This is a genomic window from Mesorhizobium sp. WSM2240 (assembly GCF_040438645.1).
Taxonomy (GTDB): Bacteria; Pseudomonadota; Alphaproteobacteria; order Rhizobiales; family Rhizobiaceae; genus Allomesorhizobium.
Genome location: NZ_CP159253.1, coordinates 2441679 through 2493943 on the forward strand (window position 1 = coordinate 2441679; position 52265 = coordinate 2493943).

The 52265-nt window shown below is 62.4% G+C and carries 75 protein-coding genes, 2 tRNA genes and 1 pseudogene (2 of these 78 cut by a window edge); 58 read left to right on the forward strand and 20 right to left on the reverse strand.

What is annotated here, in order from left to right; all coding sequences use genetic code 11:
- The 7 genes from gcl to ABVK50_RS11810 all read left to right on the forward strand — a co-directional run.
- On the forward strand, positions 1-627 hold the 3' portion of the coding sequence (gene gcl / locus ABVK50_RS11780) for a glyoxylate carboligase (RefSeq protein WP_353641389.1). 1155 nt of this gene lie to the left of the window's left edge; 627 of the gene's 1782 nt are visible here — the last part of the coding sequence; its start codon lies beyond the left edge, outside the window; its stop codon occupies positions 625-627.
- A 17-nt stretch (positions 628-644) separates the two neighbouring features.
- Positions 645-1445: a 2-oxo-tetronate isomerase gene (gene otnI / locus ABVK50_RS11785; RefSeq protein ID WP_353641388.1), complete on the forward strand. Its 801-nt coding sequence runs from the start codon at positions 645-647 to the stop codon at positions 1443-1445.
- A gap of 18 nt (positions 1446-1463) precedes the next feature.
- The gene (locus ABVK50_RS11790) at positions 1464-2351 is read left to right on the forward strand and encodes a 2-hydroxy-3-oxopropionate reductase (protein WP_353641387.1); all 888 of its coding nucleotides are present in this window, start codon (positions 1464-1466) and stop codon (positions 2349-2351) included.
- 195 nt (positions 2352-2546) lie between these two features.
- Positions 2547-3425 carry a VOC family protein gene (locus ABVK50_RS11795; RefSeq protein ID WP_353641386.1) on the forward strand — a complete coding sequence of 293 codons (879 nt, stop codon included), beginning with the start codon at positions 2547-2549 and terminating at the stop codon, positions 3423-3425.
- Positions 3422-4255 carry a 3-deoxy-8-phosphooctulonate synthase gene (gene kdsA / locus ABVK50_RS11800; protein ID WP_353641385.1) on the forward strand — a complete coding sequence of 278 codons (834 nt, stop codon included), beginning with the start codon at positions 3422-3424 and terminating at the stop codon, positions 4253-4255. The genes ABVK50_RS11795 and kdsA overlap by 4 nt, the downstream gene beginning before the upstream one ends.
- A gap of 74 nt (positions 4256-4329) precedes the next feature.
- Entirely contained in the window at positions 4330-4695 is a 366-nt protein-coding gene (locus ABVK50_RS11805; RefSeq protein ID WP_353641384.1) for a PRC-barrel domain-containing protein, read from the forward strand.
- Between the two features lie 475 nt (positions 4696-5170).
- Positions 5171-5602, forward strand: coding sequence for a hypothetical protein (locus ABVK50_RS11810; RefSeq protein WP_353641383.1), 432 nt, complete (start codon positions 5171-5173; stop codon positions 5600-5602).
- A gap of 517 nt (positions 5603-6119) precedes the next feature.
- Here the strand turns inward: ABVK50_RS11810 and ABVK50_RS11815 are convergent.
- Together ABVK50_RS11815 and ABVK50_RS11820 are read right to left on the reverse strand one after the other, a co-directional pair.
- Complete coding sequence (locus ABVK50_RS11815; protein ID WP_353645956.1) at positions 6120-6575, reverse strand: DUF1801 domain-containing protein; 456 nt, start codon at positions 6573-6575, stop codon at positions 6120-6122.
- 211 nt (positions 6576-6786) lie between these two features.
- Positions 6787-7330: pseudogene (locus ABVK50_RS11820) on the reverse strand (transposase); the annotation flags it as partial.
- Positions 7331-8095: 765 nt separating this feature from the next.
- On the opposite strand from ABVK50_RS11820, the gene ABVK50_RS11825 reads away from it, so the two are divergent.
- From ABVK50_RS11825 to ABVK50_RS11850, 6 genes are all read left to right on the forward strand, one after another.
- Entirely contained in the window at positions 8096-8290 is a 195-nt protein-coding gene (locus ABVK50_RS11825; protein ID WP_353641382.1) for a hypothetical protein, read from the forward strand.
- Positions 8291-8728: 438 nt separating this feature from the next.
- Positions 8729-10807 (forward strand): DUF5906 domain-containing protein, encoded by a 2079-nt coding sequence (locus ABVK50_RS11830; protein ID WP_353647031.1) that lies wholly within the window; start codon positions 8729-8731, stop codon positions 10805-10807.
- A gap of 381 nt (positions 10808-11188) precedes the next feature.
- A complete protein-coding gene (locus ABVK50_RS11835; RefSeq protein WP_353641380.1) occupies positions 11189-11695 on the forward strand; it encodes a hypothetical protein in 507 nt (168 codons plus the stop codon).
- Positions 11688-13463, forward strand: coding sequence for a phage terminase large subunit family protein (locus ABVK50_RS11840; RefSeq protein ID WP_353641379.1), 1776 nt, complete (start codon positions 11688-11690; stop codon positions 13461-13463). The genes ABVK50_RS11835 and ABVK50_RS11840 overlap by 8 nt, the downstream gene beginning before the upstream one ends.
- A gap of 8 nt (positions 13464-13471) precedes the next feature.
- Entirely contained in the window at positions 13472-14047 is a 576-nt protein-coding gene (locus tag ABVK50_RS11845; RefSeq protein ID WP_353641378.1) for a hypothetical protein, read from the forward strand.
- A gap of 7 nt (positions 14048-14054) precedes the next feature.
- Positions 14055-14819, forward strand: coding sequence for a hypothetical protein (locus ABVK50_RS11850; protein WP_353641377.1), 765 nt, complete (start codon positions 14055-14057; stop codon positions 14817-14819).
- A 16-nt stretch (positions 14820-14835) separates the two neighbouring features.
- Here the strand turns inward: ABVK50_RS11850 and ABVK50_RS11855 are convergent, their stop codons facing one another.
- Positions 14836-15063 (reverse strand): hypothetical protein, encoded by a 228-nt coding sequence (locus ABVK50_RS11855; RefSeq protein WP_353641376.1) that lies wholly within the window; start codon positions 15061-15063, stop codon positions 14836-14838.
- A 205-nt stretch (positions 15064-15268) separates the two neighbouring features.
- Here ABVK50_RS11855 and ABVK50_RS11860 point away from each other — a divergent pair, with 205 nt between their 5' ends.
- From ABVK50_RS11860 to ABVK50_RS11885, 6 genes are all read left to right on the forward strand, one after another.
- Positions 15269-15856, forward strand: a complete 588-nt coding sequence (locus ABVK50_RS11860; RefSeq protein ID WP_353641375.1) for a hypothetical protein — start codon at positions 15269-15271, stop codon at positions 15854-15856.
- 2 nt (positions 15857-15858) lie between these two features.
- Positions 15859-17232 (forward strand): phage portal protein, encoded by a 1374-nt coding sequence (locus ABVK50_RS11865; protein ID WP_353641374.1) that lies wholly within the window; start codon positions 15859-15861, stop codon positions 17230-17232.
- A 173-nt stretch (positions 17233-17405) separates the two neighbouring features.
- The gene (locus ABVK50_RS11870; RefSeq protein ID WP_353641373.1) at positions 17406-19079 is read left to right on the forward strand and encodes a prohead protease/major capsid protein fusion protein; all 1674 of its coding nucleotides are present in this window, start codon (positions 17406-17408) and stop codon (positions 19077-19079) included.
- A 2-nt stretch (positions 19080-19081) separates the two neighbouring features.
- A complete protein-coding gene (locus tag ABVK50_RS11875; RefSeq protein ID WP_353641372.1) occupies positions 19082-19300 on the forward strand; it encodes a hypothetical protein in 219 nt (72 codons plus the stop codon).
- A 3-nt stretch (positions 19301-19303) separates the two neighbouring features.
- Positions 19304-19633 carry a DUF2190 family protein gene (locus tag ABVK50_RS11880; protein ID WP_353641371.1) on the forward strand — a complete coding sequence of 110 codons (330 nt, stop codon included), beginning with the start codon at positions 19304-19306 and terminating at the stop codon, positions 19631-19633.
- A gap of 78 nt (positions 19634-19711) precedes the next feature.
- Complete coding sequence (locus ABVK50_RS11885; protein WP_353641370.1) at positions 19712-19885, forward strand: hypothetical protein; 174 nt, start codon at positions 19712-19714, stop codon at positions 19883-19885.
- On the opposite strand, the gene ABVK50_RS11890 is transcribed toward ABVK50_RS11885, so the two are convergent.
- Together ABVK50_RS11890 and ABVK50_RS11895 are read right to left on the reverse strand one after the other, a co-directional pair.
- A complete protein-coding gene (locus ABVK50_RS11890) occupies positions 19867-21135 on the reverse strand; it encodes a tyrosine-type recombinase/integrase (protein ID WP_353641369.1) in 1269 nt (422 codons plus the stop codon). The two genes, ABVK50_RS11885 and ABVK50_RS11890, sit on opposite strands and share 19 nt — an antisense overlap.
- A 176-nt stretch (positions 21136-21311) precedes the next feature.
- Positions 21312-21386: transfer RNA gene (locus ABVK50_RS11895), tRNA-Asn, on the reverse strand.
- A gap of 178 nt (positions 21387-21564) precedes the next feature.
- On the opposite strand from ABVK50_RS11895, the gene ABVK50_RS11900 reads away from it, so the two are divergent.
- Positions 21565-21840: a PGPGW domain-containing protein gene (locus ABVK50_RS11900; protein ID WP_353645955.1), complete on the forward strand. Its 276-nt coding sequence runs from the start codon at positions 21565-21567 to the stop codon at positions 21838-21840.
- Between the two features lie 125 nt (positions 21841-21965).
- Positions 21966-22039 (forward strand) — tRNA-Cys (locus tag ABVK50_RS11905).
- 32 nt (positions 22040-22071) lie between these two features.
- Here the strand turns inward: ABVK50_RS11905 and ABVK50_RS11910 are convergent.
- The 14 genes from ABVK50_RS11910 to ABVK50_RS11975 all read right to left on the reverse strand — a co-directional run bounded on the left by ABVK50_RS11910 (position 22072) and on the right by ABVK50_RS11975 (position 27669).
- Entirely contained in the window at positions 22072-23274 is a 1203-nt protein-coding gene (locus ABVK50_RS11910; RefSeq protein ID WP_353641368.1) for a tyrosine-type recombinase/integrase, read from the reverse strand.
- On the reverse strand, positions 23271-23522 hold the full coding sequence (locus ABVK50_RS11915) for a hypothetical protein (protein ID WP_353641367.1): 252 nt from the start codon (positions 23520-23522) through the stop codon (positions 23271-23273). Before ABVK50_RS11915 ends, ABVK50_RS11910 begins: the two co-directional genes overlap by 4 nt.
- Entirely contained in the window at positions 23519-23866 is a 348-nt protein-coding gene (locus ABVK50_RS11920; protein ID WP_353641366.1) for a DUF4326 domain-containing protein, read from the reverse strand. The genes ABVK50_RS11915 and ABVK50_RS11920 overlap by 4 nt, the downstream gene beginning before the upstream one ends.
- Entirely contained in the window at positions 23863-24069 is a 207-nt protein-coding gene (locus tag ABVK50_RS11925; RefSeq protein ID WP_353641365.1) for a hypothetical protein, read from the reverse strand. Before ABVK50_RS11925 ends, ABVK50_RS11920 begins: the two co-directional genes overlap by 4 nt.
- The gene (locus ABVK50_RS11930) at positions 24066-24230 is read right to left on the reverse strand and encodes a hypothetical protein (RefSeq protein WP_353641364.1); all 165 of its coding nucleotides are present in this window, start codon (positions 24228-24230) and stop codon (positions 24066-24068) included. Before ABVK50_RS11930 ends, ABVK50_RS11925 begins: the two co-directional genes overlap by 4 nt.
- Positions 24227-24811 carry a hypothetical protein gene (locus tag ABVK50_RS11935; RefSeq protein WP_353641363.1) on the reverse strand — a complete coding sequence of 195 codons (585 nt, stop codon included), beginning with the start codon at positions 24809-24811 and terminating at the stop codon, positions 24227-24229. Before ABVK50_RS11935 ends, ABVK50_RS11930 begins: the two co-directional genes overlap by 4 nt.
- A 96-nt stretch (positions 24812-24907) precedes the next feature.
- Entirely contained in the window at positions 24908-25624 is a 717-nt protein-coding gene (locus ABVK50_RS11940; RefSeq protein WP_353641362.1) for a Lar family restriction alleviation protein, read from the reverse strand.
- Between the two features lies 1 nt (position 25625).
- Positions 25626-25802, reverse strand: a complete 177-nt coding sequence (locus tag ABVK50_RS11945) for a hypothetical protein (protein ID WP_353641361.1) — start codon at positions 25800-25802, stop codon at positions 25626-25628.
- Positions 25799-26149, reverse strand: a complete 351-nt coding sequence (locus tag ABVK50_RS11950) for a DUF4031 domain-containing protein (protein ID WP_353641360.1) — start codon at positions 26147-26149, stop codon at positions 25799-25801. Before ABVK50_RS11950 ends, ABVK50_RS11945 begins: the two co-directional genes overlap by 4 nt.
- Positions 26149-26397 carry a hypothetical protein gene (locus tag ABVK50_RS11955; RefSeq protein WP_353641359.1) on the reverse strand — a complete coding sequence of 83 codons (249 nt, stop codon included), beginning with the start codon at positions 26395-26397 and terminating at the stop codon, positions 26149-26151. Before ABVK50_RS11955 ends, ABVK50_RS11950 begins: the two co-directional genes overlap by 1 nt.
- Positions 26397-26750: a hypothetical protein gene (locus tag ABVK50_RS11960; RefSeq protein ID WP_353641358.1), complete on the reverse strand. Its 354-nt coding sequence runs from the start codon at positions 26748-26750 to the stop codon at positions 26397-26399. The genes ABVK50_RS11955 and ABVK50_RS11960 overlap by 1 nt, the downstream gene beginning before the upstream one ends.
- A 125-nt stretch (positions 26751-26875) precedes the next feature.
- Positions 26876-27109 carry a hypothetical protein gene (locus tag ABVK50_RS11965; protein WP_353641357.1) on the reverse strand — a complete coding sequence of 78 codons (234 nt, stop codon included), beginning with the start codon at positions 27107-27109 and terminating at the stop codon, positions 26876-26878.
- Positions 27106-27246: a hypothetical protein gene (locus ABVK50_RS11970; protein ID WP_353641356.1), complete on the reverse strand. Its 141-nt coding sequence runs from the start codon at positions 27244-27246 to the stop codon at positions 27106-27108. The genes ABVK50_RS11965 and ABVK50_RS11970 overlap by 4 nt, the downstream gene beginning before the upstream one ends.
- Positions 27247-27399: 153 nt before the next feature.
- Complete coding sequence (locus tag ABVK50_RS11975) at positions 27400-27669, reverse strand: Arc family DNA-binding protein (RefSeq protein WP_353641355.1); 270 nt, start codon at positions 27667-27669, stop codon at positions 27400-27402.
- Positions 27670-27837: 168 nt separating this feature from the next.
- Here ABVK50_RS11975 and ABVK50_RS11980 point away from each other — a divergent pair, with 168 nt between their 5' ends.
- Positions 27838-28080: a hypothetical protein gene (locus ABVK50_RS11980; RefSeq protein ID WP_353641354.1), complete on the forward strand. Its 243-nt coding sequence runs from the start codon at positions 27838-27840 to the stop codon at positions 28078-28080.
- Here the strand turns inward: ABVK50_RS11980 and ABVK50_RS11985 are convergent.
- Positions 28073-28435 carry a helix-turn-helix transcriptional regulator gene (locus ABVK50_RS11985; RefSeq protein WP_353641353.1) on the reverse strand — a complete coding sequence of 121 codons (363 nt, stop codon included), beginning with the start codon at positions 28433-28435 and terminating at the stop codon, positions 28073-28075. The genes ABVK50_RS11980 and ABVK50_RS11985 overlap by 8 nt on opposite strands.
- A 36-nt stretch (positions 28436-28471) precedes the next feature.
- Here ABVK50_RS11985 and ABVK50_RS11990 point away from each other — a divergent pair, with 36 nt between their 5' ends.
- From ABVK50_RS11990 to ABVK50_RS12165, 36 genes are all read left to right on the forward strand, one after another.
- Complete coding sequence (locus ABVK50_RS11990; RefSeq protein ID WP_353641352.1) at positions 28472-28705, forward strand: helix-turn-helix transcriptional regulator; 234 nt, start codon at positions 28472-28474, stop codon at positions 28703-28705.
- Between the two features lie 173 nt (positions 28706-28878).
- Entirely contained in the window at positions 28879-29103 is a 225-nt protein-coding gene (locus tag ABVK50_RS11995; protein WP_353641351.1) for a hypothetical protein, read from the forward strand.
- 134 nt (positions 29104-29237) lie between these two features.
- Positions 29238-29738: a hypothetical protein gene (locus ABVK50_RS12000; protein WP_353641350.1), complete on the forward strand. Its 501-nt coding sequence runs from the start codon at positions 29238-29240 to the stop codon at positions 29736-29738.
- Positions 29738-30214 (forward strand): hypothetical protein, encoded by a 477-nt coding sequence (locus tag ABVK50_RS12005; RefSeq protein ID WP_353641349.1) that lies wholly within the window; start codon positions 29738-29740, stop codon positions 30212-30214. The genes ABVK50_RS12000 and ABVK50_RS12005 overlap by 1 nt, the downstream gene beginning before the upstream one ends.
- A 3-nt stretch (positions 30215-30217) precedes the next feature.
- Positions 30218-30607, forward strand: a complete 390-nt coding sequence (locus ABVK50_RS12010) for a hypothetical protein (RefSeq protein WP_353641348.1) — start codon at positions 30218-30220, stop codon at positions 30605-30607.
- The gene (locus ABVK50_RS12015) at positions 30604-30918 is read left to right on the forward strand and encodes a hypothetical protein (RefSeq protein WP_353641347.1); all 315 of its coding nucleotides are present in this window, start codon (positions 30604-30606) and stop codon (positions 30916-30918) included. The genes ABVK50_RS12010 and ABVK50_RS12015 overlap by 4 nt, the downstream gene beginning before the upstream one ends.
- Positions 30918-31148: a hypothetical protein gene (locus ABVK50_RS12020; protein WP_353641346.1), complete on the forward strand. Its 231-nt coding sequence runs from the start codon at positions 30918-30920 to the stop codon at positions 31146-31148. Before ABVK50_RS12015 ends, ABVK50_RS12020 begins: the two co-directional genes overlap by 1 nt.
- Positions 31145-31495, forward strand: coding sequence for a hypothetical protein (locus tag ABVK50_RS12025; protein WP_353641345.1), 351 nt, complete (start codon positions 31145-31147; stop codon positions 31493-31495). Before ABVK50_RS12020 ends, ABVK50_RS12025 begins: the two co-directional genes overlap by 4 nt.
- Positions 31496-31525: 30 nt before the next feature.
- A complete protein-coding gene (locus tag ABVK50_RS12030) occupies positions 31526-32449 on the forward strand; it encodes a DUF2303 family protein (RefSeq protein WP_353641344.1) in 924 nt (307 codons plus the stop codon).
- The gene (locus tag ABVK50_RS12035) at positions 32446-34194 is read left to right on the forward strand and encodes an MT-A70 family methyltransferase (RefSeq protein WP_353641343.1); all 1749 of its coding nucleotides are present in this window, start codon (positions 32446-32448) and stop codon (positions 34192-34194) included. Before ABVK50_RS12030 ends, ABVK50_RS12035 begins: the two co-directional genes overlap by 4 nt.
- Positions 34191-36818, forward strand: a complete 2628-nt coding sequence (locus ABVK50_RS12040) for a DNA methyltransferase (RefSeq protein ID WP_353641342.1) — start codon at positions 34191-34193, stop codon at positions 36816-36818. The genes ABVK50_RS12035 and ABVK50_RS12040 overlap by 4 nt, the downstream gene beginning before the upstream one ends.
- The gene (locus ABVK50_RS12045; protein ID WP_353641341.1) at positions 36815-37261 is read left to right on the forward strand and encodes a hypothetical protein; all 447 of its coding nucleotides are present in this window, start codon (positions 36815-36817) and stop codon (positions 37259-37261) included. The genes ABVK50_RS12040 and ABVK50_RS12045 overlap by 4 nt, the downstream gene beginning before the upstream one ends.
- Positions 37246-37746 (forward strand): hypothetical protein, encoded by a 501-nt coding sequence (locus ABVK50_RS12050; protein WP_353641340.1) that lies wholly within the window; start codon positions 37246-37248, stop codon positions 37744-37746. The genes ABVK50_RS12045 and ABVK50_RS12050 overlap by 16 nt, the downstream gene beginning before the upstream one ends.
- Complete coding sequence (locus ABVK50_RS12055; RefSeq protein WP_353641339.1) at positions 37743-38027, forward strand: hypothetical protein; 285 nt, start codon at positions 37743-37745, stop codon at positions 38025-38027. Before ABVK50_RS12050 ends, ABVK50_RS12055 begins: the two co-directional genes overlap by 4 nt.
- Complete coding sequence (locus tag ABVK50_RS12060; RefSeq protein ID WP_353641338.1) at positions 38024-38557, forward strand: hypothetical protein; 534 nt, start codon at positions 38024-38026, stop codon at positions 38555-38557. The genes ABVK50_RS12055 and ABVK50_RS12060 overlap by 4 nt, the downstream gene beginning before the upstream one ends.
- A 49-nt stretch (positions 38558-38606) precedes the next feature.
- Positions 38607-39197 (forward strand): HNH endonuclease signature motif containing protein, encoded by a 591-nt coding sequence (locus tag ABVK50_RS12065; protein ID WP_353641337.1) that lies wholly within the window; start codon positions 38607-38609, stop codon positions 39195-39197.
- The gene (locus tag ABVK50_RS12070; RefSeq protein WP_353641336.1) at positions 39194-40375 is read left to right on the forward strand and encodes a helix-turn-helix domain-containing protein; all 1182 of its coding nucleotides are present in this window, start codon (positions 39194-39196) and stop codon (positions 40373-40375) included. Before ABVK50_RS12065 ends, ABVK50_RS12070 begins: the two co-directional genes overlap by 4 nt.
- Complete coding sequence (locus tag ABVK50_RS12075) at positions 40344-41027, forward strand: transcription termination/antitermination protein NusG (protein WP_353641335.1); 684 nt, start codon at positions 40344-40346, stop codon at positions 41025-41027. Before ABVK50_RS12070 ends, ABVK50_RS12075 begins: the two co-directional genes overlap by 32 nt.
- Before the next feature lie 395 nt (positions 41028-41422).
- Positions 41423-41716, forward strand: coding sequence for an HNH endonuclease (locus ABVK50_RS12080; RefSeq protein ID WP_353641334.1), 294 nt, complete (start codon positions 41423-41425; stop codon positions 41714-41716).
- Between the two features lie 318 nt (positions 41717-42034).
- A complete protein-coding gene (locus ABVK50_RS12085) occupies positions 42035-42547 on the forward strand; it encodes a hypothetical protein (protein ID WP_353641333.1) in 513 nt (170 codons plus the stop codon).
- A 3-nt stretch (positions 42548-42550) separates the two neighbouring features.
- On the forward strand, positions 42551-44239 hold the full coding sequence (locus ABVK50_RS12090; protein WP_353641332.1) for a terminase TerL endonuclease subunit: 1689 nt from the start codon (positions 42551-42553) through the stop codon (positions 44237-44239).
- A gap of 10 nt (positions 44240-44249) precedes the next feature.
- Positions 44250-45533 (forward strand): phage portal protein, encoded by a 1284-nt coding sequence (locus tag ABVK50_RS12095; RefSeq protein ID WP_353641331.1) that lies wholly within the window; start codon positions 44250-44252, stop codon positions 45531-45533.
- A gap of 72 nt (positions 45534-45605) precedes the next feature.
- Positions 45606-46343, forward strand: coding sequence for a head maturation protease, ClpP-related (locus ABVK50_RS12100; RefSeq protein ID WP_353647032.1), 738 nt, complete (start codon positions 45606-45608; stop codon positions 46341-46343).
- A 115-nt stretch (positions 46344-46458) separates the two neighbouring features.
- The gene (locus ABVK50_RS12105) at positions 46459-47865 is read left to right on the forward strand and encodes a phage major capsid protein (RefSeq protein ID WP_353641329.1); all 1407 of its coding nucleotides are present in this window, start codon (positions 46459-46461) and stop codon (positions 47863-47865) included.
- Positions 47866-47959: 94 nt separating this feature from the next.
- Positions 47960-48349, forward strand: a complete 390-nt coding sequence (locus tag ABVK50_RS12110; protein WP_353641328.1) for a hypothetical protein — start codon at positions 47960-47962, stop codon at positions 48347-48349.
- Positions 48350-48415: 66 nt separating this feature from the next.
- Entirely contained in the window at positions 48416-48586 is a 171-nt protein-coding gene (locus ABVK50_RS12115) for a hypothetical protein (protein ID WP_353641327.1), read from the forward strand.
- A 4-nt stretch (positions 48587-48590) separates the two neighbouring features.
- On the forward strand, positions 48591-49178 hold the full coding sequence (locus tag ABVK50_RS12120) for a head-tail connector protein (protein WP_353641326.1): 588 nt from the start codon (positions 48591-48593) through the stop codon (positions 49176-49178).
- Between the two features lie 22 nt (positions 49179-49200).
- On the forward strand, positions 49201-49611 hold the full coding sequence (locus tag ABVK50_RS12125) for a hypothetical protein (protein WP_353641325.1): 411 nt from the start codon (positions 49201-49203) through the stop codon (positions 49609-49611).
- 7 nt (positions 49612-49618) lie between these two features.
- Entirely contained in the window at positions 49619-49816 is a 198-nt protein-coding gene (locus ABVK50_RS12130) for a hypothetical protein (protein ID WP_353641324.1), read from the forward strand.
- Complete coding sequence (locus ABVK50_RS12135) at positions 49791-50141, forward strand: phage head closure protein (RefSeq protein WP_353641323.1); 351 nt, start codon at positions 49791-49793, stop codon at positions 50139-50141. Before ABVK50_RS12130 ends, ABVK50_RS12135 begins: the two co-directional genes overlap by 26 nt.
- Complete coding sequence (locus tag ABVK50_RS12140) at positions 50138-50599, forward strand: HK97-gp10 family putative phage morphogenesis protein (RefSeq protein ID WP_353641322.1); 462 nt, start codon at positions 50138-50140, stop codon at positions 50597-50599. The genes ABVK50_RS12135 and ABVK50_RS12140 overlap by 4 nt, the downstream gene beginning before the upstream one ends.
- A complete protein-coding gene (locus tag ABVK50_RS12145) occupies positions 50596-50988 on the forward strand; it encodes a DUF3168 domain-containing protein (protein ID WP_353641321.1) in 393 nt (130 codons plus the stop codon). Before ABVK50_RS12140 ends, ABVK50_RS12145 begins: the two co-directional genes overlap by 4 nt.
- Positions 50989-51009: 21 nt before the next feature.
- On the forward strand, positions 51010-51465 hold the full coding sequence (locus ABVK50_RS12150) for a phage tail tube protein (RefSeq protein ID WP_353641320.1): 456 nt from the start codon (positions 51010-51012) through the stop codon (positions 51463-51465).
- Positions 51465-51869 (forward strand): gene transfer agent family protein, encoded by a 405-nt coding sequence (locus tag ABVK50_RS12155; RefSeq protein WP_353641319.1) that lies wholly within the window; start codon positions 51465-51467, stop codon positions 51867-51869. The genes ABVK50_RS12150 and ABVK50_RS12155 overlap by 1 nt, the downstream gene beginning before the upstream one ends.
- Positions 51869-52018 carry a hypothetical protein gene (locus ABVK50_RS12160; protein ID WP_353641318.1) on the forward strand — a complete coding sequence of 50 codons (150 nt, stop codon included), beginning with the start codon at positions 51869-51871 and terminating at the stop codon, positions 52016-52018. Before ABVK50_RS12155 ends, ABVK50_RS12160 begins: the two co-directional genes overlap by 1 nt.
- Positions 52018-52265, forward strand: the 5' portion of a protein-coding gene (locus ABVK50_RS12165) for a tape measure protein (RefSeq protein WP_353641317.1). 1648 nt of this gene lie beyond the right edge of the window; only the first 248 of its 1896 coding nucleotides appear in the window; its start codon is at positions 52018-52020; the stop codon falls past the right edge of the window. Before ABVK50_RS12160 ends, ABVK50_RS12165 begins: the two co-directional genes overlap by 1 nt.

A 52265-nucleotide genomic window follows, 5' to 3' on the forward strand; every position in this document is an offset into this window, starting at 1 on the left:
GACACCTGCTACGTCACCACGATCGGCCTCAGTCAGATCGCCGGTGCGCAGTTCCTGCATGTGTTCAAGCCGCGCAACTGGATCAATTGCGGCCAGGCCGGCCCGCTCGGCTGGACCTTGCCGGCAGCGCTAGGCGTGCGCGCCGCCGATCCGGACCGAACGATCGTTGCGCTGTCGGGCGACTATGATTTCCAGTTCATGATCGAGGAACTGGCGGTCGGCGCACAACATAAGCTGCCCTACATCCATGTCGTCGTGAACAACGCTTATCTCGGGCTGATTCGCCAGGCGCAGCGCAACTTCTCGATGGATTTCGAGGTCAGCCTGTCCTTCGAGAACATCAATCGGGCGGGCGATTCCGAAGCCGGCTACGGCGTCGATCATGTCGCCGTCGCCGAAGCCATGGGCTGCAAGGCGATCCGGGTGAAGAAGCCGGAAGAGTGCGCGGCAGCATTCGCCGAGGCGGAAAGGCTGATGAACGAGCATCAGGTTCCGGTGGTGGTAGAGTTTATACTCGAACGCGTCACCAACATTTCCATGGGCACGGAAATCGACAAGATCGTTGAATTCGAAGAGCTTGCCGAGCGCAATGAAGACGCGCCGACAGCCATCGCCATGCTCGATTGAGTTTCAAGGGAAGAAAAATGCCGAAATTTTCTGCCAACCTCTCAATGCTCTTTGGCGAGCACGATTTCCTGGACCGGTTTGATGCCGCTGCCCGGGCGGGTTTCAAGGGTGTCGAATATATCGGGCCATACGATTACGAGCCGGAGACGGTTGCCGCGCGACTTTCGAAGAACGGGCTCGCCCAGGTGCTGTTCAACCTGCCGCCCGGCGACTGGGGCAGGGGCGAGCGCGGCATCGCTATTCTGCCGGATCGTGTCGGCGAGTTCCGCAAGGGGGTCGATACGGCGATCACCTACGCCAAGGCGCTCGGCTGCGGGCAGGTCAATTGCCTGGCCGGAATAGTCCCGGAAGGCGCGGAGCGTGATGCGCTTGAGGACATCTTCGTTGAAAACCTGAAATTCGCGGCTGAAAAGCTTGAAAAAGAAGACATAAAGCTGCTGATCGAGCCGATCAATACCCACGATATTCCGGGCTTTTTCCTGAACAATTCGAGCCAGGCGCTGGCGATCATGAGTCGCGTCGGCTCAGGGAATATTTTCCTGCAATACGATATCTACCACATGCAAATCATGGAGGGGGATCTCGCCCGTACTATCGAGGCAAACCTCGACCGCATCGCGCATATCCAGCTTGCGGACAATCCCGGCCGGCACGAGCCGGGGACGGGCGAGATCAACTATCCTTTCCTCTACAAGCACCTCGACCGCATCGGCTACTCCGGCTGGGTGGGCGCGGAATACAAGCCGAAGGCAGGGACGGTGGAAGGGCTGGGCTGGCTCCGCCAGGCGTCTAAATCCGCTGAAAACGTAGCCGCCTGAATGGCTTAGGAAAAGAGAATGGAAAAGATCGGCTTTATCGGATTGGGCATTATGGGCGCTCCAATGGCGGGGCATCTGCTCGACGCGGGCTACACGGTCATCTCCAGCGAGCATCGCAAGCCGCTGCCGAGCGAGCTTGTCGCCAAGGGGCTGAAGGCGGTGAAAGGGCACGACGCGGTGGCGCAAGCTGCTGATATTATTATCACGATGGTTCCGGATACGCCGCAGGTCGCCGAAGTCCTGTTCGGCGAGAAGGGGGTGGCGGAGGGGCTGTCGCCGGGTAAGCTGGTGATCGATATGAGCTCGATCTCGCCGATCAAGACCAAGGAATTTGCCAATGAAATCAATGTTCTCGGCTGCGACTACCTCGACGCGCCGGTGTCGGGCGGGGAGGTGGGCGCCAGGGCGGCGTCGCTGACCATCATGGTCGGCGGCGAGGAGAAGGCGTTCGAGCGGGCGCGGCAAGTCTTTGAAAAGATGGGTAAAAATATCACACTTGTCGGGCCGAACGGCGTCGGGCAGACCACCAAGGTCGCCAACCAGATCGTGGTGGCACTGACCATTGAAGCGGTGGCCGAAGCCCTTGTTTTTGCTTCGAAAGCAGGCGCCGACCCGGCAAAGGTCAGGCAGGCGCTGATGGGCGGGCTGGCCGCATCGCGCATTCTCGAAGTGCATGGCGAGCGCATGGTGAAGCGCACATTCGCGCCCGGCTTCCGCATCGAACTGCATCAGAAGGATCTGAACCTGGCACTGGAAGGCGCGAAAACGCTAGGGGTAGCATTGCCGAATACCTCGACCACCCAGCAATTGTTCAATTCCTGCGTGGCGAATGGCGGCGCCAAGGAGGATCATTCGGCGCTGGTGCGGGCTCTGGAGCGTCTCGCAGGGCATGAGGTGTGTGCATAAATTCTGCCTAAGCGGGAAAAGGCGCAAGGCGGGCTAATTGGTGTAAAAGCGGGCGGGGCGGATACCGTTTTCGCGTCGCATTTCAGGGCCCTGCGCTGCTTCACGGACATACCGTAAAAACCACCCTTCCTCCGAGATTTTAGCGCCCTACGTCTGCCTTGAACCAACGACCGTTTTCAGGCACATGGCGGGCCGATGATCCACACCAACCCAATCCGGTCGATCGACCATCTGGTCTTGCCTGCTGCGAGCCTCGACGTAGCGCGGGCGCGGCTCGACGCGCTCGGCTTTACCGTGGCGCCGACCGGCGTGCATCCATTCGGCACCGAAAACGCCTGCGTTTATTTCGCGGACGGCACGTTTCTCGAACCGTTGGCGGTCGGCGATGCGGAGAGTGCCGACGCGGCCGTGTCGGCCGGCAACGTCTTCATCGCACGCGATCGCCTGTTCCGGCTCAGCCATGGCGACGAGGGGTTTTCCGCGCTGGTGTTCGGCTCGGCTGATGCTGCATCCGACCATGCGGATTTCCGCGCGCGCGGCGTCTCGGCGGGCGACATGCTGTCCTTTTCGCGCGATTTCGTCGGTCCCGACGGCAAAAGCGACACCGCCTCCTTCAGGCTGGCCTTCGCCACGGCCGGCCATACCGGCGATGCATTCTTCTTCACCTGCGAGCGCATAAACGTGCCCGAAGTCGATCGCTCCGCGCTCCAGGCGCACGCAAATGGTGCTACCCGGCTTGTCGCGGTCACCGCGACGGGAAGCAGGCCTGACGAATGGCGTGAACTCATTGCGCCGATTGCAGGCGTGGAGGTCAGCGCCGCGGAAGACGCCATCCGCGCTGCGAATGCGACCGTCGAAGTGCTCGATGCGCCGGCCTTTGCCGAGCGTTTCGACATGGCGGCGCCGGACGGCCCGTTCCGCCTCGCGGCCGTCACCTTAGGCGTCCGCAGCCTGGCCGCCGCCGAGGCAAATCTGCGGGAAGCCGCCATCCTTCATCACCGTATCGGCGACCGCCTGATCATCCCGCCCGCGCCGGGGCAGGGCGCCGTCTTCGCTTTCGAGGAAAACTCATGAACGTACCGAATTGGACAGTCGCCGCCGGCAACGCAGTCTTTGCCAATGACAAGCCGCTGACGCTGATCGCCGGCCCTTGCCAACTCGAATCGCGCGATCATGCGTTCGAAATGGCCGGCGCTCTGAAGGAGATGGCGGCAAGGCTCGGCATCGGCCTCGTCTACAAGACCAGCTACGACAAGGCCAACCGGACCTCGCTTTCGGCGACGCGCGGCGCAGGGCTGGAGGCGGCGCTGCCGGTCTTCGCCGATCTGCGCAAGGAATTCTCGCTTCCGGTGCTGACCGACGTGCATTCGGAAGAGCAGTGTCGCATCGTGGCGCCCTATGTCGACATATTGCAGATCCCGGCGTTCCTCTCGCGCCAGACCGATCTCCTTATCGCCGCCGCCCAGACCGGCAAGGTGATCAATGTGAAGAAGGGCCAGTTCCTGGCGCCCTGGGACATGAGGAATGTGGTCGGCAAGATCACCGGCTCCGGCAATGCCAATGTGCTGGTCACCGAGCGCGGCGCCTCCTTCGGCTACAACACGCTGGTTTCGGACATGCGCGCTTTGCCGATCATGGCCGAGATCGGCGCGCCCGTGATCTTCGACGCCACTCATTCGGTGCAGCAGCCGGGCGGGCAGGGCGGCTCGTCGGGCGGAGAGCGGCGTTTCGTCGAAACGCTGGCGCGTGCGGCGGTTGCCGTCGGGGTCGCCGGCGTGTTCATCGAGACGCATCAGGACCCGGACAATTCGACCTCCTCGGACGGGCCCAACATGGTGCCGCTCAAGGATCTTCCGGCTCTTGTGGAACGCCTGATGTCCTTCGACCGGATAGCCAAGGCCTGAGACATTCATTACGGAACATCGCAAAGCGCTCTCCGTTCTCTGCTCATGAACTCGAGCAAACGAGGAGCAGGAAAATGACGACTCCCAGCGGCCACACCGAGGCCATTGCCGCCTCGCGCGTCATCGGCACGGCAGTCTACAACACGGCCGGCCAAAGTATCGGAACGATCGAGGATGTGATGCTCGACAAGCTGTCGAACAACATCATGTTTGCCGTCATAGGTTTTGGCGGATTCCTTGGAATCGGCGAAAAATACCACGCAATTCCGTGGGCGGTCCTGGACTATGAGGAAAATCGCGGCGGCTATGTCGTGCCCTTTACCAGGGAACAGCTCGAAGCCGCGCCGTCCTATTCCATCGATGAATTGAGCAGCCGCGACGGCAAAACCACGCGCGAAGCGGCATTCGCCTATTACAAGGTCGATCCCTACTGGTACTGATCCGTTGCAGGCTTAAAAGCTATTGATCCTGCAGGGCGAAGGACCGCCCTGAGCCATTTGCGGAAGCTCGTCCGCAGACCGCCGAATTTCCGTCGATGGACCCTCTGCGCGGACCTTTTTCAGCGCCATTTTCGCGCCCATAGATGGTTCGCAGCAACCGACGCGAGTGCGCCAAACGGTACCGCAAAACGGATATCCGGGTACCGGCGTTTTGCTGCCTATCCATCGTTCCGCGCGGCAGCCAGATCTCGTTGAGATGATGCAACGACTGCCCCTCTGCAGCTGCTGTCATAGCGGCGCGGAAGGCGCGGCTCCTGTTGCCCTCAAATCCAAGAATGCGCTCCACCACCGCGCATTTCCGATGTCTCAAGCCGTTTTCACGTTTCTGTTTTGCGGGTTCAAAAATGCAATCGCGCCTGTTACTCTCGAAATGTAAATATACGAAACATCCTGTTACAGAAGAAAGGGCCAGGAAATGTCTGAGAACCAAACCCTCTCGCAACGTTGGGAAAATTATCGTCCGTCGAAGACGCTGTGGTTCTGGAGCGCCGTCGGCGTCGCCGTAGCTACCATGATCATCGGCTTCACAGCAGGAGGCTGGACTACGGGTGGAAATGCCGCCCTCATGGCTGAACGTGCAGCACGCGACGCCCGTGCCGAATTGGTCGCGGCGGCCTGTGTCCAAAAATTCGCCGCCGATACAGATGCGGCGGCAAAGTTTGCCGCGTTGAAGGAAGCCTCATCCTGGGAGCGCGATGACTTCATCGAGGAAGGCGGATGGGCCTTGCTTACGGGCATGGAAAAGACTGTCCCTGGTGCACTCGACGCTTGCGCTGATCAGTTGCTCGCGATGGACAGCCTTCCGGTACGCGAGGTGCAGATGAGTCCAGCCGCTACGGACAGCTGAACTGTCTGTCATACCATCTAATCTGGCCTGAGGTGGCTACCTCGGCGTTGCTGGACCAGCAGACACAGCGATGATCAAGGACACTCGATCGTGCGGTCGTTGACGCTTGTGGCAATTGCGTGCGTTTTGCTGGTCCCAGCCAAAGCTCAGGAGCGGATGTCGATCCGTGTGGACGACGTCCAAAGAAGAACCTGCCCTTCCATGCAATGCGGTGTTGTTGGCCGGTTCTTCTTCGGCGAGTCGGTACCCGTTTATGAAAGCGTGAACGGATGGTCGCGGGTTTCCCGCTACTATTCGGCAGGATGCTACGAAGGGCGCTCAGCCTATATCCAACGCGGACCCAACGAGTGCACGGAAGCCAACTGCATCGTGCGCGGAGAGTTTGCCGAATGGATCAGGTCCGAGTTCCTGGCAGAGGACGCTGAGGGTTAGGGCGGAATATCACTTTCCCGCAGTCGCGCTGGACGGCGATTAGCAGGTGAACCAGCCGGTTCGACGCTCCTCAGGCGTTCTTGATTTATTTGCGAGAGCGGACCGGGCGAGCGGCAGTTCGCGCCGAAATGTTCTTCGCCACGGCGGCGCGAATGAGCGCCTTCAACGCCTCCTCGTCGATCTTGTCGCCCTCATAGAAATCGATGGCGCGGCGGGTGTTGCCTTCCAGGCTGGAGTTGAAGAGGCCCGAAGGGTCCTCCAACGAGGCGCCCTTGGCGAAGGTCAGCTTCACCTTGTCCTTGTATGTCTCGCCGGTGCAGATGATTCCGTCGTGCTCCCACACCGGAACCCCCAACATGTTCGACGGCTTTCTCCATTTCACCTCTTCGACCACTTCGGGGTCGGCCTGCTTTATGAGACCTCGGACCCGCGCAAGCGTCTCGCCCCGCCAATCGCCCAGCTCCTTGATTCTCGCATCTATCAGCTGAGAAGGAGAGGCTTCGCCGTTGACTTCAATCGGGCCGCTCATGCTGTTCTCCATGGTGGTGTCGCCTTCGTCGTGCATGTTGTCGGCGGCGACCTTCGCCGAATTATTGGACGCCCTTTTGGCCATTGTGTTCACTTCTACCTACAGTTTTGCAACCTGGTAAACCGCCCGTGAATGTTCGCGAGGCGCCGATACCGTTGAAGAAGTCGGCTGGTTGCAGCGAGTCGTGAAGGTCTCGATCTCGGACGAGCGAGGCTTTCGCCCCTCACGCCGGTTTCGGCGCCGCTATCGGGATTAGTTTCGCGAGCTTGCGGAGGTTCTGGGCGGCGGCTGCGAGGTGGAACTCGTCTCGGGCGCCATGCGGACCTCGCAGTCGCAGGCGGTCGAGCTTCAGGATCCGTTTCAGGTGAGCGAATAGCATCTCGACTATCTTTCGCTGCCGCCGGGAGGTGACGTAGGCATCCGTCGTGGCGATGTCGCGCGCCATGTTGCGTGCGCCCTCGTGGATCGACCGCAGGATCTTGCGGGCCGGCGCGTTCGGGCAGCATCGGGGTCTGAGGGCACAGGCGTCGCAGTCGAGCGCATCAGGCCGTTCTCGTCGACGAGAGGGCGCGGCATCCGGTAGACCTTCTGGCACTGACGCAACTCCTTTCCACCCGGGCAGGTGTAGAGATCGCGGCGGTGGTCGTAGGTGAAGTCGGTCCGTTCGAAGGTGCCGTCGCGGCGCTCGGACTGTCGAAGACCGGAGTGTGCGGCTCGATCCCGCGGTCATAAACGAGCCAGGCGAGGTTCTCGGCCGAGCCATAGGCGCCTTTAGCACCGTGGATGGACGATATCACCCGCCATCTCGCGGGGTGGGGAGGCGATGTGTGGGGCTTCTTCCGCGGCTAGGTGGCAGAGGAGCGGATCAAGGCGCATCTCATTGAGCTGGGTGAGGGTTGGCCGGAGCGTATCTACCGGGCAGAGCACCACCCCTATTTTCGCGGACAGTTCGGTTTTCTGCTGCGTTTCTGCGGGTTGGACCTTAATGATACGGACGCGCAGATAGCACGGCTCGACGCGGCCGCCGCGGGCGCCTGGCAGTCGGGGATTACTTGCTTCTCAACGGCCGGAACTATTCACTTCTTCTCACCGCTCAGGATGAGGCTGGAGCTGGAAGCGGCTCCTGCGTAATGCGGCAGAAGGCGAGTCTGAAGGCCAGGTGCTGAAGGAACTCTGGGACCGTCCCGGAGAGCCGGTCTCCTTCGAGGCGGAATCTCGCCGACATCCTCGAGTCGGAACCCGACATCGATCCTTGGCGGTCGCGGCGATCCTCACCACGCCTGCGGTCTATGGTTACGGTTTGTATAGGATGCTGCGCTTCTTGGACGAAGCGGGTATATCTCCCGAGAAAGTCGCAGATGACGGCAAGCATGCGGAGCTTTTCACCTATTGCTTACACGAGGATCTGAAGGGCGCGCCAGAGCCCCCTCTCGCTTACTATTAGCTATTACGAATCGACCACAACCGACGACCAGCCGGGCCTGTTCTTCTCGCGGCGTTTCGGCCGCAACGACGATATCGGCCGGGTCCACATGGAATATAAAGAACAAAAAAAGGAGGTGGCACAATCCAGCGGATACGAAAACGAATTGTCGGTAAGCAAGTCGATTTGGCAAAGTTTCAGGATGCGCTACCAACCGCGGCCCGTCACATTTGGAGCGTTACAACCTGAAGTCGAGGAGATTATCCCGTGGCATCAAATTCAACTCGACCTGATTGAAGCGTGAGGATTGACGAAGGGCGAGTCTAGGCAGCCGTGAACGTAAGGGGCGGTGGCCGGCGACCAAGCAAACCGGCGTTGCGTACATATAACGTACATAACCCATAACGTACATAACGCATTTCTCTGCAACGTACGCATTCGGCTAAGTATTTGAAAAGACTGGCTCCCCGGGCCTCCGCCATGCCAATTATGAAGTTATTATTTTTCAATTAGTTGGTATGTATCTGTGCTGCAATTTGTACAGCAAAATGTGCAGCAAAATTTCTGCATTTATCCACCAATCCGAAAAGAGAAGCGCCGCTCCGGAGGACGACCGGAGCGGCGCTGGATCGCAGCATTGCATTGGACAACTTGTCAATAAGGGGCTTCCCAAATGACCGCTCATGCCTACCAAAATTCTACTGCAAACACAACGCATTTGCATCTTCGGACGCTCGCCGATTTGAACGATGAACGGCAGTGGGTAGCGTGGCGGACGGAGCTTCGCGAGGGAAAGTCGACGAAGGTTCCCTATAGCCCCGCGACCGGCCGCCGGGCGAAGTCCGACGACCCGTCCACATGGGCGACCCGCGCGGCCGCCATGCGCTACGCGCCCAAGATCAAGGGCGGCGTCGGCGTCATGCTGGGCGACCTTGGCGAAGGCTTCCACCTTTGCGGCGTGGACCTAGACACCTGTCTCGACGGCGACGCGCTGGCGGGCTGGGCCGAAGATGTCGTGAGCGTTTTCCGCACCTATGCCGAGATCAGCCCCAGCCGGAAGGGCGTGAAGTTGTTCTTCCTTGTCCGCGCCTCCGATCGGCAGGCCATGGGGCCGAAGCATCGCATCGCCTTCACCAAGGGCGAGCACTGCGAAATGGCGCTTGATCTTGGCGGCCGCTATTACGCCGTCACGGGCGAGCCGCTGGACGATCTTGTCGGCGTCCAGCGGCTCCGCATTGTCACGCTCGACGATCTTCGCTGGCTGGTCCACACGGCCGGGCCTGCCTTCCAAGGCAAGCCGCGCGACGAGTCGGATAGCGGCTTCCTCTACCGTCTCGCTCGCAAGATCAAATTGAGCGGCGGCACGAAGGCTGACTTCATTGCCGCTATCGAGGAAGACGACCGCGCGGCCGCCCATGTCGCCAAGAAAGGCGAACGGGCGATTGATCGGGCTTGGGCACACGCGCCGTCGCCGCGCGACCGGTTCGACGATGACGTGATGGCGGATATCGACGATCTTGTCGGCACACCTTCGGCCGATCCGATAACGACGCGGGTCAATGAGCGGTTCGCGCTCGCTCGCCATGCCGGGCGCACGCTGGTCGTCGAGTTCAAGCGTGACAACTTCCACCTAGGCCGAGTCGAAGACCTGCACACGCTCTTCGCCAATGACCGCGTGCCAACGCCCGACGGGAAGCGGATGGAACCGGCGTCGCACCATTGGCTTCGCGACCCGCGCCGCCGTGAGTATTCGGAAATCGTCTTCGATCCGACCCGCAACGCCCCGCGCACGGCGCTCAACCTATGGACCGGCTGGGCCGTCGAGCCGGACCCGGACGCCTCTTGCGACTTGATACTCGCCCATATCCGCGACGTGCTCGCCAACGGCGACCGCACCCATGCCCGCTACATCGTCGGATGGCTGGCGGACTTGGTGCAGAACCCCGGCCGCAAGCCGGGCGTGGCGCTGGTCTTCAAGGGCGGCAAGGGCGCGGGCAAGGACACGCTTGCGGTCATTCTCCGGCGCATCGTCGGCAAACGCCACGTGGCTCATGTCACGCGTTCTGACGCTCTTACACAGCGCTTCAACGCACCGTTCGCCACGGCACTATTGGTTCACGTCGAAGATTCGTTTTGGTCGGGAGCGCAGGATAAGAAGGGGACGCTGCAAGCGCTGATCACTTCGGAGACGATGCCCATCGAAAAGAAGGGCGTGGACACGGTTGAAGTCGACTCCTTCCTTCGAATGTTCATGACGACAAACGAGTCTTGGGCCGTGCCCGCGACCCACGACGAACGCCGCTATGCCGTCTTTGACGTGAGCGATTCCCGCATGGAGGACAAGGCATACTTCAACGCGCTCTATTCCGAGATTGAGGGCGACGGCCCGGCGGGATTCCTCGCCCATTTGCTCGACGTGGATCTGTCCGACTTCAACGTCCGGGACGTGCCGCAAACGGAAGCCCTTCGCGACCAGAAGCTCAACACGCTTCGCGGCGTCGAACGCTGGTGGTTCGAGTTCCTGCACAATGGCGATGTTGGCGAGTTCGAGGATTGGGAAGAGACGGTGACGGTGGAGCGCGACGACATCCGGGGCCGATATGAATCCTTCGTCCGGGAAAACCGTCACCAAGGCGACGCGGTGAACTCGACGCAATTCGGAATCGAGTTGCACAAGATGCTGCCCGGCTTGGGCGAGTCCCGCCCGCGCGTCGATGGGAAACCGGGGCCGCGCCTGTATGTGATTCCGCCGCTGGCGGAATGCCGCAAGGCATTTGGCGATTGGCTGGGCGCGCCCGTCGATTGGGGGGAAGGCGAATGATCCAACTGATCCAGCTTCAGAAATGCGACGGTCGATCCAGTTGGATCGGAAAAGCTGAATGGAATCCGTCAGTAAAATTCGGTGATCCAACTGATCCAACTGATCCAACTGGTTTTGAGGTTTGTAAGCAGGCGAGCGCATGGCTTGGCCGTCGTAGAGTCGCCAGTGCGTTCCCTAACCGAAATTCGTCGGAATCAGCGGGATCAGCCGGATCAGTTGGATCAGCTAATAAAGTCAATGGTTTGCGCCCGCTGGGCAGTTGGATCGGGCGAAGGATCATTTGGATCACCGCCATACTGGGGGGAGTCGGGTCCTTCCCGGCTGGCGGCCGTCGCGGGTGGCGCAGACCCCGCCATTTCAGTCTGTGAGGAAAAATAGGAAATGGAATCCACGATTTTAGCGGACATCGAAGAACTGGTCGGCACTGTCCGTAAGCAACCTGCCGATTCGCTGGTCACGGCCGAAGAGCTTGCGGAATGGCTGGGCCTGTCCCGACGCCGCATTGATGAACTGACCATTGCGGGCGTGCTCACCCGCGCCGCCCGCGCCCGCTACGCGCTCCGGGCGTCGATCCTCGCCTATTGCGCCGACCAGCGGTCCAAGACTTCCGGCCGGGGCCGTGCCGATCCCGCCTACACGGCGGCGAAGACCCGCGCGGCGCAAGCCCAAGCGGAGAAACTGGAAACCGCGAACGCCGTCGCCCGCAGTGAGCTTATCCCGGCGGTGGAAGTCGAGCGCGAATGGTCCGCCATCCTCCGGCACGTCCGCGCCGCCATGCTCGCCCTGCCGTCCAGAATCCAGCAACGGCTTGGACACCTGACCGCGCACGACATGACGTCCATCGATCGCGAAATCCGCGACGCCCTAGCGGAGATCGCCCGTGACTGAAGCTCTAATCGAAAGCCGCCGCCGCGCGCTCCGGGCGCTGGTCCCGCCCCCGCGCCTTCGCCTGTCGGAATGGATCGAAACGCACATGCGCCTGCCGGAAGGCGTATCGGCGCTGCCCGGCCGCGTGAGCCTGTGGCCGTATCAGCGGGAAATCGCCGACGCCATTTCGGACCCGGAGCTAGAGCGCGTGACGCTGGTCAAACCGGTGCGCGTCGGCTTCACCACACTGTTGACCGGCGCGCTCGCGTCCTATGTCGCCAACGAACCAAGCCCGATTTTATGCCTTTTGCCGACGGAAGCGGACTGCCGCGATTACGTCGTGAGCGACCTTGAACCGATCTTCGAGGCGACGCCCGCGCTCCGGGGCCTGCTATCGGCCGACGCCGACGAGACCGGCAGAAATACGTTGTTGAGCCGCCGCTTCGCTGGCGGCTCGCTGAAGATTGTTGCCGCGAAGTCGCCCCGGAACCTTCGCCGACACAATGCCCGCGTGCTGTTGATCGACGAAGCCGACGCCATGGAGCCCGGCGCGGAAGGTTCGCCGGTCACGCTTGCCGAGCGGCGCACGCTGTCCTTCGCAAACCGCAAGATCATCGTGGGCAGCACGCCGACCATCGAAGAGACATCGAACGTGCTCCGGTCCTACGCCCGGTCGGATCGGCGCGTCTTCGAAGTGCCGTGCCCGGAGTGCGGCCACTGTCACGAAATCACCTGGGCCGATATACAGTGGCCGGAAGGCGAGCCGGAGCGGGCGCACTACGTTTGCCCGGAATGCGGTTCCGTCGTGGAAGAGCGGCACAAGGTGGCCATGGTCGAAAACGGCCGCTGGCGAGCGACCGCGCCGCATGTGCGCGGCCATGCCGGATTCCGCCTCAACGCCCTCGTCTCGACGCTGGCGAACGCCTCATGGGGCAAGTTGGCGGCCGAGTTCGTCGAGGCGAAGAAGAGCCCGGACACGCTTCAGGTCTTCGTCAACACGATCCTCGCCCAAGGCTGGCGCGAAGCGGCCGAAGAGATTGACGAAGCCGCGCTTGCCGCCCGTGCGGAGCCGTTCGGACTTGCCGCCATTCCGCCGGACGTGCTGGTCATCACGGCGGGCGTGGACGTGCAACGCGACCGGCTGGAAATCGTCTTCCTTGGCTGGTCTCGCGATGACGTTTACGTGCTGGGCCAAAGCGTCATCTATGGCGACCCGGCGGGCGATGACGTGTGGTCGGAACTCGACGACGCGCTTCGCACCATTTGGAAGCACCCGAAAGGCGGAATCCTGCGCGTGGACGCGGCCGGAGTGGACGCCGGGGACGGAGAGACTATGGACCGCGTTATCGCCTTCACACGGGCTCGTATGGCGAGGCGTATATACGCTTTGAAGGGCGCGACCGGGAATCGCCCTGCAATCCGGGCCAGCGACACGAAAGGGACGAAGCTTTTCATCGTCGGCGTGGACGGCCTGAAGGGGCAGCTTGCCAGCCGTTTGACGCGCGGCCGCACCGTCCGCTTCAGCGGCCACTTGGAAGCCCGCTTTTATGAAGAACTGGCGTCGGAACGCCTGATCATGCGTTATGTGCGCGGCGCGCCCGTCCGCCTATGGGAGCGCATTCCCGGCCGCCGGGCCGAGTCGCTCGATTGCGTCATCTACGGCATGGCCGTGCGAGGGTTGGTCACGGCCAATCTGGACCGGCGCGAAGAGGAAGTTGCCAACGCCACCATGCCCAAACCCCGCCCAACCGTGATAAGGTCTGCGTGGCTCAACAGGGCAGTCATCTGATTCGAAGCATGAATGGTGATACGAGGCGGGGCAAACCATTGGATTATGGATTTGAAGAACGTCCAAATACAGCAATAACGGACAAAGCAAAGGTTCAATTGGATCGCATCAAAGGATCAGAGTATTCTGTTCTTATCGGAAGAAATAATTGTGGAAAGTCATTTCTTCTAAAAACTCTTACTGAGCAAATCGGGCAAGAGGCAGCTTACATTGGGCCAGCTAGGTATACAAATTTCCACGCACTGAATTTTTACACGCCAAATAGGAACAAGAAGTCTCAATGGTGGCAACAATTTCAGCAATGGCGGCGGCAAAATCACAACATCGATAACTCGCCAATAAATCTACAGCAATCAATTGCGGCATTTGATGATGATACGCGAGACAAATTCTTCTCTATTATGAAAAGATTGTTAGGCGCAGAAATTAAGATTATGAAAGCTGATCCTTTAAACGAGATGTCACAAAGATATCTAAGTTGCGGAGGTCACAATCTTTCTTATACCAGCTCTGGCGTGCGCCTAATTGCGTCGATTCTGACCTGTCTGTTGGATAAGGAATATAAAACGATCCCTAATCGATGAGCCAGAATTGGGAATCAGCCCGGAAGCGCAAGGGATACTCGCCGACTTCTTGTTCGATTTGGAGAGCAGGAAAGCATACTTCTCACATATAAAAACGTTGGTGATGGCCACCCATTCAACAATATTTCTCGATAGGCGAAGAATAAATAATAATTATGTTGTTTCCAAGAACGGAGACCTAATCGATATTGATTCCGTCGCCACGCAGCAGGAATTCAACAGAATTCATTTCTTTCTTCTTGGTAATCGGTTTGAGACTCTGTATCTACCGAGTATCATTGTTGTTGTGGAGGGGAAATGCGAGGACATTTTTATAAGGAGAGCTTTAGAATTAGAGTTTCCGGACACCATGTTCAGTGTGGTGCATGCGGGGGACGATAGCCGTGTTAAGCAAATGATATACGTGGCATCCAGCTTTTTCGCCGATCTGCAAAAGAGCCCCTATCGTGACCGAATTTTTCCGGTTCTGGATTCAGTTCATTCCCGGGGATTAGTCGAAGAAATCAAGAGGATGGGCATCCCACGCGAAAACATTGTGGTGTGGTCCATGAATGGAATTGAGCACTATTATCCCACTAGCATAATTGATGGCATATATGGAGCCGGCGGCGCACTCAAAATTACTGATGATGTTGTTGAGAGAAATGGCATCAGCTACAAAAAGGCGGACTTAGCGGAAAAAGTAGCGTCGAGGCTCACAAAAGGTGTTTCATATCCCGACGAATTTAAAGCCAGGTTCCTAGACAAAATACGCGACGCTGTTGGCGCGTAACTGATCACGGCGATCACTAGAAGCCGCTCCAACCCTCGCCGAGTGTTGCCTTGCTCGCCCGATACCACGCGAGATCGGCGGGCAGGTCATATTGGGCGCAAAAGTCCCTATAACGCCGTTCCCATTGCCGTCGCAACTGCCGCGAAAGTCCTTCCGGCGGCTTGGTGAAGTCCGGCAGGTCTTCCGGCGCGACCGGGACGACCCGGCCGTCCGGCATCACGTCGAGCGCGAAAACTCTGTGCATCGTTGAACCTTTGCAAAAAGACCGGGGCCGCCGCCCGCTCCGGCCAATCAAGGGAACCTGACAGGGGGACAATTCCCGTCGGGGAGGCTGGAATCTACCCGAGACTTCCCCGCAAGGTCAATTAGCAACTTTTGGTAGCTTATTGATATTATTGAAGTTTTTGGCATCATGAAACCCGAGACCACGCTGGAATCGGAGCCCCGAAATGATCGAAGAAAACACCCACGCGCTCTTTGCGAAGCCAATCCTGCGCAACCCCGGTCACTTCATGACCATCATGGACGTTGCGGACACGATCGCCGAACCGGGCGAGGATCGGGCAAAGCTTCACGCCAGCCTTCGGCAGTTCGCTTCGCAAAGCTATTTGTGGGCACCGTATCGCGAGACAGGATCACGCGGCGCGTACCTTTATACCCCGGCCACCTGCATCGTGTGCGCTCTCCTGCTTCGGCTGATCGAAATGGGCATTCGGGATAAGAGCGCGTGTCTTGTCGTCGCTAACTGCCTCTATGAGTGGAACGCGGCGGCCTTCGACGGGGACGTTCCGCGCTTCACCCCCGGCGCACTGGTGATCCGCAAGTTTACGGAAGGCGACCGCGACTGGACGCTCGAATTGTGGACGCTCCGGCACGACAATTTCAAGGTCGTCCACGCTGCCCGCCTCTACAAACCGGCCGCCGGGCGCGGTTTCGACCTTGGTTATGACCTTTCGAAATTCTCGCAACGGGCGGTCCTAGCCATCGATCTTGGCGACGTGCTCGACCGGATGCACTCGCGCGGCAAGGTGAACTGACCATGCCCGTCCGGTTGCCCAATCCCTTCAATCTCTTCCGCCGCACGACACGGCCGCAGCATATCCGCCGGTTCGACGGCGCGGCGGGCGGCTGTCGCGGCTGGGGCATGGGCACCTTCGGCCGGATCAATCCCGAAGTGGCGGCCGCCGGGGCGAGCCTTCGCGGCCGTGCCCGTTATCTCGCCAACAACAACCCGTGGATTGCAAACGCCGTCGCCAACTGGACCGGCGCGCTGGTCGGCGCTGGCATCATGCCGACTTCCCAGCATCCCGACGCGGCCGCACGGAAGACGCTGGCGACGCTCTTCAATACTTGGGCGGAAGAGGCAGACGCCGACGGCCGCACGACCTTTTGGGGCTCGCAGGCGGACGTGGCGCGCGGTCTTGTCGCGGACGGGGAAGCCTTCGTCCAGTTCCTCGATTCCGACGGTCTTCGCGTCCGGCTGATCCCGCCGGAACTGATCGACGAGTCCATGACGCGCGAACTTGGCAACGGCGGCGTGATCGTGCAGGGCGTGGAGTTCGACGCCGATGGCCGCCGCGTTGCCTATCACGCCCTGCCGTCACGCCCCCACGATCAGTTCGCTACCTATGCGCCGCCCGTGCGGATCGACGCATCCGAAATCCTGCACGTAATGAAGCCGCTGGCGGCCGGGCAGGTCCGGGGCGTGCCGTGGCTTGCGCCGGTCATCCTGCCCGCGAGTGAGCTAGACCAGCTGCTCGACGCCCTTCTTGTCGGCGTGAAGGTCGCGGCCATGCACGCCGGCTTCCTGATCGACCAGAATGGCGCGGCGGGCGAGCCGTTCGACGGCACGGGCGAGGGCGGCGTCTTGGAAGCCGGACTTGAGCCCGGCACGTTGCGCCGCCTGCCGACGGGCATGGACATCAAGTTTTCGACGCCCCACCAGACGGCGGAAGTGGCCGCCTTCCTTCGACTCAACCTTCAGCAACTTGCCGCCGGGCTGGGCCTGCCGACGCATTTCGTGGACGGCGACTTGACCGGCGCGAACTATTCGAGCCTTCGGGCCGGTCTTTTGCCGTTCCGCCAGCGCGTTGAGCAAATCCAATACGGCACCTTCGTTCCGCAATTCCTCGCCCCCGTGTGGCGGCGCGTGATCACTTATGCGGCGCTGTCCGGCGAACTCGACGCGGGCGAGTTCGGCCGCGAATGGCTGGCCGTCGAGTGGTTGCCGCCCAAGCCGCTTCAGGTCGATCCGCTGAAGGACACGCAAGCGACCGTTGCCGAAATCGAGGCTGGGCTTACCAGCCGTCGCAAGGCCGTCGCCGAACGCGGCTGGTCTATCGAACAACTGGACGAAGAGATTGCCGCCGACACGCGGCCGATGACGAAGGAGTCCGCCGATGCCGGGAGTTAGGAAGCTCGTTCCCGCCCGCCGCCGGAAATATGACGACGTGTTTCCCGAATGCGTCCGCCACGGCCGGTTGCCGCTGGAATCGCAAGACGTGATGACCCGCCGCGCGGTCATCTCGCCCGAGTCGTTCGACGAAGCGGCGTTGACCGTTGAAGCGACCATCTCGACGTTTTCCGATGTCCAGCGCCGCGACCAGCGCGGGGCGTATGTCGAGCGGCTGGACCCGGCAGGGGCTGGACACGTCGCGGCTGGTCGGCGCGCCCGTTCTGGACGGGCACCGGCAGGCCAGTGCCCGCGACACCATCGGCGTCGTGACCGCCTTCCGCACGGCAGGCAACGCGCTGATTGCCACCATTCGTTTGCTTCAGTCCGACGACGTGAAGCCCATCGTCGAGCGCATCCGGCAAGGCGTCATTCGTGGCGTCTCTGTCGGCTACCGCGTCCAACGCTGGGCCGACTCCCTCGAAAACAAGGTCCGCGTCCGCACGGCGGCGGCGTGGTCGATCTTTGAAGTTTCCGCCGTGCCGGTCCCGGCCGATCCGGGCGCAACCTTTCGGAGTGAGAACATGCCCGAAGACATCATTGAGAACGAAGACGTTCGTACGGGAGACACTCCGGCCGAGACCCGTGCGCAAATTCGCCAGATTGCCCGCGCGGCGGGCATGACGACGGAACAGGCGGACGACATGATCGACCGCGACCTGTCCGCCACGGAAGCCCGTGCGGAAGCGTTCGAGGCGATGCAGGCGCGGACCCGCAACACGCCCCGGATTCGCGTGGTGAGCCCGTCCAGCGAAGACCCGGCCGTGATCCGCACGCGGCGCGAAGAGGCGCTATACGCCCGCGTGAGCGGCACCGCCCCGACCGACGAAGCCCGCCCCTTCATGAGCGACTCGCTTCGCGACCACGCCCGCGCGCTGGTCGAAGCGGCGGGCATCTCGACGCGCGGCATGGACGCCGACGCGCTCTTCCGGGCGGCGATGCACACGACCAGCGACTTCCCCCAGCTTCTCACGGGCGTCGGCACTCGTACGCTTACGGAGAGCTATCAGGCGGCCGCGTCGCCGATCAAGACGGCGCTCGCCCGGCAGACGACCCTTGCGGACTTTCGCCCGGCGTCCAAGCTGAAGCTGTCCGACATCGGCCTTCTCCAGAAGGTGAGCGAGTCGGGCGAGATCACGCACACGTCGCGGGGCGAGGCGGCCGAGTCCTACTCGCTCGACACCTATGCGACGCAGTTCGCCATTTCCCGAAAGGCGCTGATCAATGACGACCTTGGCGCGTTCCGCGATTGGGGCGCGACGGCGGGCCGGATGGCAGCGGAGACGGAAGCGAACCTTCTGGTCACTCTGCTTCTGTCCAATCCCGCCATGGGCGAGGACGACGAAGACCTGTTTTCGGCCGCTCACGGCAACCTTGCGGGCACCGGGGCGGCCGTGGACGTGACGACCCTTAGCGCCGCCCGGCTCGCCATGCGCGGCATGAAGGCGCTGGACGGCAAGACGCCGATCAACGCGACGCCCCGCTTCCTTGTCGTCGGGCCGGAGCTTGAAACGGCGGCCGAACAGGTCTTGGCGACGATCTACGCCACGACCTTCAGCGACGCGAACCCCTTCACCGGCAAGCTGTCGCTTCTGGTCGAACCCCGGATCACCGACGAGTCCTGGTATGTTTTTGCCGATCCGGCCGTCCTGCCCGTGCTCGAATATGCCTACCTGTCCAGCGCCCAAGGTCCGCAGATGGCGAGCCGCGAAGGCTGGGACGTGCTGGGCATGGAGTTCCGAGTCGTGCTCGACTTCGGCGCTGGCGCGGTCGATTGGCGCGGCGCTTACCTCAATCCGGGCGCGTAACCATGGCCGCGTCGCTTGCCGACATGATCGCTTGGCGGGACGCGCTGTTTCAGGCGCGTCTCAACGGGGCACGCGAGTTCCGCGACCAAAACGGGGAAACCGTCATCTACAAGTCCGACGCCGAAATGGCGCGGGCGCTCGCGGCCGCCGACGCGGCGATTGCGGCAGCGCAGGCCAAACCCGCCAACACCATCCTCTTCAAGACTTCAAAAGGAATCTGACCAATGAAAAATTTTGTGCAGAAGGGCGAGAATCTGACCGTCACCGCGCCCTACGCCGTGTCGAGCGGCGACGGCGTGCTGAAGGGCAGCATCTTCGGCGTGGCCGCTGGCGACGCCGAGTCGGGCGCTGAAGTGGATCTTGTGACCGTCGGCGTCTTCAAGCTGCCCAAGGTCTCGACGGATGTTATGGCCGTCGGCGATGTCGTCTATTGGGATGACACGGCGAAGCTGGTCACGACCACGGCGACCGACAACACCATGATCGGGGTTTCTGTCGCCACGGCTGGCAACCCGTCCGGCACGACCGACGTGCGCCTCAACGGGGCGTTCTGACCATCCGCAGGCGAGCGTGATCCTGACCGCTCCGCTCGCCGCGATCTTCAACGGGACCACGCCCATTGAGGGCGTTCCATGGACAAGGACGAATTGGTCCGCTTGCGGGCGGCCGTGGCGAAACTCGTCACCGACAATCCGATTTATGTGCCGGTATTCGATCGGCTGGACAAAGAAGTCGAAGCGCTGGCGTCGTCGGACCCGGTTGCGCGAGCGCGGCTGGTGGTCGCCAGTCAGAGAGCTATTGCCTGAAGGATGTCCCGCTTGTGCTCCAACGTCGCGCCGTTTCCATACCGTTCCCGGTCAAGCTGGTGGCCGAAGATGTCGCGGCGGATTCGCTCGTCCACTCCGGCGGCAAGCATCCGGTCTTCGAACGAGTGCCGCAGGCTGTAGAGAGAATGGTCGGGCGATTCCAAAAGCCCGTGCTCCCGCATGAACTTGTTCACCGTGTCCGACACCTTGTCCTTGAAGCGATAGGTCGGGAAGCCCTTGGGGCACTCCCGGAAGGCGTCGAGGCTGACGCCCGTCAGCGGAATGACGCGCTGGGAAGCATCGTTCTTCAACTGTCGTCCTTCGGGCTCAATCGAGATGTGCGGAACGTCGTGGTCAAGGCGAATGTGTTCCGGCATCAGCCCCGCCGCCTCGCTGGGCCGATAGCCCGTGTTGACCATGCCGAGCACGATGCACCGGGCTTCAGTGTTGAGCGCGCCGAGCGCGCCCAACGCGAGCAACTTGGTCTTGATCCACTCTTCGGAGAAGGGCGGGCGCACGCGCTTCTTGTTTTCCTTGAAGGCGAGATCGCCCAAGGGCAGGACCAGCCCCAGCCGCTTCATTTTGTTGACCGTCTTCAGCACATTGGAAATGTGGATCAGGTCTTTGTTGGCGGCGTTCGGCGTGAGCCCTTGCGACTCCAGCCGCTCAACCCACCACTGCCGGAAGTCGAGCATGTCGTCGGGCGTGATCGCGCCAATGTCCTTGTTGCCGACAACCTTCACGAAATTGGCGATTGCCCGTTTGCGCGGATTCTTCCATCGGCGAAGCTGGTCTTCGCTTTTCCCAAGCGTGCGGTCCTTCGCCAACGTCCAGTAGAGTTCAAGCGCCCGCTCGACGGTGATCGACGGTTCCTTCGCGCCGCCAAGAATGGCCGCCGCCTCAATCCGATCCGGCTCGCCGTCGGGCTTCACAACCGCCCGGACCCGATCAAGGAACTCTTCGCGGGGCAGCTTGGCGACACGATCGGCCGTGAGATAGCGAAAGCCCCGGACGCGGGCGAGTTCCCGCGCCGCCTCGAAGCGGCGTTCGGCGTCGTCACCGTCGCCCGCAAGCCGGGCTTCCCATGCCTCCTCCATGTGCGCCCAAGCCGTCGGGGCTTTCTGGCAGGCGACCGATTCGGAATCCGTGTGCAGGCTGATCCACACGACCTTGCGGGGCTCGATCGTCTCGAAGCGTTTCGGCACGCGCCTGATCAGGTGGAAGGCCTTGTTGCGGCGCTGGATGTTCATGGCGTGATCCCCCTCGCGACGTGCGGTTTCACGACCATGCTTGAAGCGCCGATGTATAGCAATATGTGCAGCAGAATGTGCAGCAAAATCAGCGAAACCGCTCCCGTCTCACGGATGAAAATCGCTATTAATACAATGTTTTCAGCGTATTATGCGAGAGGCGGCAGGAAGAAAATTGGCTCCCCGGGCCGGATTCGAACCAGCGACCAACCGGTTAACAGCCGGTTGCTCTACCACTGAGCTACCGGGGAACAGAGGCTCGCGTGAACGAGGGTGCCTATAGCAAACCAATTTCGGCTTTGCAAAGCGGCATTCGCTATTTTTCGCGCGAATTTTGGCGCAATCTCTGTGGCATTGGAGCGCAAGGGCCATCATATGATGCGGGGGCGCGATCGCGGCTCCGTCCGTCATGCAAATGGCATAGCGCCGATCGGGAGAGCCGAAATCAGCAGCCGTCACCACATTCCCCGCCGCAGGATACCGCTTTTCGGGCGCGAGCTGGCGATGCCGCAATCGCGCAGACTGCGCATTGCAATCGGCATGCTGCTGGTGATTCTCGGCATTCTGGGGTTCCTGCCGGTGCTCGGCTTCTGGATGATGCCCCTCGGCGTCCTCATACTGTCCTACGAATTCGCGACGGTGCGACGGTTTCGCCGGCGCAGCGTCGTCTGGTGGGAACGCCGCAAGCGGCCGCCTGGCGAATAGGGCCCGTTTGCGGGAATGGCGGACGCCGGATGCTCGTGCCGGCCGTTTTTTTAATCAGCAAAGGCGCTTGTCGCTCCGAATACCCTCTGTTAACAGAGCCAACCGTAGAACGCCGGCAGCGGCGAGGCCTCGTGGCGGAGTGGTTACGCAGAGGACTGCAAATCCTTGCACCCCGGTTCGATTCCGGGCGAGGCCTCCAACCTGCCACACCTTGGCAGTCAAGCCGTTGTTCTACTTAGATTTTTTCTCAGCAGTAGGCGTCTGGAACTCCACCCCCGTCTCAGGGTGTGGCAGCATGTTCCCGATTTCGCCCCAATCGATGCGGGCGACTGCCTGTCTGGCTAGCTTCGCCTGCTGCTTCTGGCGGGTATAGATCTTGGACGTCTTGCCGTCCTTCCAGCCGAAGAAACCGTCGAGCATGGAATCGGTCGCCTCGGCCTCCGACAGCGCGGTGGCGAGGCCCTTGCGCACCGAATGTGCCGAGCAGTGAGGTAGGCCCGCCTGATCGAACCAGGCCGAAATGCGCTGGCCGAGCCCCTTCACAGAATAGGGATCGCCGTATTCGGTCATGAGATAGTTCATGCCTTTGACCGGATGCCAGGCGAGCACCGCTTCAAGCACCGGATGGATCGGAAGCACCAGCGTCACCGGCGCGCGGTTGCGGTTCTTGAACAGGCGCAGAGTGAACTGGTCGCCGCGGCGGTGCTGCGGGCCGAGCACGGCGACGTCGGAAACGCGGATCCCGGTGTACATCAACAGTACTAGCGCCAGTACCGCCTTGGAGCGCACGCCGTGGTGGCGGATATATTGCTCGATCTCGTGGTCCCGTAGCGTGTGGTGGCCGTCCGTGACCTGCCTGAAGGGCAAGACGAGACGGGCGAGGTTCTGCGCGACGATGCGCTCCGGCTTGCCGTCCTTGCCCGGCCGGGTTGTCTCGAATACCTGGCGCAGGATCTTCAGGCGCTCGTCTGCGGCGAATGGCGTGTCCTTCTTACGGTCGCGCAGCACCTCGAGGTTGGCGACGTCGACCGCGGCGATCGGCATCGAGGCGAAGATACGGCTGTCGCCCGGCTTCACCGGTTCGAGCAGCATCGATTCGATAATCTGGCGGCGCTTCACCTGCGTTGTTTCGTCGAGCGTCTTGTAGGGCTGCGAGGCGAGATAGGCGACGCATAGGGCGCGGAAGGTTCCGGCCTTAGGCGGTCCAAGTAGGTTCTCCGGTTCGGCCGGCGGCTTCTCGCCCTTGTCGAGCTTGCGGCGCTCGACCCAGTAGGCTTTCGAAAATTCTTCGCTGTCGGGATCGTTGGGCAGGCGGGCGAGGCGGACGCCGTCGACGCGGAAATAGTAGCGCATGCGGCCATGCCGCGACCGGTTCTTCTCGATGAAGGGCAGGTCAATCGTGGCCACTTCGTCCCGATCCTGCCGGAGGGTCACGCCTGCGCCCTCCATTCGTCGGGTGCGCCGGCCGTCTCCGGCTCAACGCCGTCAATAGGCCATTCCGACATCGCCGCGTCAATCTCGGCGATGCGCCAGAACATGCGCTTGTGCCAGCGTCGGGGAGGCGGCAGGCTGCCGTCGGCCACCATGGCGTCGACGGTGTTGGGGCTGACGCCGAGCGCCAGTGCCACCTCGGCCCGGTTGAGGCCGAGCCGCGGCACGTTGGGCTGACCGATTGATTTCACGGGCGGACTTCCTCGCAAACCGGTTTGTTCGCCAGTTCGAGCAGCACGTCGGCGTGGCATGGCTCGCCAGGCTTGCACCAGCAAGCGAGATTCTTGCCGCGCAGTTTGAATTGAATCTCTGGTTCACGGCCCTGACGTAGCAACTTGGAGAGATATCGCTCGACTGCCGTGTCCGGATCCGTCGTGCCACCGGTCCGAGCGTCGACCATGCCGACGCGATAGGGATTGCCCCACCTCGTCGGTCTGGCGACGTTCACCGCATCGAGGCCGTTGATCTCACGCGAATGCGCCTGCAGATCGAAGCCGCGACGGCGGGACAAGCGAAGGCGGACAGGGCTGGTCACGGCTTCGCCTCCTTGGCGGGAGAGGCGGGGAGCGGGATGATGCGAACAAGGACGACTCGTCCGGGCCACTGGCGTTCAAGCCATTCCCGATCAGTTTTGGGAGGGTACATGACGGCCTTTTCAAGCGAAAACGGTTCGTCCTTAAAATGCCGGCTCAGAACCGCCCATGCCTCAACTGGTTTTAGATCAACATCCTTGTTCATTTGCCTTGTTCCCCGTCACTGGCCGCTTCCTCCAGCGCATCGTTCCTGGCTGTGGAGAGGGCGGCGATGGCTTCGTCAATGGTCGCGGCTTGGTTGTAACCGTAGTCGCCAACGAAGAAAGTCTTAATGGCTTCCAACCGCGCTATCAGTTCCTTGCTCATGGCTTGCCCTCCTTGGCGGGAGAGGCGGGACGTTTCGTCCACGTCCTTTCGATGAACGTTAGAAGTTCATGCGCGTCTTCCACAGACCACGGCTCACGGAACAGAGCTTCGCAGACGGCATCTTTGTGTTTCGCCTCAGACCAGTCGCCCCGGCTTCGATCCCATCCCGCCCAATCGGAAAGTCCATCCGCCACCGCATTAGCGAGGGGAAGTGCGGCGTAGAGGGGGCGAACTTCATGCCCCTGCTCTTGATAATGTGGAATGTCCTCCACGTGGACCAGCAGCCACCCATCGAAAGGATGATTGCGCTGCCAAGCCACCACCTCCCCAGCGACTGCCGGGGGAGAGGCGAGGGCGGCGAGGATGCGGCGCTCGTAATCGGCTTGGGCTGCGGCCTTGGCTTCCGGTAGGGCCGCCCCTACACCCAGCCGAGCGGCATACCTAAACCACTCGTATCCGGCTCCCGTCAGTTGAATGGCATAGGCGCCAGCAGAAGACTGCGCGCGCCATATGTCGCTGCTTCCTCGCCCGATGCCCTGATGGAAACTCCACTCAAGCGGCTTCACGACAGGGTTGCTCATTGGCTCAATCCTTTCCGAAAGTGATGCCAGTCCCAAAACCAGTTAGCCAAGCGACTATAATGGCGGCCACAAGCGGCCAATCGACAGGTTCGAGGCTCATTGGCTCACATCCTTGCTTTCGAGGAACTGGCGGGCGATCTGCTTGATGTAAGCGGGGTCGTTCGCTATCTGGTGGGCCATTCCGCTAAGTTTGTTGCCCGCTGCTTCGGCGTCATTTCGCATAGCCGTTAGTGGGTCCGCGATCTGCTTCAGCACCTTCCCCGCCTCGGCCAGTTTGCGCTCGGCTGCTTCGGCGCGGGCTTCGACCCGCTGGAGAGCAGGCAACCTGTCAACGGGCAAATCGGGCCGGTCGCGAAGAACAGCGTTCCGAGCTACCATCTCGTCGTGATTGGCCTTCCAGTGATCCCGCTCTGCCGCGTTCGCCCTGACCAATGCGATGAGGGCGACGATGGCGTCGGCGGCTTTCAGCATTACTTCTGCGCCATCCGGTAGAAACGGGCTCGGCGGGTTATTCCAACGCGTGTACGTGTCCTGCAACCGCTCCGGCAGCCCGCGTTCCATTTCCGCCAGCCATTCCGGCTCGCCTGATGAGGGGGTGAGGGTGGCGGCTGCTTCAAGGGCACGACGGTTCCATGCGGCGTAGCATTGCTTTATGGGCGTCACCGGGTCGATGTTGTTTTCAGGGAAGGGCACGCTTGGCCCTTGCGCGCCGCAGAAGCACCACACCGAAATGCGGTCTCGCGAAGCGCCTTGAGCCACGTTCCTGCTCCCGCAAAACGGGCAGGGCTTCAGCGCCTGTTCTTCGGTCGGCATGCTAATGCTCCTCCTCAGCCTTCGGGCAATCGGCTTCGAAGCCGAAGAAGGGATGGTCGACCAGGTCGCAGGCAACGGCCATGCCGCAGGCCTGACACTCTTCGACATGCTCAGTCAGCGTCTGGCCGCAGCGCGTCTCGCCGCCCTTGCAGGCGCGGGTTTCGTCGGGACCGGTCAAAGCAGCCTCCCTTGCTGTGGTGATACCGGCTCGCTGGCCGCGCCGAAGCCGCGCGCCCTGTTGGCCGCGATCTGGTCGAGTATCTTCTGATTGCCGCGCAGCTTGGCGACGTGTTCGCTCGGCCCATACTTGTCCGTCTCGATCGCGCCGGCTTCGACGGCCAGTGCTCGCTTTGACTGAGCTATGTCGAAATGCACCCACGAAGCCTTGGGCGGCTGCTGGAGCCATTTCCGATTGACGCCAATGCGATCTGCCATGGCAAGCAGCTCGTCGAGCGTATCGGCCCACATGTGGCACATGATCAGCCGGCCGAAAGGGCGACGGGCATTGTCGACATAGACAGCCATCAGCGTGGCACCTCGCCGGTTTCGACCATGACCGGTGGGTGAGCCGTGCCTAGAACACGCAGGATGATCGGTGCGCCGGCATTGATCGCCTCGATCTCCTTCGGCGTGGGAAACCATGCGGTTTCCATGGCAGGCGTTCCTTCACCGCCGACGGTGCAGTTGATAACGACATCGCGCAGCGGAAGGCCGATATAGCCTTGCGACTTGCCGAGGATCCGGGTGGCGCCCTGAATATGTCCGATCTGCATTACGCCCAGCCCTCCAGATCGTCCGCGTCGTCAAGAACGGCGTCGATCATCTTCTCGTCGACAACGGTCTCGACGATCAGCCGCGCCAGCCTGTTCGGATGCATATTGCGGCGCGCGGCGTGCGGGCCAAGCATGTCGAGCACGTCCATCGGAAAGAGGACGGTGCGGCACAGCTCCTCGACCGGACGCGGCTTACGTGGCCGGCCGGCCGAGTGCTCCAGCGCGGTAACTGTGCTTTCATTGATGCCGATCCGCTGCGCGATCTCGCGCGTCGACAGTCGCTGCGCTCGCAGCGCGAGCACGGCATCGGTTCTGCTTGGATAGCCGAGAGTTGCCTTTCGCGCGCCCATCATGCCCACCCTTCCAGAAATTTGCAGATGGCGGCATAGGCTTGGCCGCGCTCGTCCGTGTCGTCAGCCCAACCTTCGATCTCGGCGGCCATCTTGGCCGCGTCGAGCAGCTGCTCAGTGTTCCGTCTTCATGACACCGCGCCCCAGCTGTAGCCGGCTGCGAAGGCGCAAACACCGAGCAGGATTATAGAACCGATCAGGATCTTCTCGACGGTGCCGTAGATCGAGCTTTCGGGTTCCCTGTAGGAGACCGGGACGTGGTCAAGCGGCGGACCTTCCTCGCGGCGCGGCCGTGGTTCGGCAATCTCAACATCCGCAGCGCGCTCGCGGTGGAAGTTGCAGAGGCGATCGAGCGGGCTCATTGCAGCACCGCAAAGCCGGACGCCATGACAGTGAACATGACGATGATCGCGAATATGAGCGAGGTGAGGCTGTCGCCGTGGCGCTCGACTGGCTCAGCAGCTCGAGCGTATTTGCTGGCGAAGGTTCCGAGGTGCATTGCTCTCTCCTCGTGAATGACACGGCGGAGAGTGCATCACATTCACATAACGGTCAAGCTGGAATGTGAATGACATGAACCTAACAGGCGGAACAAAGGAATCGCCCGGCGTTAATCATTGTTTAACCGATACGCCGCCCGGCTGTGGATAACTTAATCGCCTGGCGCCTGTCCCTTGGCCAGGATCGAGCCAACTTTTACGAGCAATTCGCCCAACTCTCGCCGGTCGTCGTCGCTCACCGACGCAATGGGTCGTAAGAGTTCGGCGAGATGTGAAGCGGGATCAGGAGCGAAGGACTGCTCCAAGCGCGCCACAATTTCCGCGTTCATGCTGCGCCCCGCATCGGCTCGTGCGTGCGCCAGTTTCACCTTCAAGGGCTTCGGCAATCGCAAATTGTGGCGGAGATCGTCGGTGTTCGGCATTCCGAGTTTATGGCCCAACGGGCGTTAAGCCGGAATGGAGCAAAAGTGGTAGAAATGTGCCATAGGTGTGCCATTATGAGGCGAGGGCATGAATGTGCAATTGACTCACCGGCTAGGAAGAATGTTCCATAGCTTCGGCAACAAGAAAAAATGTGGCAGGGAATAGTCTTGGGCAACAACTTTACGGAAAACCCGATCGTTCGGCGGCGATCGGTTTTGGTAGCGCTACTCGCAGCAACGGCGCTCAAACCCACATTAGCGGAAGCGACGATGGATCCGTATGAGCGGATCAGTCGAGACGCCAAGGCGCTGGCGGCGTCAATGGCGGCACTGCACGGCGGGGAGTGGCAGGTTTGTGTGAACCATGATGCTGAGTTCGCGCTGATTCGCCCCGGCCGCGCTTCTACCTGAGACTGGCGACAAGTATCTCACGCACTCTTTCGCGGTCTTTGCCTTCGAGCTTCTCGGCTTGATTGAAGAGCGGCCAAAAACTGTTATTTGCTTTTGGGTTCACGGCTATGAGTTGTGCCGGCGTGGATTTATAGATTTCCGCTGCGGCCTCAAGAATGCGCTGAGAATAGGGGCTCTTCGCCCCTTCGATCTTCGACAGGAGCGTGCGCGAGACCTGGAGACGCGCCGCTGCGGTCTCTTGATCGAGGCCGGCAACTTCCCGCCATTCCTTGAGGAACGTCCGGTCGAGCTGGCGTAGGGGTTTCTTTACGGGAGCCATATTCACATTTTCGCATTGGGCTGCGCGTGGGTCCATGCAATGTCATTCACAGTGTGCTTGACATTCACGTTCATGACATTCACATTCCGCGTCAACATGACCAAGTTGGCCGAACATCTCATCCAAACGGATACTACGGACGCCGCTCTCGCGGCCAAGGTCGGCTGCGACCGCTCGATGATCACAAAAATTCGCGCCGGCAAGGCGGCGCCGTCGCTGCGGTTGGCTGCGGCGATAGCTCGCGAGACTGGCGTTTCCATCGAATCGCTGCTCCCGTCCGACAATTTTCCAGAGGCTGCCGAATGAGCGCCGCTCCCTTCACCGGACGGCTTGTGCCGCGCTTCCCATCCTGCCCACCTCCTCCCGGGCAGACCGCTGCCGCCACGGATGTAACTCCTCCCGCATCCGTGGCGGCTCTTTCTTCTACCTGCCTGGACCCCACTCACGGGCAGGATGATGCCGCGCCGGGATTCGGTCACATGTCTGCCGGCGCGGCTTTTTCCATCCAGCTGTCTCCGGCCGTGGCGCTGATCCTGCGCCTGGTCGAGACGGCACGGCCAGACCTTGAGCGCGATGAGATCATTTCGCGCGCGATCGGCATCTATGCCCAGCAGCTCGGCATTCCGGCGCTGGCGCGTGACCTTCCAGACCTTCCCGAATTCGAGCGCGACGCGCCCAACCGGTTCAGGAGCGGCGGACCATGAGTATGTGCCTGGCATGCGGGCCTCCGTGAAGAATTTCACGACCGCACTTTGAGTCCATCCACCGCGTTCCCGCCACGGGAAACGACGCCGGGCTTTCCCGGCGTGGGAATTCTTTTGTCCGAAGGATTTTTACGATGTCCGACACGATGCCGAGCGCCTGGTTCTACCGCCTCAAGGCTGCGCAGCGCGACCTGATCGCGCGGGCCGGCGGCATCGAAAGGGCGGCGGAGGTTGCCTCCGTCTCGAAAAGCCAGATGGGCCGGTTCAACAATGCCGGCGACCCGGAGCTTATGCCGATCACCGTCGTGCTGATGCTCGAGGCGGAATGCGCCTCGCCGCTGGTCACGGGCGTGATGGCCGAACTCAACGGCAGGCGGCTTGCCGATCCGGGTGATACGGCGGAAGCCGCGAACGCCTGCATCATGCAGAGCCACGCCGAGGTCGTGGTGCAGGCGGGCGAGCTGATGGCCAAGGGGGCGCAAGCATTTTCCGATGGCAGGCTGACGTCGACCGAAGCCGCTGGGATCGACCGCGCCGCCGCCGCCCTTGAGCGCTCCGTTTCCGATCTGCGCAAGGCGACGGCCGGTGCGCGCGGCGGCGAGGGGCTTTCGCTGGTGCATGGGGGCGCGAAGTAATGCTCGGCGCAATCGCAGGTTCGCACGAACGGCCGGAAACCTTCCTTCGCTATTCGGTGAAGTGCGACCGCGTGATGGCGAGCCGCATCGAGACGGCGGCCAAGAAAGCCGGCTTGAGCGTCAACGCCTTCGTGCAACAGCACTTCGACGCCATCCTTGATCCAAAGGCGAGCCCGCAAGGTCAGGGTGAGGGCGGTGCGGTAGCTTTCAGCAGCAAGGCCTTCAATCCGCTGGAATTCTCGCGGCGGTACAGGGTTTCGGTGCCCGCGGCGCGGGTGTGGGCAGCGCTTGCCGGGCATGTCGACGCTGATGGCCTTGCGCGTGTCTCGCTGCTGCAGCTGGGGCGCGACGCAGGGGTGGACGGCTCTTATCCGCAAAGGCTGATCGCCGCGCTGGTCGAGGCCGGCAGGGTCGAAATCGTCAAGAACCCGGTCCGGGGTCAACCCGGGACCTACCGCATCAAATGGGAGGCGTGAGCGATGTGGAATCCATTCCGCAGACGCGAGGATTTGGACGCGGCTTTCGCCGAACTGGACGAAGGTTTTGACGTCGAGATGGCAAAGCCTGCGCCGACGTTTGTCGAGGTCGAGCGCAGAAAATCCGACGAATTCCAGGATGAATTGCGCGGGCAAGCCATCAGGCTGGAAGGCCAGATCGAGGCGCTGCGCTCCGAACTTGCCGGCGTGATGAAGGTGCTGAAGGCGGAGGTCCTGCGCGCGCGGGAACTCGACACTGATGGCAGCTACTCGCCGGAGGCCGACAATCTCGGCTCGCATGCCGTAGCGATCGAGACCAAGCGCCAGCGCGGCGACAAGCATTTCATCAGGCCGGCCAAGGACGCCGCGCAAGCGCGTGAGGCGGCGGAATGATCCGGGCCGGACTGATCCTCGCCGCTCTGACGGCTCCCGCCTTCGCTCATGACGCGCTGCCCACGGCGGCGCAGCCGCAGGGCTGGCGCTATCCGTTCTCGTGCTGCAGCGGTTACGACTGCCGCGCCGTGCCGGCCGACTGGGTGAAGGAAAGCCCGGAAGGCTTTCGCATCGTCATGACCGGCGAGGTCGTCGGTTATTCCGACACGCGGCTGAAGCACTCGCCGGACGGCGACACGCACTGGTGCAGCGTCGCCGGTGCCAATGACGGCCGCACCATCTGCCTGTTCGTGCCGCCGAGGTCGTTCTGATGGCGTCGGCTATGTCACCGGCTCTGCGCGATGCGCTGAAATGGCTTGCCGAGCGCGGCGGCGACGGCGTGTTCGCCGACAGTTCGCACCAGGTGCTCTACGCCTGCGGCGACAAAGCACCATTCATGCGGTCGACCTGGAACAAGCTTAGCCAGCTCGGCCGCGTCGAATTCTACGGCAACCGGCGCTGCCGGGTCATCCCCTCCCAACCCGAAAGGACTGTTCCATGAGCCGCGTGCTCCGCACCTTCCGTGAAATGATCGGCCTCGTCAGCCGCGGCGATTTCTCGCGCCATCTCGACGAGAAGATGACCGAAGCGCTCGACGCGCTGGAGGCCTGCCCGGCCGACAAGTGCAAGGCCGAGATCACCGTGAAGGTGACGCTCGACTACGAGCTCGGCCGCATCGACATCAAGCCCGAGGTCAAGGTCAAGCTGCCCGACACGGCGAAGTTCGTGAAGACGCCGTTCTGGGTTGTCGACGGCCATCTCTCGGTCGAGCACCCGAGCCAGATCGACATGTTCGCCACGCGCGGTGTCAAGCCGCCGGTCGACGAAGACGAGGCCGAGACGGCCTGATTTTTCCCCAAAAGCTGAAAGGACATCGCCATGGGCGACCAGCCAAAAGTGCCTTTAGACGCGCATGCCATCGAACTCGTCACGTCGCTTGCCAATGCCGGCGCGACACCGGTCATACAGCCGATCGTAACCAAGGGGCTCGGCGCGGGTCTGCCCGATATAGTGCCGGTAGCATTCGACCGAACGGCGCAGGCGTTCAAGTCGGTCAAATCGCTCGTCGAAGAATTCCGGACAGCACCGCAGCGCCGCAAGGGAACCGCCAAAGCCGACACGCTGGACAGCTTCATCGCGCTGGTCGACCGGCATAAGGATGCGCAGTCGGCGCTGTTCGGTAAGACCAGCTGGCCTGATCCGAAGCTGACCTGCGTGCTGAACTACGATTCGGAAGGCGAGGAAGCGCGCTTCGGCGACCATCGCGTCATCTATTCCTTCCCGCTGACCGAAGAGTTCAAGGCTTGGGTGAACGGCAACGCCAAGCTGATGCCGCAAGACGCCTTTGCGGCCTTTCTGGAAGAGCATGCGGCGGAGCTCGCCGCGCCGAGCGAAGGCGAGGTCAGCGAATATGAGCGCCTGTTCAAGGAACGCTTCGCCACGCCTTCCGAGCTGATCGAGCTTTCGCGGCACCTCGAAGTGTTCGTCGCCGCCCGGGCAAAGCAGGGCATCCGGTTGCAGAGCGGCGAGCGCACGATCGAATTCGCCGAGGAGCATCAGAACGCCAAGGGCGAGAGCATTACGATTCCCGGCATCTTCATGGTTTCGGTGCCGGCCTTCGTCGATGGCGACGCCGTGCGGCTGCCGGCGCGGCTGCGCTACCGCATCGCTTCCGGCGACATCAAATGGTTCTACCAACTCTATCGCTGGGAGTTCTTCCTGCGCGAGCAGGTCGGCTACGACCTGAAGGAAGCGGCCGAAAAGACCGGCCTGACGGCATTCGAAGGCGCACCGGAAGCATGATCCGCAAGACCTCCGCCGCCGTCGCCGTCGTCGACCGCGATTCGCTCCCGGCGCTGATCCGCCAGGCGGCGGACGCACTGGCCGGCGCGCAGACGGCGGCGGAGGTTCTCGACGCCCGCGACAAGGCAACGCTCGCCTACGACGCGGCCAAGCGCGCCAGCCGCATGCAGCGTGCCAAGCGAGCGCATGACGACATCATCGCCGCCACGCACCGCGCCCAGGCCGACGCGCTGGAAATCGAGGCGGCGGCAAAGCGTAGGCTCGCCGATGAATATGACGGGGCGCAGTCGCGCGGCGAGGTGGCTTCGAAGGGTAAGCCTGTAAATGTTCCTGCCGGGAACAATAAGCCGACCGTCGAAGACATCGGCCTGACGCGCAAGGATGTGTTCGAGGCACGCCAGGTGCGCGATGCCATCGTTCGGGATCCGGGGATCGTCCGGGCGGCGCTCGACGAGCTGATATCCAGCGGCGACGAGCCGACGCGCACCGCTCTCAAGCGGGCGATCGCGCCGGTCGCCAAATCCATCCGCGCCGAAGAGCAGGCCGAAAAAAAGGAACGCCGCGGTGCGCGCGAGATCGAACTCGCCGCGAAACAGGCGGCCCTGCCGGCCAAGAAATACGGCGTGATCTATGCCGACCCTGAATGGAAGTTCGAGCCCTACAGCATCGAGACCGGCATGGACCGGGCGCCGGACAACCATTACCCGACCAGCGATCTGCTGACGCTGATGCAACGTGATGTCGGCGCCATCGCGGCTAAGGATTGCGTTCTGTTCCTGTGGGCGACCGCGCCGATGCTGGTCGAAGCGATCTGCCTGCTCGACGCGTGGGGCTTCGCCTGGATCGACCGTGACCCGACCACCGGCTTCCTGTCACCAAACAAGGCCCGCTGTCGCTATGTCAGCCATTGGGCGTGGCTGAAACAGAAGATCGCGCCCGGCTACTGGAACCGGGGCAAGCACGAGATCCTGCTGATCGCGACGCGCGGCAACCCGGTGGCGCCAGCAATGGGCGACCAGCTCGCCAGCTGGCAGGAAGACATGGCCGTCGAGGCGGATGCGACAGGACATTCGAAAAAGCCGGACGTGTTCGCCGAATGGATCGAAAAGCACTGGCCGAACACGCCGAAGATCGAGCTCAACGCGCGCCGCGGCCGGCCGGGCTGGGACGTGTGGGGGAATGAGGCAAGCACCGAATCCGAGCGGGGAGAGCCGCGAGAGGACAAGCCGCAATCGAGCGGAGAATGCCCCGAAGCCCCACCTGTTGGAGTAGCCCCCGCTGTCGCGGTCGACAGCGCAGCGGAGTCACAGGGAACAGCGGTAGCCAGTTCGTCGGTCACGGCCGACGAACTGGCCGAATACAAGGCGCTCGGCGCGATTGCCGCCGGCGTCACCGTCCAGGGCCCGCTCGTCGACAGCCTGAAAGAACGTGGCCTGATCTGGGCCGGCAGGGAACTGACCGTTGGCGGCGCGCAGCGCCTGGCGGAACTTGGGCGCATGGTCGAGGCGGCCAGTGATGGCGACGCGGTTCACGTCGCTCCGAAGAAGCGTGGCTTTGTCGAAGCGCTCGGCGATTGGGGCGAACTCAACCGGCTGAACGCGCGCGGAGATGATCTGAGCCCGGATGAGATCGCCCGGCGCGAAGCTCTTGCTCCGGTTGTCGCCGTCGATCTCGCGCCGCTCCCGGACGCCGACGAAGCTCCCGCGAAGAAGCGCGGCAGACCGCACAAGGCGGTGCCGGCATGAGCGCTCCGCTCTCTCACCCAATCGGCGACGATCCCTATCTCGACTTCCTGCGCGGCAAGATGCAGCTGGCCAAGTCGGATGGCTTCGACGTTGCACCGGGCGACATCAACCCGGCAGGCGCGCCGCACTGCCGGGCGATCGTGCGCTGGGCGATGAAGGGCGGCTCCAGAGCCATCTTCGCTTCGTTCGGCCTGCACAAGACCTTCATGCAGATCGAGCTGATGCGGCTGATCGGCCGCAACGTCGACGGACTGCGGCTGATCGTCATTCCGCTCGGCGTGCGCCACGAATTCTTTGCCGAAGCGCAAGAGCGGTTCACCGGCGACTGCGGCGTGAAGCTGAAGTTCATCCGCAGCGATGGCGAGATCGACGGCGAAGACGTCATCTACCTGACCAATTACGAGAGCGTGCTGGCCGGCAAAGTCGATGCGTCGCGCTTCGTAGCTGCCTCGCTCGACGAGGCGGCGGTGCTGCGCGGCTATGGCACGAAGACGTTCCAGACGTTCCTGCCGCTGTTCAAATCGGTGCGGTTCAAGTTCGTCGCCACGGCGACGCCGTCGCCCAACCGGACCAAGGAACTGATCCACTATGCCGGCTTCCTCGGCGTGATGGACACCGGCCAGGCGCTGACTCGCTTTTTCCAGCGCAATTCGGAGAAGGCCGGCGACCTGACGCTGTTCCCGCACAAGGAAGACGAATTCTGGCTGTGGGTGCATAGCTGGGCGGTCTTCCTGCAGACGCCTTCGGACCTCGGCTTTCCCGATGAAGGTTATGTGCTGCCGCCGGTGACGGTGAACTGGCACGAGGTGCCGATCGACCATTCGACGGCGGGCTACGACCGGGACGGGCAGGGCCTCTTGATCCGCAACACGGCGCTCGGCGTGACGCAGGCGAGCGCGGCCAAGCGCGATTCCTTGCCTGGCCGCATCGCCAGGATGAAGGAGCTGATCGCGGAAAATCCGGACGCGCACCGGGTGCTGTGGCACGACCTCGAGGACGAGCGCCGCGCGATCGAGGCGGCGGTGCCCGGCGTGCGCTCCATCTACGGGCAGCGGGGCCTCGAACTCAACGAGGCGAACGCAGTCGGCTTCAAGGAAGGCAAGTTCCGCGATCTCGCGACCAAGCCGGAAATGTCGGGCGCGGGCAATAATTTCCAGAAGCATTGCCACTGGGCGATCTTCGTCGGAGTCGGCTTCAAGTTCCACGACTTCATCCAGGCGGTGCATCGCATCGTCCGGTTCGGCCAGAGCCACGAATGCCGGATCGACATCATCTATTCCGAGGCCGAGCGCGAGGTGCGCCGCAACCTCGAAGGCAAATGGGCCGAGCATGAGCGGCTGATGGCGCGCATGGCCGAGATTATCCGCCGTTATGGGCTGGATGGCCTGCCGCTCGACGACGTGCTGTCGCGCTCGATTGGCGTCGCCCGTCGCGTCGAGACCGGCGAACACTTCCATATCGCCCACAACGATGCGGTGATGGAGGCGCGCGCCACGGCCGACGCCTCGATCGGCGAGATCATCACCTCGATCCCCTTCGCCAACCACTACGAATACACGGCGAGCTACAACGATTTCGGCCACACCGACGACAACGGCCATTTCTGGCGGCAGATGGATTTTCTGACGCCGGAGCTGCTCAGGATCCTGATGCCAGGCCGGCTGGCCTGCATCCACGTCAAGGACCGGGTTCTGTTCGGCAGCGTGACCGGCGAGGGCGTGCCGACCGTGTCGCCGTTCCATGCCGAGGCGATCTTCCACTACCTCAAGCACGGCTTTCAGTATGTCGGCATGATCACCATCGCCACCGACGTGGTGAAGGAAAACAACCAGACCTATCGGCTGACCTATTCGGAGATGATGAAGGACGCCACCAAGATGGGCGTCGGCTGTCCCGAATATGTCCTGCTATTCCGTCGGCCGCAGAGCGACCTTTCGCGTGGCTATGCCGATCATCCGGTGGTGCATGACAAGCCGCTGGTGATTGCCGCCGATGGCTCGCATCAGCGTTGGAGCGACGGCGACCGCCGCGCCCAAGTGCCCGACAGTGGCTACACGCTGGCGCGCTGGCAACTCGACGCGCACGCATTCTGGCCGTCCTCCGGCGACCGGCTAATGACGACTGACGAGCTTGTGAGGCTCGGGCCGAAGCCGCTGCGCGAGCTGTTTCAGAAATGCTCGGAAGAGGCGATCTACAGTTTCGAGCAGCATGTGCGGCTCGGCGAGGAACTGGCGGCGCGCGACGCGCTGTCCAAGACCTACATGACGCTGGACCCCCCTTCGAAGCATCCGGCGGTGTGGACCGACATCGTGCGCATGCTGACGCTGAACGGGCAGCAGGCGCACAAAAACCTCGAAAAGCATGTCTGCCCGCTGCAGTTCGACATCGTCGACCGGCTGATCGATCGCTACTCGAACAAGGGTGACGTGATCTACGACCCGTTCGGCGGGCTGATGACCGTGCCCTACCGCGCGATCCTGAAGGGCCGGCGCGGGCAGGCCTCCGAATTGTCCGAGACGTATTTTCGCGACGGGCTGCGCTACTGCCAGGAGGCCGAGGCGAAGATCGCCGTTCCGACCATGTTCGACATGCTCGGCATATCGGAACTGGAGGCGGCGGAATGAGCGCCGACCTTGCTGCGAAAAAGGCCATGACGCGGCTGCGCAAGGCGCTGGAGCGCCGCATCCGCATGGATGACCGCGCCGAGGAACTGGCGGTGCGGGAAGGGCGGCCGATCAGGGCTGGCACGCTCGCCGCCTACGACACTTCCGCGCTCGGGCGGAAGCTAAGGCCAATGCTGGAATATGACGGTCGCGGCTGGCGCGCGCTCGCCGCCGAGATCGGCGTCACCTCGCCCGACCTGTCGCGCGTCATGGCCGGGCAGGACATTTCGGCGGCCAAGGTGTTCGCCATCTGCGACTGGGCAGGGCTCGACGCGCGGAAATTCTACCGCGCCCCGCTTGGTGCGCCTCCGCCGCGTAAGCGCCCGCGACGGGCGCTGAAGGCGAAAAGGTTTCACGGGAAAAGCACTGAAACAGTAGGCGGCAAAAAATGCTCGCAAGGCTGATCCGCGCGGCTGCGCCGCGTCTTATCGCGCTTTCGGAAAAGCGTCCGCCCGATGTGATGATCGGCGGCGCAGTCGATACCTACATGCGGCGCTGGTGGCTGATTCCGCGCAACCGCGTGTTCAACATCTACCTGCACCACTTCATGCGCTCCGACGATGACCGGGCGCTGCACGATCATCCATGGTGGAACCTCTCCATCCTGCTGCGCGGCCGCTATGTCGAGCACACGATCGAGGCCGGCGGCGTAAATGTCCGCACCGAACGCCGGGCGGGAGAATTCAAGTTCCGCAGCGCTTCATCGGCGCACCGCATCGAGCTGGTCGACGGGCCGTGCTGGACGCTGTTCCTGACCGGCCCGACGCTGCGCTCATGGGGCTTTCACTGCCCGCGCGGTTGGGTGCATTGGCGCGACTTCACCAATCCGACTGACGGCGGAAGCACGATCGGGCGCGGATGCGGAGAGAGCGAAGGTGGGGCGCCATGACAGCGCAGATCGACCCACGCGTGCTCAAGCTCGCCGAGCGCCTCGATCACCTCGTCGCCGAGGAGGCGCGGTTGATGCAGGCGCGCGCCGCACACATCGCCAAGGCGGAGCGGGCGGACAGCGATATCATGGACGCCTGCCGGGCCGTCGGTGAAGCGAGCGACGCCATCGCGCAAGCAAAATTTGCCGGGGCTTCTGAACTGACGGCAAGGCGGAAGTTGGAACGGGCGGCGGCGCAGCTCGCCAAGGTGATGCGCAAGCATGGGAGGGGTCCGCGGTGAAAGAAGCCGCGCGCCTCGCCCGCATACGCGACCAGGTCGACGCGATCGCGCCAGGCGACTGGGCACGCGTGAACGATGCCGAAGGCGCGCTCGTCGAGGCGCGGACGGCGCGCGGCATGCTGTTGCCGATCGCGCGCTTCGACCCCGGCGCGACCGAAGACGAGATCGCCTTCATCGTCGATGCGCCTAGCTCGGTGCGGTTCTTGCTGGGCCTAGTCGACCGAGCTATCGCCAAGACCAAGGCGCTGCAGCCAGACCGGCAGGGACAGCCGCCGGCGGGGCCAGTGGCCGACGTGCGCGCCAACTATGCCGCCGAAGCTTCGATGAAATGTTCTGAGCCGGCCTTCCTGTGCTTCCTCGAGGATCGGCACGGGCTGGAACGTCCGCTGACGCAGGACCGCGCGATCGGAAAGCTCCGCTCGCTGCTCGGCATCTCCAGCCGCAAGGAACTCAACATGGACGATCAGGCGGCTGCGCGCTGGAAGGCGATGCGCGGCGATTTCGAGAACTGGAAGAGGACGGGTTCATGAGGGGCATCCGTTCGGTATGGTCCGGCTTTTCCAACGGAGGAGCGAATTGATGGACACGATTACAGCCGGACAGTGGGTCTACGCGAATCGGCACGAAGGCATTTGCATCGGCGCCCCGGCGAAATCAGGGGAATGGTACCGCTCGTTTACGGTGGGGTTCTTTGACCGGCTGTTCGATGTGGATGGCTGGCAAACCATCGCCACCATCGCGGCGCGGCACATCGGGGCACCAACAGACGACGTTCTCTATAATCTTGAACGGGCACGCTGGGCGATCGAACTGGACATCGTGCGGGACTGGTGGGGCGGTGCCAGAGGCCCGCTTGTCGGGTTCGACTACGTGTCGATCGAACAGCTTCAGGATGTCCAGAATCAGGAAGATATCAGGCACGCCGGCCGAGCGGCCAAAAAGCTCCATACGAAAAAACGCCGTTCTCAGTTCGCCTCGGTCAGGAGTGACCTGATTCTCGCGCTTCTCGATTCCGGTGTGCCCTACGTCTGCGCGCACCCGGCGTGCGACATTTCCGTCAACCTCACCATTGACCACCGAAAGGCGTTGTCGCGCGGCGGCAGCGACGATCTGGACAACCTCCAGTTCATGTGCGTGGGCCACAACAGCCAGAAACGAGACGGGCCTTGAGCGAAGAAACTACGATACGGCGCGGAGCGCGAAACGCCCGCTATACGACCGTGCCGAACCACGTTTTCGAGGACGTGCGCCTCTCCATGGAGGCGCGCTGGCTGCTCGGATACCTGCTGTCCAAGCCAGACAACTGGACCGTGCGCATGGGCGACATTCGCAAGAAAGGAGCCTGCGGACGCGACAAGGCGCGCGCCATGGTCTCCGAGCTCGTTGACGCCGGCTACATGGAGCGCGAGGACGCTCGGAAATCCGGGAAATTCAACGGTTTGGCGCTCGTCATCTTCGATGAACCGCAGGGCGAACGGCAGCCCGAAACCGAAAGTGTGACATCTTTGCCGCAGACTGAAAAACCGGCGACGGTTGAACCGGCGACGGCAAATCCGCCCCTAGTAAAGACTGAAGCTTTAGCAATCCCTGAGGATAGGATTGAGAGAGAGCGCGAGCGCGAGCCGGAAGAAAATCCGAAAACGATCGAGGCGCGGGGCTGGGCCTTGCTGAAGGACTGGCCGGGCTTCGCAGGTATGCCCAAGGAACCGGCCATGAAGGTCTGGCGGCAGATGACGCCCGAGGACCGCGAGAAGGCCGAAAGGCGCTTCCCCGGCTGGCTGGCGCTACTCAAGGCCCAGAAGAAATCCCATGTTCCGGCGCCGTCGACCTATTTCGGCCAAAAGCTGTTCGACGAAGTTCCCGATCCCCAGGCAGCGGCCAAGCCGCTGTTCGTCGAGGCGGCTCCATTCGGGCCGCTGTGGATGGCGGCGCGGCTGAAGCAGCTCGTCGCAGGGCCGCAGGTGGATCGGCGCAAGCTCACTTCGTTCGAGGAGCAGCTCGTCGCAGACGGCAGGGCGGAAGCGGAGAGCCTCTACCGCGAAAAGCAGGTGAGGGGCGGCTGGCCGGCCGTCAACGCCATGCACGACCGGGCTTCGATGCGGCAGGGCGTGACGGTGGCTACGGCGCTGGAGCCTCTGGCTGGGATGATGGAGGCGGTGCCGGTCGACTCCGAGGCCTTCGAGGCGTGGAAGCTGGAGCATGCGCTGCGCGGCTGGCCATGGCTGCCGGATCCGGGGCGTCAGCCCGTGGTCTACTTCCCGGCTGGCGGACCGGGAGCGTTGAGCGAATTCGATGCGGCGGTGCGAGGGAACACAGATGATGGCGGTAACCGGCAAGCGGCTGAGTGAGAGCGAACGCGTCTGGCTCGACCGCAAGGGCGATCCGATCAACATCGATCGCGCCTGGCAGAAGAGCGACCTGCGAATCGCACTGTCGCGAAAGGAGCAGGCGATGCTCGCGGCGGCGGGCATGGATGGCCCTGACGCGCGCTGGTACGTGCTTCGTGTGGAAGGCGGTTGCGACAAAGCTGTGGATAAGGCGCTCGACGAAGCCAATGTCGAAAGGTGGATGGCGGTCAAATCGGTGCTTCCGCCACGCCGCAGCGGTCGCAAAAAGCAGCGCCTCGATCCGGTTCTTACGCCTGCACTGCCAGGTTATATCTTCGTTCGCGTGGTGGATTGCGACGCCTGCTGGGCCGGTCTTGCGACGATCAAGGGCTATGCTGGCGTTATCGGCGGAGCGTCCTGTCCTTCGCCTGTGTCGGCCGACGAAATCCTTAAGTTGCAAGCCTTTATCGAGAAGGACCCGAAGGCTATCGAGATCCTGACGAACGCGCTCAAGGCCGGTGACAAGGTGTCGATCGACGACGGCCCATTCAGGCATTTCAAGGCGCTCGTGCTGCTGGTCGGAGAGAACGACCGGATCAGGGTTGAGACGCACCTGTTCGGACGGGCTTGCACCGTAGACCTCGAACTTGCGCAAGTTACGAAACTGGATTAGCGAATCTCACCCAGGACGAGCCGACAGAGTCGCACCCAGCCAGAGGCTGAGGGGAGCGCCAGCGGCCCCGGGTGAGGCAGACAGCCTCACCGTGATGGTCTCCTATGAAGAACAGCCTATTCACCGACTTGACCGTGTATCGCTACGGTCGTGTGTGGGAATAGCGCAATAGCCTTCGGTTGAACGACGCGGCCCGGATGGTGTGTCACGTCGCGCGTTATCAATCGGCCACGCCCTAGCGCTTCAGCCAGTTCATCAAGCGTTCTTTCATCGTCGATAGTGATCGACTGCAATGGTCCGTTCGGTGACGTTGTGAAGACGCGATACTGAGGCATGTGTGTTCCCCTCCTTGGTTGCGACGGGCAGCAAATCACCAACCAGTGGACAGGGCAAGGATGAGCAGCAACGCAGCGCCCTGGCGGCGCTGGTACAAGACCGCACGCTGGGAGAAGCTGCGACAGCGCATCCTGGTGCGTGACATGTACACGTGCCGGAAGACTGGCGTGCTGCTGGTTGGCAAGCACCCCGCACCGAACAGCCCGGTGATCCATCACGACAATGAACATCGCGGTGACGAAGCGTTGTTCTGGGATGAGGACAACCTCATGGCCGTGTCGAAGGAATGGCACGACAGCGAGGCCCAGAAGGCAGAGCAGGCGAGCCTTCAGCAGCGTGGCGTCTGGTACTGATCACAAGTCAGAGGAGCGTTCCTTTGGATAGCGTAGCCGCCGACGATGCGTCCGAGCGCGCCGATGATGCCTATGACCGAGGGATGGCAGTATTCGATAGGCTGATGGCGTCCAGTGATGCGGCAGAGGTACGCAGGTTGAGAGACCTGCATAACCAAATCCTTGCAGAGCACGTCATGGCCTTCCGTGACTATCAGGTCGCACTAGAGCGTACGCGTATCCACTGACACCCCGGACCAGTTGGGGGGGGCGGGTCGAAAGTCCAGGACCCCTCTCGGCCCCGGACCCGCGTCCCCCTCATTCGCAGGTTTTTTTTCAGTGAGTGACAAATTTCCGACCGGCATCGACCTGTTCGGCGACCCGATCCCTGCCAACTGGGGGATGCGCGGTCGGCCGGAGCACGTGCCGTCCAGCCAAAACCGCAACAAAGTCAGCATGTTGCTGGCGCTGGGCTGGAGCAACAAGCGCATCGCGGCGTCGCTGTTCATCACGATGCCGACGCTGCGCAAGCATTATTTTTCCGAGCTGCGCTATCGGGCGGTTGCCCGCGATCGGCTCGACGCGGCCGTAGCGATGAAACTTTGGGACGGCGTCCAGGACGGGAATGTCGGCGCGATCCGCGAGTTCCGGAAGATGCTCGAGCGGAACGACCTGATGCTGTATGGTCAGACTTCCCGAACCGCGGACGGGCATGCGGGCGCAACCACCAAGCCGGCCAAAGTCCTGAAGCTCGGCAAGAAAGACGCCGAGCGCCAGGCGGCGCATGAGCCAGATCCCGGCACGCCGCTGGGCGAGCTGATGGCGCGCCGGCAGGGCCAGCAGATCAACTGATCCATGTGGGATCTGAGCTGCCTCGACTGGCAGGACCGAATCCGCGAGGGGCGTTCGCTGCTCCCGGAGATGCCGCTCCTGGAGGAAGAGGCCCGAATGGGCCTCCAATTCTTCGACGAGCTGCAGCTGCCCGACGTGCCCGGCACGCCGAAGATGAGGCATGCGGCCGGTCAGTGGTTCCGCGACATTGTGCGGGCGTCGTTCGGATCGTGGGACCCGGTAAACCGGGTGCGTCATATCCGCGACATCTTCGCAATGGTGCCGAAGGGATCGTCGAAGACAAGCTACAGCGCCGGCCTCGGCGTCACGGCGATGCTGATGAACCAGCGCCCGCGAGCCGAGGCGCTGCTAATTGGCCCGACACAGGCGGTTTCCGACCGCGCCTATGAGCAGGCTGTCGGCATGATCGAGGAATCGGCGGACCTGAAGCGGCGCTTCCGGCCGCGCGACCACATCAAGACGATCGAGGATCTGCTCAACAAGTCCGAGCTGAAGGTAAAAACCTTCGACGTGAACATCCTGACCGGGTCGATCCTGTTCTTCGCCCTGCTCGACGAGATCCATCTTCTCGGCCGTAGCCCGCACACGACGAAGGTGTTGCGCCAGATTCGCGGTGGGCTGGAGAAGACGCCCGAAGGCCTGCTGCTGATCACGACGACGCAGAGCGACGAGATCCCGACCGGCGCGTTCAAGGATGAACTGCGCTACGCCAGAAAAATCCGTGACGGCGAGTTCCGCGGCAAGACAATCCGGCCGATGCTGCCGATCCTGTACGAGTTTCCATCGGAGATCGCGTCGGATCCGGAGCAATGGCAGGATCCTGAGAACTGGCCGATGGTCATGCCGAACCTCGGCAAGTCGATCCATCTGGAAAGCCTCTATGCCGACTGGCTCTCAGAGCGGACCAAGGGCGACCATGCAATCCGCGTGTGGGCAAGCCAGCATCTCAACATCGAGATCGGCGTTGGCACGCCGGATGATGGCTGGCGCGGCGCCGACTACTGGGGGCTGCGGGCCGATCCGACGCTGACGCTCGACGAGCTGATCCGGCGCAGCGAAGTTGCGACGGTCGGCATAGATGGCGGTGGCCTCGACGATCTGCTTGGGCTTTCGGTCATCGGGCGCGAGAAAGAGACACGGCGCTGGCTGATCTGGAACCATGCCTTTGCGCATCCGGTAGTGCTTGAGCGGCGCAAGGACATCGCCTCGACGCTCAAGGGCTTCGAGGAGGAACGGTCTCTTACGTTCTGCGAAGTGCCGGATGATGTAGTTGCGCTCGTCGATATCATCGTCCGCCTCCAGGAAGCGGGCCTGTTGCCTGCGAAGAACGCGATCGGGCTCGACCCGAACAACATCGCCACGATCATCGAGGAACTGGCCGGCAGTGGCGTGCCCGACGAGATGCTCTACCGGCTACGCCAGGGCGCTGCTCTCTCCCCGGCGCTATGGGGCCTGGAGCGGAAACTGAGCGACGGGACCGCAGTCCATTCGGGGCTCGACCTTATGAACTGGGTGGTCGGCAACGCCAAGGTCGAGGTCAAGGGGAACGGCAACATGATCACCAAGCAGATTTCCGGCCGGGCGAAAATCGATCCGCTGATCGCGACGTTCTGCGCGGCAATCCTGATGAGCTGGAACCCCGAAGCAGTGGGGCCGTCCGTCTACAGCTCCCGCGGCATCCTCGTCCTTTGAAGGTAACCTGATGGGCTTCTGGTCACGACTGTTCGGGGATAAGCCCGCGGCCGCTCAGCCGCGCGCCGCGACCCAGAGCGCTGGCGGCGGCGTGCTGATTACGACGTCGCAGCAGCTGGAGGAGGCGCTCCGCGACGGACAACTTACCGCCTCCGGCGCCGCGGTGACGCCCGACAAAGCAATGCGAGTTGCGGCGGTTTTCGCATGCGTCCGCATTCGCTCCGGCGTCGTGGCCAACATGCCGCTGGCGATCAAGCGGCGCATCGACGACAAGACGCGGGAAGACGCGATCGATCATCCGCTGTGGAAGCTGTTCCGCCGCAAACCGAACCGGTGGCAGACGCCATCGCAGTTCCGCCGAATGCTGCAGGCGCATGTCATCCTCCGCGGCAACGCCTATGCCATGATCGTGCGCTCGCGCGGCAATGTCATGGAGATGATCCCGCTCCACCCCGACCGGGTCGAGTGCAAGCAGAACGATGATCTGTCGCTGTCCTACATCTATACGCGCCGCGACGGCGGCCGGGTCAACCTGACACAATCTGAGGTCTTCCACCTCGTCGGGCTGACGCTCGATGGCGTCCATGGCGTTTCCGCGATCACCTTCGCCCGGGAAACCATCGGGCTTTCGCTGTCGATGGAGAACCACGGCGCGACGGTGTTCAAGAACGGCGCCCGCGTCAGCATCGTGTTGAAGCATCCCGACAAGCTCGGAAAGGAAGGCTTGGAGAACCTTCGCGCCAGCCTGGACGAATACCGCTCCGGCGGCGAGAGCGAGGGAAAAGCGCTCATCCTCGAAGAGGGGATGGAAACCGCACCGCTGGCGATGACCGCCGAAGACGCGCAGTGGATCGAAAGCCGCAAATTTTCGCGCAACGACATCGCCATGTTCCTCGGCGTACCACCGCACATGATCGGCGACACCGAGAAGTCGACGAGCTGGGGGACCGGACTCGAGCAGCAGACGCAGGGTTTTGTCACCTTCAGCGCCGAAGACGACCTGACGACCTGGGAAGAGACGATCAACCGGGATCTGATCGGCGACGACGAACCCGACGTTTACGCCCGCTTCAACCGGTCGGCCCTCGTCAAGGGTGACATCAAGGTGCGCTGGGAAGCTCACGTCAAGGCTCTGCAGTGGGGCGTGCTGTCGCCGAACGAGGTGCGCGCGCTTGAAGACATCAACCCGCGCGAGGGTGGCGATATCTGGTACCCCCCGCCGAACACGGCCGGCAACTCCGATCCGAAGAAGGATGAAGGCGATGAGCCAAGTCAACCCACCGAAAGTCGTTAGCCCTTTCGTCAAGCCAATTGGTGTTTTGCGCGGCGGAGCGGTTGTTTCGCAACCTGTCGTAGGAGGCAGAAAATGACCCTGCGAAACCTGCCTGAGGCCAAGACCTTCCAGCGCCCGCAGAACTTCCAGTGGGACGCGCCGTCTGACGTTCTGACGAGGTGGGCCGAAAAGCCGCTTGCTGCATCCGAAGACAACGACACCACGATCTCGATGTACGACGTGATCGGCGAGGATTGGTGGACGGGCGGCGGCGTGACCGCCAAGCGTGTCTCGGCTGTGCTACGCTCGATCGGTAACAAGGACGTGACGGTCAAGATCAACTCCCCAGGCGGCGACATGTTCGAGGGGATTGCGATCTATAATTTGCTGCGCGGCCACCAGGCGAAGGTCACCGTCGAGGTTATGGGTTGGGCGGCGTCGGCGGCGTCGATCATCGCCATGGCCGGCGACGAAATCCGGATGGGCTTGGGCACCTTCATGATGGTGCACAATGCCTGGGGCATCGTGATCGGCAACAGGCATGACATGCGCGAAGCCGCGACGCTCTTCGACGGGTTCGACGGCGCGATCGCCGACATCTATGAGGCGCGCACCGGCATGAAGCGGGCGGACATCGCCAAGCTCATGGACGCTGAGACCTTCATGGGACCGTCCGAGGCGGTAAAGAACGGCTTTGCCGACATCGTCGACGACGGCATTTCCGCGCCAGAAGGCGACGCCAAGAACATGGACCGCGGGCTTATGGCCCGCCGGCGCACCGAAGCCGCGCTCGCCAAAGCCGGAATCCCCGCGGCGAGCGCGCCTCAATGATCAACTCACTTTCGGGCCCGCGTGATGCAACCCGAGAAGCCGCGCGCGATGCAGGCTTCGACCCCGTGGCCGCCAAGCGGCTCATTGAAACTCTCCGAACCTGAAGGAACGCATCATGAAAAGCCTCTTCATGGGCGCGGCGCTCGCCGTGCTCACCCTCACCCTTTGCGCTGCGTTTACGCTGGCGCCTGACCTCGCCTACGCCTTTTCCGGTCCCGAAGCGGCGATCGGCACGGGTCTGGCCATGACCTGTGCGCCGCTGCTAAACCATCGTGCCCGCGGCCTTGTGGCCATCCGCAACGATGGCGGCAACGCCAACGCCATTCTGGCCGAACTGCAGAAGACGTTCGAAACCTTCAAAGAGGCGAACAACAAGGAAATCGCCGACCTGAAAAAGGGGCTCGGCGACGTCGTGCAGACGGAAAAGGTGGACCGGATCAACGCCGAGATCACCAAGCTCCAGAATGCGATCGATGAGACGAACGTGATGCTGGCGGCGTTGAAAGTGGGCGGCGCCGGCGGCGCGGTCGATCCCGACAAAAAGGCCCATGCGACTGCGTTCGACCGCTTCTTCCGCAAGGGGGTGGATGCTGGCCTCTCCGATCTGGAGGTGAAAGCCAAGCTGACCACTCAGTCAGATCCTGACGGCGGATATCTGGTTCCCGAGGAAATGGAAACCACCGTCGATCGCGTGCTGGGTACGGTTTCGGCGATGCGTTCACTAGCGCGCATCATGTCGATCTCGACCGATACCTACAAGAAGCTCGTCGGCATGGGCGGCGCAGGATCCGGTTGGGTCGGCGAGGAAGAATCCAGGCCCGAGACGGACTCCCCGACGCTCCGCGAACTCATCTTCAACACCGGCGAAATCTATGCCAACCCCGCCGCTACACAGAAGATGCTCGACGACGCGCGGGTGGACGTCGCCCAGTGGCTCGCCGACGAAGTCGCCATCGAGTTCGCCGAGCAGGAAGGCGCGGCGTTCGTGTCCGGCAACGGCGTGAACAAGCCGCGTGGCATCCTTGCCTACGACACTGTCGCGAATGCCTCCTATGCATGGGGCAAACTTGGCTATATCGCCTCGGGCGTGGCGGCGGCGCTGACCGACGGAACCCACAACGGTTCCGACGCCATGATCGATCTCTACTATGCCCTGAAGTCCGGGTACCGGAATGGAGCTTCCTGGCTGTTGTCGGACGCGGTCATGGGCACCGTGAGAAAGTTCAAGGATGGGGACGGCAACTATCTCTGGGCTCCGCCGACCGCCGCTGCCGAGGTTGCGACCATTTTGCAGAAGCCGGTCTACACCGACGACAACATGTCGGCCATCGGCGCGAACGCCTTCCCGATCGCCTTCGGCAATTTCCAGCGCGGTTACCTGATCATCGACCGCATGGGCGTACGCGTGCTGCGCGATCCCTACACCAACAAGCCATATGTCCACTTCTACACCACGAAGCGGGTCGGCGGCGGCGTGCAGAACTTCGAGGCCATCAAGCTCCTGAAGGTCGCGGCTTCGTAAAGCCCCCAAGCGGGTTGAATAGTCCAGCGGGCGGCAGGATCGATCCCCGGTCGCCCGCTCTTCTCCCTCCCCAAATCTCGAAAGGAACAGTCCGATGAAGGACACTAAAAGCGCACTGAATTTTGCGCATTCGCTTGAGCCGGCGGCGCGCGCCGCATCGGCCAACGGCGCTGGCGTTGATCTGCGCGGCTACAACTCCGCCCTCGCACAGGTCGTGGTCGGCGTATGGACGGATGGTACGCATACGCCGGAGCTGGAGGAATCCGATGACAACAGCTCGTGGTCGGACGTTGCTGCAGCTGACCTGAACGGCTCGTTTACTGTCATCGATGGTGCCGACGACGACGCCCAAACCTTCAAGGTCGGCTACAAGGGCAACAAGCGTTACATCCGTGCAGTGACCACCGTTGCCGGAGCGACTACTGGCGCCGTCTATGGCGTTGTCATCATCCGCAGCCACGCCAACGACGCGCCTGTCGCTTAATCCGTGATGAGGCGGGCGCGGTCGCTCGCCTCTCCCCCTCTCATTCCATATCTGGAGAAATCCCAAATGAAAGCGAAAGTGACCAAGTCCTTTCCGGGCCGGCCGGACCGCGAAATCCTTAGCCGAATCATTGAAGTCGGCGAGGTGATCGAAGGCGATCTCGCCGCAGTCGCCGTGCGGGAAAAGTGGGCGACGCGCGTCAAAGACGTCAAGGAAGAAAAGCAGGACGAAGAATAGGCCCATGCTCCGCCCCGCCCGCACGTCTGCTCCGGACGCCAAGCCCGTCTCTCTGGAAGAGGCGAAGGCGCATTGCCGCGTCGATCACAACGATGACGATTCCGTCATCAGTGCGCTGATCGACGCTGCCGTGGCCTATCTCGACGGCTGGGCCGGCGTGCTGGGGCGGTGCATCATCAACCAGGGATGGTCGGTTTCGCTATGCGACTGGCCAAATTGCGGCGTCATCCGCCTGCCTTTCCCTGACGTGTCGGCCGCGACGGTCAAATATTTCGACACTGACAACGTTGAGCGGACCGTCTCGGCTTCGCTTTTCGAGCGCCTCGAGGACGAGCGCGGTGCCTTCATCAAGTTCCGGGACGATTTCACCACTCCAACCGTGTTCGACGATCGCAGCGACGGCGTGCGGGTTGAATTCACGGCGGGATATGGTCAGGCGGCGTCGGACGTGCCTGCTGCACTGCGGGCGGCGGTCTTGCTGACCATTGCGCACTGGTACGAACGAAGAGAAGCAGCAACAGCTGATGCGCTTTCAGAAATTCCCTTCGGCGCGTCCGCGCTGATCACTCCGTATCGCCGAGTAGGCGTCTGATCCCAGCCAAAGGAGAACCACAATGGTCGATCTTGTCATCACCGCGGCGAACGTCGTCGCCGGATCCAACGCAACGAAAGAGGTTGGCACCGCCGGCGAGGCGATGACAGCCGGCCAGGCTGTCTATCGCTCGTCGGCTACAAGCAAGTGGATGCTGGCCGACGCGAATTCGGCGACGGCCGAGGCGCGCCAGGCGACCGGCGTTGCGCTCAACGGCGCGTCGCTCAACCAGCCGCTTACGGTGCAGAAGGCCGGCGACATCACCATCGGCGCGACGCTGGTAGCTGGGACGGCCTACTATCTGTCGGATACGCCGGGCGGCATTTGTCCGGTCGCCGATATCGGCGCCGGCGAATATGTCTGCCTGCTGGGGCTGGCGAAGTCGACGACTGTCCTTGCGGTCGACATCCAGTATCCGAACGTCTCTCTCTGACGCTCGCATGTGGCTGCGTTTCACGCAGGATTTCGACTTCTCGCCTGCCGCTCGCAGCGGCCACGTCACAATCGCCTACCGGGCCGGAATGCGGCGGAACGTGACGCGCGAATGCGCCGAAAAGGCAATTGCGGCAGGCAAGGCAAAGCGCACGATCGCGCCGCGACAGGAGGCCGGAAATGGCGAAAAAGCCGGGTGCGGGTGATCTTTTCGAGCGTGTCGGCTTCGATAAGCACGGCACGGCGTCGGACGGGGCCGGCGGGACGATCTCGGCATTCGTCGAACAGTTCACGCGCCGGGCAGAATTCATCCATCTGCGCGGGGGAGAGGCGGTGCTGGCGGCAAGGCTACAGGGCCGCCACACCCAGATCATCCGGGTTCGCGCCGATTCGGAGACGAGGACGGTGACGACGGACTGGCGGATCAGCGACAAACGGCTTGCGGGCGTCGTCTACAACATCCGCGACATCACCTTGAGCAAAGATCGGGCGTTCCTCGACATGCTCTGTGAAAGAGGCGTGGCGACGTGAAGATCAAGAACCTCAAGCGCCTCCAGCGTAAACTGCGCCGCATGTCTCCGGTGGCGAAGGAGGAAATCCGCAAGGCGCTGGCGGAAAGCGCCGCGGAGATTGTTGCGCTACAAAAGCAGATCGTTCCGGCAGCCAGTGGCGATCTCCGCGACAGCATCGAATGGCGCTACGGAGACGCCAAGAAAATCCGCTACTCGCAATCCTTCAAAGGGGCTTCCGGCGGCCACGAGCTGTCGGTGCGCATCAGCGCCGGCAACGAGAAGGTCCGCTACGCGCATTTGGTCGAGTTCGGCGCTGCGCCGCATATCGCCGGCGGCAAATTCGAGGGCGCGCAGCATCCCGGCGCGCCGGCGCAGCCATTCTTCTACCCGGCATTCAGGCTCGGCAAGAAGCGGGCGAAGGCGAGGATTGGCCGCGCGGTCGGCAAGGCGGCCCGGAAGGTGGCGGCAGGCGGATGATCGGTTCACAGCTCCAAAAGGCGATCTTCGCTGCACTCATCACCGAAACTGCTGTCGCTGACGGCCGCATATATGACCGGGTTCCGGAGAATCCGACATTTCCATACGTCACCATCGGCGACGCCCAGGTGATCAATGATGGCAATTCCTGTGGCGATGGCTGGGAGGTCTTTGAAGACGTGCATTTATGGTCGCGGCCGGAGAGCGGATCGAAGGTCGAGGTGAAAGACCTCGCTCCGTCGGTCGTTTCGCGGCTGGCCACCACGCTAGCCGTGACAGGGTTCGTAGTCATTCTTGCCGAGTTGAATAGTTCGCGGACATTCCGCGATCCAGACGGACTCACCGAGCATTCCGTCCTGACGTTTCGCTTCCTGCTCGATCCCGCCTAACCCCTCCCAAGGAGACTCGATATGGCCCCACCCATCACCCTCAACGGGCGGCAGCTGCTCGTCCAGATCGGCGACGGCGCAGATCCGGAAGTGTTCACCCACGACTGCCTCATCAACACCGAGCGCGGCATCGCCTTCGCCTCGGAGACCAACCGCGAAACGATACCGGATTGCGCCGATCCGGAAGCGCCGGGCTGGTCGGTGATGAACAAGAGCGGCCTTTCGGCGACAATCTCCGGCGCCGGGCGGCTGCACACGCCCAGCGTCGAGACGTGGTTCAACTGGTTCAACAGCGACGACACGAAGAACGTGCGCGTTCTTTTAAACGGCGTCGCTTTGGCCAATGGCGGAGGCTATTGGGCAGGCGCCTTCAAGCTGACCGCCTTCGAGGCCACCGGGCCAGAAACAGGGCGCGCCGCCGTTTCGGTTACGATCGAAAGCGACGGCGAAGTCACCTGGGTGGATGCGGCCGCCTGATGAACCGGCATGGCGCGATCGATCTGGACTGGGGCGACGGAACATACTGCTTTCGCCTCGGACTGGCTCAAATCGAGGAGCTGGAGGCCAGGCGCGACCTCGGCATATTCCAGCTTGCGCATCGTCTGCGGCCCGATGTCCGCCAGGCTCGCTCCTCGGATATCGTCGAGACGATCCGCCTCGGCCTGATCGGCGGCGGAATGCTGCCCGTCGACGCACTGGCGAAGGTCCGGAAGTATGTCGACGAGCGTCCGCTCGACGAAAATCGGGACACGGCCTACGCGATCGTGCTTGCCGGGCTAGCCAGGGTCCACTCGAAAGAGCTGGAGCAGCCATCGGGGGAAGCTCCGGCGGCGGAGACGAGCGCATCGACTTCGCCGCCCTCTACGGAAGCGCTGCCCTGATGAATGTCGCCAATGTCGGCGATTTGTCGCTCGGCCAATGGTCGGCGATCTGCCGCGCCTGGAACAAGGCCCACGGCGAAAGCAAGGCGGCGCCGCCGAGCGAGGCGGAGTTTGACGTGGCGGTCATGCGAGCACGGGGAGTTGCCTGATGGCGATCGAAGTTGAACGCATGATCGCCACGCTCGAGGCGAACTTCAGCAAATATGACAGGGCGCTCAACAAGGCGCTGGGCAACACCAACTCGACCTTCAGCAGGATCGAAAAGCGCGGTAAGGCGCTCGAGACGCGGCTGGCGGGAATCGGTTCCACCTTCGCCCGCTCGTTTGCTGCTGGGTTTGCAGGAGCGGTGTCCATCCGTGGCGCGCAGCAGCTGATCGACGCGGCGACGCGGATGGA

Bases quoted from the DNA above. Each gene is read 5' to 3' on its own strand.
- otnI (WP_353641388.1), top strand. From the start codon at position 645: ATGCCGAAATTTTCTGCCAACCTCTCAATGCTCTTTGGCGAGCACGAT.
- ABVK50_RS11790 (WP_353641387.1), top strand. From the start codon at position 1,464: ATGGAAAAGATCGGCTTTATCGGATTGGGCATTATGGGCGCTCCAATG.
- ABVK50_RS11795 (WP_353641386.1), top strand. From the start codon at position 2,547: ATGATCCACACCAACCCAATCCGGTCGATCGACCATCTGGTCTTGCCT.
- kdsA (WP_353641385.1), top strand. From the start codon at position 3,422: ATGAACGTACCGAATTGGACAGTCGCCGCCGGCAACGCAGTCTTTGCC.
- ABVK50_RS11805 (WP_353641384.1), top strand. From the start codon at position 4,330: ATGACGACTCCCAGCGGCCACACCGAGGCCATTGCCGCCTCGCGCGTC.
- ABVK50_RS11810 (WP_353641383.1), top strand. From the start codon at position 5,171: ATGTCTGAGAACCAAACCCTCTCGCAACGTTGGGAAAATTATCGTCCG.
- ABVK50_RS11815 (WP_353645956.1), bottom strand. From the start codon at position 6,575: ATGGAGAACAGCATGAGCGGCCCGATTGAAGTCAACGGCGAAGCCTCT.
- ABVK50_RS11825 (WP_353641382.1), top strand. From the start codon at position 8,096: ATGGAATATAAAGAACAAAAAAAGGAGGTGGCACAATCCAGCGGATAC.
- ABVK50_RS11835 (WP_353641380.1), top strand. From the start codon at position 11,189: ATGGAATCCACGATTTTAGCGGACATCGAAGAACTGGTCGGCACTGTC.
- ABVK50_RS11845 (WP_353641378.1), top strand. From the start codon at position 13,472: ATGAATGGTGATACGAGGCGGGGCAAACCATTGGATTATGGATTTGAA.
- ABVK50_RS11855 (WP_353641376.1), bottom strand. From the start codon at position 15,063: ATGCACAGAGTTTTCGCGCTCGACGTGATGCCGGACGGCCGGGTCGTC.
- ABVK50_RS11860 (WP_353641375.1), top strand. From the start codon at position 15,269: ATGATCGAAGAAAACACCCACGCGCTCTTTGCGAAGCCAATCCTGCGC.
- ABVK50_RS11865 (WP_353641374.1), top strand. From the start codon at position 15,859: ATGCCCGTCCGGTTGCCCAATCCCTTCAATCTCTTCCGCCGCACGACA.
- ABVK50_RS11870 (WP_353641373.1), top strand. From the start codon at position 17,406: ATGTCCAGCGCCGCGACCAGCGCGGGGCGTATGTCGAGCGGCTGGACC.
- ABVK50_RS11875 (WP_353641372.1), top strand. From the start codon at position 19,082: ATGGCCGCGTCGCTTGCCGACATGATCGCTTGGCGGGACGCGCTGTTT.
- ABVK50_RS11880 (WP_353641371.1), top strand. From the start codon at position 19,304: ATGAAAAATTTTGTGCAGAAGGGCGAGAATCTGACCGTCACCGCGCCC.
- ABVK50_RS11885 (WP_353641370.1), top strand. From the start codon at position 19,712: ATGGACAAGGACGAATTGGTCCGCTTGCGGGCGGCCGTGGCGAAACTC.
- ABVK50_RS11890 (WP_353641369.1), bottom strand. From the start codon at position 21,135: ATGAACATCCAGCGCCGCAACAAGGCCTTCCACCTGATCAGGCGCGTG.
- ABVK50_RS11925 (WP_353641365.1), bottom strand. From the start codon at position 24,069: ATGAACAAGGATGTTGATCTAAAACCAGTTGAGGCATGGGCGGTTCTG.
- ABVK50_RS11930 (WP_353641364.1), bottom strand. From the start codon at position 24,230: ATGAGCAAGGAACTGATAGCGCGGTTGGAAGCCATTAAGACTTTCTTC.
- ABVK50_RS11935 (WP_353641363.1), bottom strand. From the start codon at position 24,811: ATGAGCAACCCTGTCGTGAAGCCGCTTGAGTGGAGTTTCCATCAGGGC.
- ABVK50_RS11940 (WP_353641362.1), bottom strand. From the start codon at position 25,624: ATGCCGACCGAAGAACAGGCGCTGAAGCCCTGCCCGTTTTGCGGGAGC.
- ABVK50_RS11950 (WP_353641360.1), bottom strand. From the start codon at position 26,149: ATGGCTGTCTATGTCGACAATGCCCGTCGCCCTTTCGGCCGGCTGATC.
- ABVK50_RS11955 (WP_353641359.1), bottom strand. From the start codon at position 26,397: ATGCAGATCGGACATATTCAGGGCGCCACCCGGATCCTCGGCAAGTCG.
- ABVK50_RS11960 (WP_353641358.1), bottom strand. From the start codon at position 26,750: ATGATGGGCGCGCGAAAGGCAACTCTCGGCTATCCAAGCAGAACCGAT.
- ABVK50_RS11965 (WP_353641357.1), bottom strand. From the start codon at position 27,109: ATGAGCCCGCTCGATCGCCTCTGCAACTTCCACCGCGAGCGCGCTGCG.
- ABVK50_RS11970 (WP_353641356.1), bottom strand. From the start codon at position 27,246: ATGCACCTCGGAACCTTCGCCAGCAAATACGCTCGAGCTGCTGAGCCA.
- ABVK50_RS11975 (WP_353641355.1), bottom strand. From the start codon at position 27,669: ATGCCGAACACCGACGATCTCCGCCACAATTTGCGATTGCCGAAGCCC.
- ABVK50_RS11985 (WP_353641353.1), bottom strand. From the start codon at position 28,435: ATGGACCCACGCGCAGCCCAATGCGAAAATGTGAATATGGCTCCCGTA.
- ABVK50_RS11990 (WP_353641352.1), top strand. From the start codon at position 28,472: ATGACATTCACATTCCGCGTCAACATGACCAAGTTGGCCGAACATCTC.
- ABVK50_RS11995 (WP_353641351.1), top strand. From the start codon at position 28,879: ATGTCTGCCGGCGCGGCTTTTTCCATCCAGCTGTCTCCGGCCGTGGCG.
- ABVK50_RS12000 (WP_353641350.1), top strand. From the start codon at position 29,238: ATGTCCGACACGATGCCGAGCGCCTGGTTCTACCGCCTCAAGGCTGCG.
- ABVK50_RS12005 (WP_353641349.1), top strand. From the start codon at position 29,738: ATGCTCGGCGCAATCGCAGGTTCGCACGAACGGCCGGAAACCTTCCTT.
- ABVK50_RS12010 (WP_353641348.1), top strand. From the start codon at position 30,218: ATGTGGAATCCATTCCGCAGACGCGAGGATTTGGACGCGGCTTTCGCC.
- ABVK50_RS12015 (WP_353641347.1), top strand. From the start codon at position 30,604: ATGATCCGGGCCGGACTGATCCTCGCCGCTCTGACGGCTCCCGCCTTC.
- ABVK50_RS12020 (WP_353641346.1), top strand. From the start codon at position 30,918: ATGGCGTCGGCTATGTCACCGGCTCTGCGCGATGCGCTGAAATGGCTT.
- ABVK50_RS12025 (WP_353641345.1), top strand. From the start codon at position 31,145: ATGAGCCGCGTGCTCCGCACCTTCCGTGAAATGATCGGCCTCGTCAGC.
- ABVK50_RS12030 (WP_353641344.1), top strand. From the start codon at position 31,526: ATGGGCGACCAGCCAAAAGTGCCTTTAGACGCGCATGCCATCGAACTC.
- ABVK50_RS12035 (WP_353641343.1), top strand. From the start codon at position 32,446: ATGATCCGCAAGACCTCCGCCGCCGTCGCCGTCGTCGACCGCGATTCG.
- ABVK50_RS12040 (WP_353641342.1), top strand. From the start codon at position 34,191: ATGAGCGCTCCGCTCTCTCACCCAATCGGCGACGATCCCTATCTCGAC.
- ABVK50_RS12045 (WP_353641341.1), top strand. From the start codon at position 36,815: ATGAGCGCCGACCTTGCTGCGAAAAAGGCCATGACGCGGCTGCGCAAG.
- ABVK50_RS12050 (WP_353641340.1), top strand. From the start codon at position 37,246: ATGCTCGCAAGGCTGATCCGCGCGGCTGCGCCGCGTCTTATCGCGCTT.
- ABVK50_RS12055 (WP_353641339.1), top strand. From the start codon at position 37,743: ATGACAGCGCAGATCGACCCACGCGTGCTCAAGCTCGCCGAGCGCCTC.
- ABVK50_RS12065 (WP_353641337.1), top strand. From the start codon at position 38,607: ATGGACACGATTACAGCCGGACAGTGGGTCTACGCGAATCGGCACGAA.
- ABVK50_RS12075 (WP_353641335.1), top strand. From the start codon at position 40,344: ATGATGGCGGTAACCGGCAAGCGGCTGAGTGAGAGCGAACGCGTCTGG.
- ABVK50_RS12080 (WP_353641334.1), top strand. From the start codon at position 41,423: ATGAGCAGCAACGCAGCGCCCTGGCGGCGCTGGTACAAGACCGCACGC.
- ABVK50_RS12090 (WP_353641332.1), top strand. From the start codon at position 42,551: ATGTGGGATCTGAGCTGCCTCGACTGGCAGGACCGAATCCGCGAGGGG.
- ABVK50_RS12095 (WP_353641331.1), top strand. From the start codon at position 44,250: ATGGGCTTCTGGTCACGACTGTTCGGGGATAAGCCCGCGGCCGCTCAG.
- ABVK50_RS12100 (WP_353647032.1), top strand. From the start codon at position 45,606: ATGACCCTGCGAAACCTGCCTGAGGCCAAGACCTTCCAGCGCCCGCAG.
- ABVK50_RS12105 (WP_353641329.1), top strand. From the start codon at position 46,459: ATGAAAAGCCTCTTCATGGGCGCGGCGCTCGCCGTGCTCACCCTCACC.
- ABVK50_RS12110 (WP_353641328.1), top strand. From the start codon at position 47,960: ATGAAGGACACTAAAAGCGCACTGAATTTTGCGCATTCGCTTGAGCCG.
- ABVK50_RS12115 (WP_353641327.1), top strand. From the start codon at position 48,416: ATGAAAGCGAAAGTGACCAAGTCCTTTCCGGGCCGGCCGGACCGCGAA.
- ABVK50_RS12120 (WP_353641326.1), top strand. From the start codon at position 48,591: ATGCTCCGCCCCGCCCGCACGTCTGCTCCGGACGCCAAGCCCGTCTCT.
- ABVK50_RS12125 (WP_353641325.1), top strand. From the start codon at position 49,201: ATGGTCGATCTTGTCATCACCGCGGCGAACGTCGTCGCCGGATCCAAC.
- ABVK50_RS12130 (WP_353641324.1), top strand. From the start codon at position 49,619: ATGTGGCTGCGTTTCACGCAGGATTTCGACTTCTCGCCTGCCGCTCGC.
- ABVK50_RS12135 (WP_353641323.1), top strand. From the start codon at position 49,791: ATGGCGAAAAAGCCGGGTGCGGGTGATCTTTTCGAGCGTGTCGGCTTC.
- ABVK50_RS12145 (WP_353641321.1), top strand. From the start codon at position 50,596: ATGATCGGTTCACAGCTCCAAAAGGCGATCTTCGCTGCACTCATCACC.
- ABVK50_RS12150 (WP_353641320.1), top strand. From the start codon at position 51,010: ATGGCCCCACCCATCACCCTCAACGGGCGGCAGCTGCTCGTCCAGATC.
- ABVK50_RS12155 (WP_353641319.1), top strand. From the start codon at position 51,465: ATGAACCGGCATGGCGCGATCGATCTGGACTGGGGCGACGGAACATAC.
- ABVK50_RS12160 (WP_353641318.1), top strand. From the start codon at position 51,869: ATGAATGTCGCCAATGTCGGCGATTTGTCGCTCGGCCAATGGTCGGCG.